The sequence below is a fragment of the Rhodococcus sp. AW25M09 genome, from assembly GCF_000333955.1.
In the GTDB taxonomy this organism is placed as follows: Bacteria; Actinomycetota; Actinomycetes; order Mycobacteriales; family Mycobacteriaceae; genus Rhodococcoides.
The window spans coordinates 1-55,255 of record NZ_CAPS01000047.1; the positions used below are offsets into that span (position 1 = coordinate 1).

The window sequence follows — 55,255 nt, forward strand, 5'->3', positions numbered from 1 at the left end:
AGTCACCGGGCATGGTGGCGCTGGCGGACCTGGTGCTGGTCGACAGCACCGCGTGGTTCGCCGACTCAGAGGCAGCGGTAGACGTATCGGATCTGGCCTCGACGCTGCGACGCCGACGACGGCTGCGAATCCAATACCGGCGCAGCGCCGAGAACCAGACCTCGTCTCGGGTGGTCGACCCATACGGGCTCGTGGCGACATCAGGCCGTTGGTATCTGATCGCCGATGACCAGGGGGAAGGTCGGCTGTTCGCTCTGGAACGACTTTCGGCTTACGAACAACTCGATGCTCCGGCAGTTCTCCGACCAAGCGAAACCCTGGATACCAAATGGTCTGCACTGAAGGAGCGCACCGAGGGGCAAGATCGCGTGAGCGTGACCGTCCGCCTACCAGAACATGGGCTCGACCTGGCGCGCCGCATTCTCGGCAACCGCGTCCATCATGTCTCCGAGGCGAAGAACGGTCGGTGCACTGTCGTCGTCCGCTACCCCGACATCGAGTCAGTGCGTCAGCTCCTCCAATTCGGTAACCACATCGAGGTACTCACCCCGGATGCAGCCCGCGAACGCATCGGTCAGCTCGCCAGAGACCTCGTCGAAAGACACTCGACGCCGGTCTCGTCACTGCCGACCGAAACGCCCTGAGCTCGATCGACGAACGTATTCGAGCGAACGACCTAGTCGACCGCGAGCTCGCCGAGTTCGTTCCAATCGGTGCCGTCCACCTCTTGGCTGATGATCTTGGGAGTTTCCTGCAGGTACGGCGGGAGATCCTTCTGCGCCTGCTTGAAATGATCCGACTGCACGTGTGCGCCGCCGGCATCTCCGTCCTTGAACGCTTCGACGAGGACGTACTCGGTGGGGTCGTCGAGGGTCCGCGACCAGAAGAACCACATGCATCCGTCTTCTGCCTGGCACGCCTGGGTGAAGTCGCGGGAGATCTCGGGCCAGTTGTCGGCATGCTCGGGCTTGACCTTGAACTTGGCGGTGATGAAAATCATCGTTTCTCCTCGTATCGATCGTGCTGGTGTAATTGTCGCGCCCTCGGCCGGGTGTACCCGAATGTGCAGATGGCAAGCCTCTGTCGGGACAGATCGCCTACCCTCGGTCTTATGGCCAGCAGCTCACCTGCGCTCGAGATTCCGGTCGGCGACCGCGTCGTACGAATCTCCAATCCGGATCGTGTGTATTTTCCCGAGAGCGGTGCCACCAAGCTCGATCTGGTGAACTACTACCTGAGCGTCGGCGACGGGATCGTCCGCGCGCTCCGGGAGCGGCCGTGCATGATGCATCGCTTTCCCAAGGGTCTGGCCGGAGACAAGGTGCACCAGAAGCGCGTTCCGAACGGTGCGCCGCCGTGGCTCGAGACGGTGCAGGTGACGTTCCCCCGCTACAACCGCACCGCGGACGAGCTGTGCGTGACGGAGTTGGCGCACGTGGCCTGGGCCGTACAGATGTCCACCGTCGAGTTTCATCCGTGGAACAGCCGCCGCGCCGATGTCGAGATGCCCGACGAGTGGCGCATCGACCTCGATCCGATGCCCGACTGCCCCTTCGACCGGGTCCGACGCGTTGCAGGCGTAGTGCACGAAGTATTGAAAGATCTGGGAGCGGTCGGCTGGCCGAAAACCTCGGGCGGGCACGGACTGCACATCTACGTGCGCATCGATCCGGCACATGGTTTCAAGGACGTGCGAAGGGCGGGACTGGCTTTCGCGCGGGAAGTGGAGCGCCGAGCGCCCGAGGACGTCACGACCACGTGGTGGCGCAAGGATCGCGACCCGTCGAAACTGTTCGTGGATTACAACCAGAATGCCCGCGACCACACCATCGCCAGCGCCTATTCGGTGCGCGGAAATCAACAGGCGACGGTGTCGACGCCGATCTCCTGGGAGGAGGTAGCCGACGTCGATCCGCGCGAATTCACGATGTTCACGGTGCCGGCCAGATTTGCCGAGCTGGGAGACCTGCATGCCGGTATCGATGACGCGGTGTTCGCGATCGACGAGCTACTCGAATGGGCGGAGCGAGACGAGCATCAGGGGCTCACCGAGCCCGCTGAAGACTGACCGCCGAACTCGCAGTTATGTAGGGAAATCGGCTGAAATCTGTACCTAACTGCGAGCTCGCGAAACAGGATCAGTCGGTACCGGACTCGATGGCGGCGTGATCGAGGGCGGAGGAATCCACGGAAGTGCCGGCGCTGCTGGCCGCGATGGCCTCGGCTCCGCCTGCGGGGAGTTCGCCGATCAGGTCGCCCCAGGCGGTGAGTTGATTCTGCTCCGCATACTGCTCGAGTTTGCTGCGCGAATCTGCGATGTCGAGGTTGCGCATGGTCAGCTGGCCGATGCGATCGCCGGGGAAGAATGCCTGGCCCTGGCTGCGTTCCATCGACAGCTTCTCGGGGTGGTAGCTGAAATTGGTGCCCTGGGTGTCGACGATGGTGAAGTCCTGGCCGCGGCGCAGCCGCACCGTCACACTGCCGCTGACGACATTGCCGACCCAGCGCTGCAGGCCCTCGCGCAGCATCAGTGCCTGCGGATCGAACCAGCGTCCTTCGTACAGCAACCGGCCCAGTCGACGGCCTTCGTTGTGGTACGACGCGACGGTGTCCTCGTTGTGGACGGCGTTGACGAGCCGCTCGTAAGTGATGTGCAGTAGCGCCATGCCGGGTGCCTCGTAGATACCGCGGCTCTTGGCTTCGATGATGCGGTTCTCGATCTGGTCGCTCATGCCGAGACCGTGTCGACCGCCGATAGCGTTGGCCTCCATGACGAGGTCGACGGGACTCTCGAAACCCTTGCCGTTGATGCGTACCGGTCGTCCGCGCTCGAACTCGACGGTGACTTCCTCGGCGGCGATCTCCACCTCCGGGTCCCAGAATCGGACACCCATGATGGGGCTGACGATCTCGAGGGAGGTGTCGAGGTACTCGAGGCTCTTGGCCTCGTGGGTGGCACCCCAGATGTTGGCGTCGGTGGAGTACGCCTTCTCGGCGGAGTCGCGGTAGGGGAGTGTGCGTTGGGTGAGCCACTGCGACATCTCGTGTCGACCGCCCAGCTCGGCCACGAACGCCTCGTCCAGCCACGGCTTGTAGATCCGCAGCTGCGGGTTGGCGAGCAGGCCGTAGCGGTAGAACCGCTCGATGTCGTTGCCCTTGTAGGTAGAGCCGTCGCCCCAGATCGAGACGCCGTCCTCCTGCATCGCGCGCACCAGCATGGTGCCGGTCACCGCGCGGCCGAGCGGGGTGGTGTTGAAGTACGTCTGCAGTGACGATCGGATGTGGAACGCGCCGCAGGTCAGTGCGGCCAGGCCTTCTTCGACGAGCGGCTCACGGCAGTCGATGAGCCGGGCCTGCTCGGCCCCGTAGGCCAGGCCGCGCTCGGGTACATCGGACAGATCCGGTTCGTCGTACTGGCCGATGTCGGCGGTGTACGCGTACGGGACAGCGCCGTGCTCGCGCATCCAGGCCACGGCCACCGAGGTGTCGAGGCCGCCGGAGAATGCAATGCCGATTCGTTCGCCGACAGGGAGGGAGTTCAGTACCTTCGTCACGGCTCGCAGCTTAGTAGGGGTCGTTCCGCAGGCTCCACTCCCGGTTGCTAGGGGTCGTTCCGCAGGCTCCACTCCCGGTTGCTAGGGGTCGTTCCGCAGGCTCCACTCCCGGTTGGCAGGGGTCGTTCCGCAGGCTCCACTCCCGGCCCATCGGGCGGCCGCGCAGCGTCACCCGCGCAGTGACTCCACAGCGCCGCGGACGGCGCTCAGATGGTCGGTCATGGCCTGAGCAGCGGCGGTATAGCTGCCCGAGCGAATGCCCTCGACGATCGCGTCGTGCTCGCGGTTGGATTGCTGTTGGCGATGCGCGACGAGGTTGAGGGTTTCGGACTGGCGGGTCAGCGCGCCGCGGATATCGACGATGATCGCCTCGAACACGCGATTCTTGCTGGCTCTGGCGATGGCGGTGTGGAACTGGCCGTCGAGTGTGACCCAGGTCTGCTGGTCGTCCTCCCCGCGCATCTCCTCGGTCAGTCCGAGCAGGATCTGCAGATCCTCCTCGGTGTGCCTCTCGGCCGCCCAGCCGGCGGCGGGAATCTCGACGTGTGGCCGCGCTTCCATGAGTTCGCGGGCCGCATAGTTTCCGATGTCGAGATCGCCGGTCACCCGATCGGCGATGACGAACGTTCCTCGGCCGGTTTTGGTTTCGGTCAGACCCAGGGCCGTGCAGGATCTGAGGGCCTCGCGGATCACCGAGCGGCTGACGCTGTGGCGTGTGGCCAGCGCGGCCTCGGCAGGCAGTTTCTCACCGACGGCCACCCGGCCTGACACGATCGCATCGCGCAGGTCCGCGAACACGGCCTCGGCGGCGCTCACCCTCGTGGTGATCGGCGGACTGACCGCCCAGCTGTCGGACAGGTTCATGTCTGGATCGTCCCCTCCGGTTTCGTGCGGGTCAAGCCGGGTGTTGACGTGACGAGTGTCCTGGTTCACACTTAACCTGTCAGACAGCCGGACAGCTGGACACCCTCACCTAGGAGCGCAACCGTGGCCGATACCCGCATCGAGAAAGATCTTCTCGGGGAACGTGATATCCCGACGAGCGTGTATTGGGGAATCCACACTCTGCGAGCCCTCGAGAACTTCCCCATCACCGGGCGTCCGATCTCCACCAACGGCCACCTAGTCCGCGGACTCGCGGCGGTGAAGTGGGCGGCCGCGTCGGCCAACCAAGATCTGGGAATCCTCGACGCCACCCGCGGCGAGGCCATCCGCACGGCCTGCCAGGAGATTCTCGACGGCAATCTGCACGATCAGTTCGTCGTCGACGTCATCCAGGGCGGCGCGGGCACCTCGACCAACATGAACGCCAACGAGGTCATCGCGAACCGGGCCCTGGAAATCCTCGGGCACGCACACGGCGACTACAGCATGCTGCACCCCAACGAGCACGTGAACGCCTCGCAATCCACCAACGATGTGTACCCGACGTCGGTGAACATCGCGACCATCTTCGCCGTGCACGAACTCATCGCCTCGATGAAGGTGTTGCGGGACTCGTTCGGCCGCAAAGCATCCGAGTTCGCCACCGTCGTCAAGATGGGCCGCACTCAGCTGCAGGACGCGGTGCCGATGACTCTCGGCCAGGAGTTCGGCACGTACGCGATCATGATCGACGAGGATTGCTCGCGGCTCGAAGAAGCAGCGCTGCTGGTGCACGAGATCAACCTCGGTGCCACCGCCATCGGCACCGGTCTCAACGCCCCCGCCGGGTACACCGAATCGGCCGTCGCGCATCTGCGCACCATCACCGGCCTGCCCCTCGTCACCGCGACGGATCTCATCGAGGCAACGCAGGATGTGGGCCAGTTCGTGCACCTGTCCGGTGTGCTCAAGCGCGTTGCGGTGAAGCTGTCGAAGATCTGCAACGATCTGCGGCTGCTGTCCTCCGGTCCGCGGGCCGGCTTCAACGAGATCAATCTTCCTCCGATGCAGGCCGGTTCGTCGATCATGCCCGGCAAGGTCAATCCCGTCATTCCCGAGGTGCTCAACCAGGTTGCGTACGAGGTGATCGGCCACGACGTGACGATCACGATGGCCGCCGAGGCAGGGCAGTTGCAGCTCAACGCTTTCGAGCCGATCATCGTCAAATCCCTGTCCGACGGCATGGCGCACCTGAGTGCCGCGTGCCGCACCGTCGCGCATCGATGCGTGGACGGCATCACCGCCAACGTAGACCTGCTGCGGGAGCGCGTGGAGAACTCCATCGGTCTGGTCACCGCACTGAGCCCCTATCTCGGATACGTGGAATCCACTGCTATTGCCCAGGAAGCTCTCGTCAGCGGCCGCAACGTCGTCGACCTCGTACTCGAGAAGGGACTGTTGGCCCGCGAGGAACTGGATCGACTACTCAGTCCCGAGCATCTCGCCAACCTGCGGGTGGCTCCAGTCGAGCATGCAGATGCTCCCGAGACGTCGACGAGGTAGCGGCACATGAGCATCGAGAATCGTAGGGCCTTCAGCGAAGAAGACCTCGGGTACCGAAAAGAACTGGCACCGCGTCAGATTCAGATGATTGCTATCGGTGGCGCGATCGGCACCGGACTCTTCCTCGGCGCAGGTGGGCGGCTGCGTGATGCCGGGCCGGCGCTGGTGCTGGTGTATGCGCTCTGCGGTTTCTTCGCCTTCCTCATACTGCGTGCGCTGGGCGAGCTGGTGATGCACCGTCCCACATCGGGATCGTTCGTCTCCTATTCTCGTGAGTTCTTCGGTGAGAAAGTCGCTTTCGTTGCCGGTTGGCTCTATTGGATGAACTGGGCGATGACGGCCGTCGTCGATGTCACAGCCGTGGCGTTGTACATGAATTTCTTCAAGAAGTACTGGGCACCGATCGGAGACGTGGACCAGTGGGTGTTCGCACTCGCGGGCCTGATTCTGGTACTCGGGTTGAATCTGGTGTCGGTCAAGGTGTTCGGTGAGCTCGAGTTCTGGTTCGCGCTGATCAAAGTCGTTGCACTGGTGACGTTCCTGGCGATCGGTGTGTACTACGTCATCTTCGGCACGCCCATCGACGGGCAGGCCACCGGACTGAGCGTCCTCACCGACAACGGTGGTCTCATCCCCAACGGTTTGCTTCCCGCGATCGTGGTGATCCAAGGTGTCGTCTTCGCCTATGCCTCCATCGAACTGGTCGGTACCGCCGCGGGTGAGACGGCCAATCCGGAAAAGGTCATTCCGAAGGCGATCAACACGGTCATCGTCCGCATCGTGGTGTTCTACGTCGGATCGGTGCTGCTGCTCTCGCTGCTCTTGCCGTACACCAGCTACCAGGCGGGGGAGAGTCCCTTCGTCACCTTCTTCGGTGCCATCGACGTCGAAGGGGCCGATGCGATCATGAACCTCGTCGTGCTCACAGCGGCGCTGTCCTCGCTCAACGCCGGGCTGTATTCGACCGGAAGAATTCTGCATTCGATGGCCGTGGCGGGTTCGGCTCCGAAATTCGCGGCCCGGATGAACAAGGCCGGTGTGCCGTACGGCGGGATCGCCCTGACCTCGGTGGTGACGCTCCTCGGTGTCGTGCTCAATGCGATCGTTCCCGCGCAGGCGTTCGAGATCGTGCTCAATATGGCGGCGCTCGGCATCATCAGTGCGTGGGCGGTCATCGTGGCCTGCCAGCTGAAGTTCTGGTCCCTTTCGCGAACCGGGGCGGTGACGAGACCGACGTTCCGGATGTTCGGTGCCCCATACACTGGAATCGCGACGCTAGGCTTCCTGGCGTGTGTACTGGTGCTGATGGCCTTCGACAAACCCGTCGGAACCTGGACCGTGGCGTCGATCCTGATCATCGCACCGATGTTGGTGGGCGGTTGGTACCTGTGCCGCAACAGAATTCGAGAGGTGGCTGCCCGTAGTGAGTGAGCACGTATCGTTGTTGACCACCGGCGGCACGATCGCCAGTAGTCGCGACGAGCACGGGGTGTCTCGTCCGGTGGCAGGGTTCGGCGCCGATGTCGACGGTGTTCGGGTGCGCGAGGTGATGTCCAAGGACAGCTCCGCGTTGGACCTCTCGGATCTCGACACCATCCGCCAGGCGGTGTCGGATGCGCTTGCCGAGGACGGCTGCGTGGGCGTAGTGGTGCTGCACGGCACCGACACGATGGAGGAGTCGGCGCTGTATGTCGATCTGTTCCACGAAGACGACCGCCCGGTGGTGTTCACCGGCGCGCAGCGAACGGCTGATCATCCCGATCCGGACGGCCCGAGCAACATCGCCGCGGCAGTTGCGGCGGCGCAGTCCGAACATGGCGTGCTGATCGCCTTCGGCGGGCGATTGCTGGCCGCTCGCGGTGCGATCAAGAAGCACACCTCGGAGCTCGATGCGTTCCGGTCGGCGGCGCTACCTCGACCGAATCCTCTGCAGTGGAGGCCTATTGCCGGTGTTCGGGTGGACATCGTCGCCTTGTATCCGGGCGCAGACGGTGCACAGATCGAAGCCTGCCGCGGGGCCGGGGCGTCGGGCATCGTGCTCGAGGCGTTGGGCTCGGGGAACACCAATGCCCGCGTCGTGCGTGCGGTGCGGGAGGCGGTGGCTGCCGGGGTGCACGTGGTCGTCACCACGCGAGTGCCGTTCGGTGAGACCTCGTCGACGTACGGCGGCGGTGGCGGTGGGCACGATCTGCTCGACGCGGGCGCGGTGTTCTCTCGGGAGTTGCGGGCGGGCCAGGCGCGGATCCAGTTGGCGGCGCTCATTGCTTCGGAAGCCAGTGTGATGGTTGTCCACAATTGCTTCTCGTAGTCGGGAATGCGATTGCCGGAGCGAACAGTCGACAGCCAGGGCACCATGCCCACGCGTAACCGTTACTCTGGGTAACTATGGGCATTCTGGAGATCGAGTTCGCCCCGCACTGGGTGAATGCATCGCTGGTGCGCACGTTCGCCCGGCCGTTCGTGACCATCGACGGCACCGAGCATCGGCAGTCGTGGTCCGAGTCGTCGAGCTACGAGGTGCAGCCAGGTGCTCATGAGGTGACGGCGTTCATTCGTTACCGTGGCACGAAAGTTGCGCTGGGTACCGGCCGACGGACGGTGACAGTCGATGCAGGGCAGTATGTTTCGCTGCGGGCGCGCAACGGCTGGGCCAATCACATGCCGTTCGAGCTAGAGTTCCGACTCGCCCCAGGTCTCGACGCTTAGTTCGTCGCCCACTGTCACCGTGCCCTCGTGCACCACCGAGAACTTCGACCCGAAGGCGACGCCCTTCTGTCGAGCGCGGCGGTAGGTGCCCAGCGTGCGCAGGGGTTCGGGGCCGGCCCGCTCACCGGTCGTCTGTTCGACGGTGGTGACGGCGCACCTGATGGCCAGTTTGGTGTACGCGAGGCGAGCGGATCCGATGCCGACTTCTCGAACCTCGTCTTCTCGATGGGGTTCTTCCCAGCCGTCGATCACGATGTTGGGGCGAAAGCGATCCATCGGCAATGCGACGTCGAGCTTGGAATTGAGGCCGGCAAGCGTGGCGGTCGAGAGGATGTGCACAGCCGAGCTGTCCGCGAATTGCGCTGAGCCGGGCGATATTCCGTCGGTGATGCGGCCGAGGTCATGCGGCGCTGCGACCAGCCTCGAGGGTTCTCGCAGAACCTCTCCGAGCCAGTCTGCGACCTCGTCTCCTTGATCGATCCCGCGCATCGGCGCGGCGAACATGGTGACCTCGCGCGCTGCCGAGTCCCGGTCGACGGCCACGGTCACCGAACCGGTCGACGGGTGTTCGAGAGTCAATGCGGTGTCCGTCACCGAGCACCGCACGAGCGCGAGCGCGGGGTCGCTGCGTTGGCTGCGAAACGCGCCGTCGGCGTCGACGATCATGAACGCCCGATCGTGTTCGAGACCGGTGGCGCCCACGCGGGCAGAATCGAGCGCGGCACCTGCGCATCCCTTGACGGGGTAGGTCACCAGAGACGATACGTGCACGCGTCGAGGATACTGGGGTCCATGACACGTGCTCTGTTGGTAGTGGATGTGCAGAACGACTTCACCGAGGGCGGTGCGCTGGCGGTGACCGGGGGTGCGGAGGTCGCACGCAAAATCAGTGCGTATCTGGCGCGCCACGGTGACGAGTACGACCTCGTGGTGTCCTCGCGCGATTGGCACGACGCCGGCAACGACAACGGTGGTCACTTCGCGACCGCCGCCGCCCCGGATTTCGTCACCACGTGGCCGGTGCATTGCGTCGCAGGCACAGTCGGTGCCGAGTATCACCCGGACTACGCCACCGGCTCCGTGGACGTCCACGTCTACAAGGGGCAGGGCAAACCGTCGTACTCGGCGTTCGAGGGTGTCACCGAGGACGGGACGAGCCTCACCGAAGTACTGACCGCCAACGAGGTCACCGACATCGATGTCGTCGGGCTGGCCACCGACTACTGCGTCCTGGCCTCGGCCCAAGACGCCGTTGCCGGCCGCTTCGACGTTCGCGTGCTCACCGACCTCGTCGCCGGAGTTGCGCCCGAGACCTCCGCCGCAGCTCTCGACGATCTGCGCCGGGTGGGCGCGGCGGTGGTCCTGGGGCCGTAATTCAGGCGGCGGTGACCACGGTGGTCAGCAGAACAGCCGCATCGGTAGTGGCGCGCAGTGAGTGTGGTGCATCGGGAACGGTCAACAGGTCGCCGGTCGTTCCGCTCCACACGTCGCTACCGCTGACCAGCTCGATACGTCCGGACAGGACCTGCACGGTGGCCTCTCCGGGGTTGTTGTGTTCGGACAGTTCCGCGCCGGCCGCGAGTGCGATGAGCGTCTGGCGAAGTGTGTGCTCGTGGCCGCCGTACACCGATGTCGCCGACCGACGCGAATTCGCAGCGGTGGCCTCGGCAATCTTCTCGCGTGCGATGGCGTCGAGCGAAATCTTCTTCATGCTGTCACCGTGGCGGGAGACCAGAGGTCCGGTCCGAACACCTCGTAGGAGATGCGCTCCGGGGGCACGCCACGCCCCAGCGCCGCGAGGCGGACGGCGCGCAGGAACGGCAGTGGCCCGCAGCTGAGCACGTGGGTGTCCGCGGTGAAGTCGATCAGTTCGAGGTCCATCAAACCCACGTTTGACGTCGGGTCGTCGGCATCGAGGATCTCGTACCAGGAGTGAGAGACCACGTCGTCGAGTGCCTTTGCGGTAGTGGCAATCTCACCGCGCAACGCGTGGTCGGATCGGCTGCGGTCGGCATGGGCGAGCGTCAGGGGCCGGTCGGGCTGGGTGCGGGCGAGATGCTCGACGAGCGGTAGAACGGTGGTGATCCCGGCGCCGGCTGTTGCGATCAACAGTGGACCGACACCAGCAGGTACACCGAAATCACCTGCAGGACCGCTTACTTCGAGAATGTCTCCTACCGCTACGGAGTCCTGGAGGTGGGTCGACACCTGTCCGGGCGGACCGTTGCGCACCTGCGCCACCGTGATCTGGAGGCGGGTATCGGACGCGAGCGAGGAGACGCTGTACTGGCGCGGCTGTCTGGTGCCGTCGGCGAGGTCGACGAACACAGTCACGTACTGGCCGGCAGCGGGTGCGGGGAGTGGTGCGCCGTCGGCGGGTTCGAGGACGAGCGAGACCGTGCCGGGGCTTTCCTGCGTGCGTCGCACGACGCGATAGGGCCGCAACGGATTGTGCGGGTCGATGCCTGCGGCCGCGTACAGACGCGCTTCGGTTGCGATGAGCTGGGTGGCGAAAAGCCAGTAGACCTCGTCCCACGCTGCTGCGATCGCCGGGGTGGTCGCGGCTCCGAGGATGTCGGCCACGGCACCGAGCAGGTGCCGGCCGACGAGGGTGTACTGCTCCGGAGTGATGCCGAGTGTGATGTGTTTGCCCGCGATGCGGCGCAGCACCGGATCGAACGACGGTGCATCCGGGTCGATCAGCTGGACGGCATAGGCCACTACCGACGCAGCAAGGGCCCTACTCTGCTCGCCGGTTTCTTGGTTCGCGCGATTGAACAGTCGCCACAGCTCGGGGCGCTCGCCGAGCATCGACTCGTAGAAGCGCGCACTGATCTGTTCGGAGTGTTCCGCCACCACGCCGGCCGTGGCTCGAACCACAGATTCGGCGGCCGGCGAGAGTGCGGGATGGGCAGGACGAGGTGGCGCGGTAAGACTCACGCCACAACCCTGTCCGCGGCATGCCCGGGCAAACAGCCCCGTACGTCCCGACACCGAGGGACCTTCGTCCCCCAGTGCGCTAACTGTCGATCGTCGTGGTGATGGTGGTGACCGACGGTGCGGCGGGGGTGCTACCGAACCCGAATGTCACCGGGGGAGTGACGGGTGTGAGCGAACCGAGGTCTTTGCCCTGCCAGGATGCCTGCACATCGATGACGCGATGTTGTCCGCGAGCGCCGTAGTACTCGCGTCGGCCCCCACCGGCGCTGCCGCGGGTACGTACTCCCCGCAGCACCACACGGGCGATGGGGTCGCTGATCGCGCAGAACCACGGTGCCGTGGACACCGCGTCGGGGACGAGGGTCAACGCGCGGCCGAGAACGGTGGGTCCGGCAACGCGGATCCGCACCGAGAGGTCGCCGGCCTGCACCGATCGCCATCCGCCGGGAGTGGAGCCCGCGGAACGACCCAGGCCGTCCGGCTCGGCGGCAAAAGTCACCGGAACGAGTTCGGTGGCGTCGAATGTGTATGTGGCGGTGACGAATTCCCGAACGTCCTCGTTGGGTGCGACGAGTAGGCGTCGTCCGTCCGCGAATTGGATCATGACGTCGGTGAACTCCCCGAGTGGCGACCTCGTCCAATGTCCGACGACGATCCGCACACCCGACGTCGTCCCTACCCCGTAGATCTCACCGTGAAACCGTGATCTGGTCATCTTCGTGCACTCTCACCTCGTCGGCCTATGCGGTGCATAGTGGAGGTCATGGCGTCCTCTCAACCCACTGTATTCGTCCTGTTCGGCGCAACCGGAGACCTCGCGAAGCGAATGGTCCTGCCGTCGTTCTACCAACTCCACCTCGAAGGGCTGCTGCCCGAGAAATGGGTCCTGATCGGCAACGGCCGTAAGGACACCTCCGACGACGAGTTCCGCGACCACGTGCGCAAGGGGCTCGACGAGTTCGCCGAGAACGTGGCCGAGGACGATTGGTCCGAGTTCTCCGAACGAATTCGTTTTGCGGGCAACGGCTTCACCGTCGACGATCCCGGTGATCTGCCGGGTGTCGTCGCCGAGGTGAAGAAGAAGATCGGCGACGATGCCCAGCTCGTGCACTACATCGCGCTTCCGCCGAGCACCTTCGTCGACTACACGAAAGCCCTCGGTGCACACGACCTGGCCGACGGCGCACGAGTGGTCTACGAGAAGCCCTTCGGTACCTCGCAGCGCAATTTCGAAGAACTCGACAAGGCCGTCCACGAGGTCGTCGAGGAAGACCAGGTCTATCGAATCGACCACTTCCTGGGTAAGGAAGCGACGCAGAACCTGCACGTACTGCGGTTCGCGAACGGCATGATCAGCGGTATCTGGAACGCCGAGCATGTGCAGCAGGTGCAGATCGACGTACCCGAGACGCTCGACATCGACGACCGTGCGGAGTTCTACGACGCCACCGGTGCTGTGCTGGACATGCTCGTCACCCACCTGTTCCAGGTCGCGGCCGAGGTGGCGATGGAGCCGCCTGCATCTCTGAAGGCCGACGATCTGCAATCGGCTCGCGAGACGGTGATCGGACAGTTCCGGCCGCTCGACACCGACGAGGTGGTCCTCGGTCAGTACGACGGCTACCTCGACGTCGAGGGTGTCGACGACAACTCGACGGTCGACACGTTCGTTGCGGCCAAGTTGTGGGTCGACACCGACCGCTGGCGTGGGGTTCCGTTCCTGCTGCGCACCGGAAAAATGCTGGGTGTCAGCGAGCAGCGCGTCTCGCTGGTGTTCCGCAAGCCGTCGGACAGTCCGCTGGGCGAGCTGCCGGACGACGGCGCGGTGCTCTCGTTCGACCTGTCCGGTGATGGCCGCATCGACATGGCGATGACGGTCAAGGAACCGGGGCCGGACTTCGACCTGTCCGTGGGACACCTGGCGCTGCCGCTGAAGTCGGTGCCCGATGCCGAGCCGCTCAGCCCGTACTCGCGCCTGATCCTCGATGTGCTCAGCGGCGACCGCTCGCTGTTCACCCGGCCCGACGGTCTCGCTCACGTGTGGGACGTGGCCGCACCGTTGTTGAACGACCCGCCCGCCGTGAAGAGCTACGCACCCGGTTCGATGGGACCGGCCGAGGCCGACGACCTGGCGGGACCCTGTGGTTGGTTGATCACCGGGAAGGCACAGGACCGATGAAAATCAGTTCCAGCCAGTAGGTTTTCTGGCGTCAAACAGTCGGTGGGTCCTTTTTGTCCGAAACGATGGACTGAACCGTGTTCGGAACGTTATGTTTCTGCCGCCCGGGTCACACTTCCGACTCAGGCCACAGACACGCCTTCGAAAGGTTCTCCCTCATGTTTCTTGATCTCATCCTCGGTCTGCTCGGCGGCGGCACCGAAGGCGGCGGCATCCTGGGCCCCATCACCGACGGAATCAGCGACGGAATCTCCGCGGGCATCGCCGAGGCGATCACCGGGCTGTTCACCGGTAGCGCCGAGGGAATCTCCAGCGCCGCAAGCTAGTCGACTGCAAAACCCCGGACCGGTTGTTCAGGTCCGGGGTTTTGTCGTGTTCGGACTGCTCTCATGGACGACGCGGTATCAGCATCAATGCTGCGAGATAGATCAGCACTACGGTGCCACCGGTGAGGACCGCGCCGGCAACGGTAGCGAGTCGGACGATGTTGACGTCCCAGTCGAAATACTCCGCGATGCCGCCGCACACACCTCCGATCATCTTGTGCGAGCTGGACAGGGTGAATTCTCTGGGTGAACCGCTCTCGAATGTCATGGTGAAAAGTCTGCGTCATCAGTACCTTTCGGCACATCGGGGCTTTCACCCATATGGACCCCGAGAAGCGAATCGTCTGGAATGGGGCACTGAACAAGATCGATGACTTTTACGCCGCCGGCGCTGGACCGGTCGTCGGTGTGGGGATTACGGTCGGCAGTGTTCGCCGCTTCCGGTCCGTCCCCCTTGCAGACCGGAAGCGGCGTCACCGAGCCAGGATGCGTCAGGTGTTCACCGAATCGCCATCGTTCGGTCACCGATGAGCACTAACTTTCGACGCATGACCGACATTGATCTCCGAAACGGTGAGGCTCCGCGCGCGAATTTGAGCGATTTGCTCGATATCACCAAGGCAGTCGATCTTGCCGACACATCGGGTTTCACGGTCGACGACTCCGATGACGACGACCCTGTGCTGCTGACGGTTCCCGACGGCCACGTCGTCGACACCTGGCGTGAGAACTACCCGTACGACGAACGCATGACCCGGGTGGAATACGAGGCCGAGAAGCGCCTCCTGCAGATCGAACTGCTCAAGCTGCAGATGTGGACCAAGGAGACCGGGCGACGCCACGTCATCGTCTTCGAAGGCCGGGACGCCGCCGGCAAGGGTGGCACGATCAAGCGCTTCATGGAACACCTCAATCCGCGTGGTGCCAGCGTTGTCGCGCTGGAGAAACCGTCGGTCCGTGAGTCGACGGAATGGTACTTCCAGCGCTACATCGCGCACCTGCCCGCGGCCGGGGAGATCGTCATGTTCGACCGCTCCTGGTACAACCGAGCAGGCGTCGAGCGGGTGATGGGCTTCTGTACCGACGAGCAGCACGCCCACTTCGTCAGGCAGGCACCGCTGTTCGAGCAGATGCTGGTGGACGAGGGCATCAGTTTGACCAAATTCTGGTTCTCGGTGTCGCAGCACGAGCAGCGCACCCGCTTCGCCATCCGGCAGGTCGACCCGGTGCGGCAGTGGAAGCTATCCCCGATGGACCTTGCCTCGTTGGACAAGTGGGACGCATACACCGCAGCGAAGGAAGAGAGCTTCCGCGCCACCGACACCGATATCGCGCCATGGACGGTGGTCAAGAGCAACGACAAGAAGCGCGCCCGAATCAACGCAATGCGCTTCGTGCTCAACAAGTTCGACTACGCCAACAAAGACCCCGAAATCGTCGGTGAAACCGACCCTCTGCTCGTAGGACGCGCCAAAGACGTGATCGGCGAATAGTTTTCGTCGCAATCTCCGTTGAGGCGTGGGGAAAGAATGTCTTCGCAGTCGCGAATTGTCACCGCAGTGATGCGCCGCAGGCGAGCGTGCGGTAGGAACAAGTGAGGTCGTATTGCCTACGGCTGTACTTGCATACGAGCATCGGGAGATCCCATGGGTTCAGCAGCACAGTTCATTTCAGACATCGCCACCGGCGTCTACGAGGGCTTTGTCGACGCAGTCGTCGAACAGATCCTCGGCGTGCTGACGTCCGGTAGCGCCGCGTAGTCGTCCCGTGGATGTCGCGGTCGTCGTCCGGGCGGCCGCGACACCTCGGTAGCGTCACCGTTTTGTGATGGGCTACCAAGATTTTCGACTTTTACCGTCATTTCCGTATTCAAAGCGTGACCCACTGAGGTAGAAATCTTCTTGCAGAGATCATCGCGTGACACCGGTCACAGTCGATCTGCACACCCCCCTCGAAGAAGGAGCGCAACGCATGTCCGCTGACCTCGGATCCATTTTCCAGATCCTCCTCGCACTGTTCAGTGCCGGTAGCTCCGACGCCCCGGTCTGATCGCCCAGAGTTTTCTCGAATGACCGGTACCCACCCTGTCGTAGGTGCCGGTCATTCGTTCGTTCGAAACATTGTCCAGCTCCGACAGATTCGGTCGCGGTCCGGTACACATGGAGTGCCGGCGCGGCCAACGTCCGGCATCGTCGGGACCATCATGGAGGCATTGTGCTCGAACAAATTGTCGGATTCATCAACAGTCAGTTGTTCTGGTTCAGTTGGTCGACCGGGAGCTTTCACCCGATCATCCTCTGAGTCCGACGCCCCGGATCGGCGTCGGTCCCGCGGCAGCGTCGGCGGGGACTGCTCGGCATAGGGTTGCCCGATGCAGACGGTTCCCATTCAGATGCCCGACGGTTCGACGGTGCCGGTGTCGCTGTTTCCCGGCGAAGGCCGTGACGATGCGCCCGTGATCGTCGTTCTTCCCGGTCTGGGGATTCCCGGGGGCTACTACCGCTTGTTCGCCGAGGCACTGGTAGCTCGGGGATTTCATGCCGCCATCGGCGACCTGCGGGGTCAGGGAGACAGCGAGCCGAAACCGAGCTCGGCGAGTCGGTACGGGTATCAGGAACTGGTGTCGGTCGACTTTCCCGCGATTTTCGAAGTGGTTCGGGAACAGTTCCCGGAGGCGACGCCGTACCTGCTCGGGCACAGTATGGGTGGGCAACTCGGGTCGATGTACGCCGCCCGCATCAGGGGCAGGCTCGGCGGATTGATCCTGGTGGCGTCCGGGTCGCCGTATCACCGAGGCTTCGGCACGACCCGCGGTGTCCCGCTGTACGTGGGCGCAGCCGCGATGGCAATCACCAGCAGCATCGCCGGGTTCTGGCCGGGGGATCGGATCAACATCGGCGGCTTCGGTCGGCAGTCACGCGTCCTCATCGAGGACTGGTCGCGGTTCGCGCGTAACGGATCGATCGAGCCGGCGGGGGCAGACATGGACTACGAGGAGCGTATGGGCCGTCTGACGCTTCCGGTGCTGGCGGTGACCATCGAAGGCGACGACCTAGCGCCTCGCGGCTCGATGGACAATCTCGTCCGCAAGCTCGGCAATGCCGACGTCACCTCGAAACATGTGGACGAGCAACTCGGCCACAATGGTTGGATCCGCAATCCCACAGCGGTGGCCGACCTCGTCGCCGACTGGATGCACCGTTGATACGTTCGGATTAATTTTCGGTCATCTCACTTGCTTTCGGTAAATACTGCACACTTCTGGTTCGTTTTGGTGTAGACAGTGTTTGAACCAGCAATTGTTCGACGACGTTAGTGAGCACGACTATGAACGGCCAGGGGGATTCGGTTCATCGAAGCGGCGGTGGGGTCAGACTCTTCCGCTCGGCAGTGATGAGAAGGTTGGCCGTCGTCTGGGTGGCTACCTGTGTAGCAGCCGCGGTTCACCCGATCGCCCACGCAGCCCCCGTCGACCCGATCTCGCTTCCGCCGACATCGTCCTACGTGGTGCGCACCGAGGTTGCCGACGACGTCGCGATGACCGCGTTCGTTCACTCTGCGGCGATGGATCGCACGATCCGTTTGAAGATTCTGCGGTCGCCCGACCGAACTGCACCGAGCCCCACGCTGTACCTGCTCAACGGCGCGGGCGGGGGAACCGACGGCATGGACTGGTACACCCAGACCGACGTCGTGTCGTTCTTCGCCGACAAGAACATCAACGTGGTGACACCCGTCGGAGGGGCCTACTCGTACTACACGGACTGGCAACAGGACGATCCCGTGCTGGGACGCAACAAGTGGGAGACGTTCCTGGTGGACGAACTGCCTCCACTCATCGACGAGCTGTTGGACACCGACGGCCGCAACGTCATCGCGGGCATCTCGATGGCGGCAACCTCGGTGTTGAATCTGGCCGCCCACAACCCGGGCCTGTATCGAGCCGTCGGTTCGTACAGTGGGTGCGCGTCTACCACCGACACCCTGGGCAGGGCGTACGTCAAGACCGTCGTGTCCATGGCGCTGGGGGCCGACGTGAGCAACATGTGGGGGCCGGACAACGATCCGGACTGGCGACGCAACGACGCGATCGTCAATGCCGAAAAGCTACGCGGCACAGCGTTGTACATCTCCAACGGCAGCGGTTTGGCCGGAGCGTCGGACACCCTCGACGGAACCAATCCCAACGGTCCCGGTTTCGTGCTGCTCAACCAGATGGTGGTGGGCGGCGCTATCGAGGTCGCCACCGGCGACTGCACCCGACGGTTGAAGTCCACACTGGAACGACTCGACATACCTGCTCACTTCGAGTTGCGCCCGAAAGGCACCCACTCGTGGGGCTACTGGCAGGACGACCTGCACGACTCGTGGCCGATGTTCGAGCAGGCCCTGGCCGGCTGACCCTCAGTCCTGCTCGAGTTGCCGCCACAGGAACTCGTAGGACAACGCAGTCTTGAACGCCAGCTGCGCATTGTCCGACGCCCCGCCGTGCCCACCCTCGATGTTCTCGTAGTAGCTCACATCATGGCCGAGTGCTGCCAGCAGCGCGGTCATCTTGCGGGCGTGTCCGGGGTGGACGCGATCGTCGCGGGTCGAGGTCGCGATCAGGATCGGTGGGTAGCGGCGCTCGGCTGCGGGCACCACATTCTGGTACGGGGAGTACTGCGAGATGAACTCCCACTCGGCTGGGTCGTCCGGGTCGCCGTACTCGGCCACCCAGGATGCGCCTGCGAGCAGCAGGTGGTAGCGCTTCATGTCCAGGAGCGGTACCTGGCAGACCAACGCGCCGAACAGTTCCGGGTACTTCGTCAGCATGGTGCCCATCAGTAGGCCACCGTTGCTGCCGCCCTGGGCTGCCAACTGCGCGGTGGTGGTGATGCCGCGGGTCACCAGATCTCGCGCGACGGCGGCGAAATCCTCGTGGACGAGGTGCCGTCCGGCACGCAGTACCTGGGTGTGCCAGTCGGGACCGTACTCGCCGCCGCCGCGGATGTTGGCGACGACGTAGGTGCCTCCTCTCTCGAGCCAGGCACGGCCGGCCGCCCCGCTGTAACCGGGTGTCATCGATATCTCGAAGCCGCCGTAGCCGTACAGCAGGGTGGGACCTGGTCCGGTGTCGGCGCGGCGCACGACGAAGTAGGGGATCTGGGTTCCGTCGTCCGAGCGGGCGAAGAACTGCTCCACCGTCATACCGTCGGCGTCGAAGAATGCCGGCGCCTGTTTGAGGATCTCCAGTTCTGCTCCCACGGTTCCGATCAGAAGAGTCGCCGGGGTCAGGTATCCGGAAGAGGACAGGAAGAACTCGTCACCGTTCTCCTCGGCGTCGGTGCCGACGATCTCGGTGGTGGTCAATTCCGACAACCCCTCGATTGTGGTCGTGTCCCACTCCCTCGTGCGCCTTTTGCACCCCTCCAGGGGTGCAAAAGGCGCACGAGGGGTGAGGACCTGCAATTGTGTTCGCACGTCGCGCAGCGTGACCAACAGCAGATGGTTCTCGGTCCAGGCGTATTGGTGCAGCGAGGTGCGCGAATCCGGAGCGAACAGAACGGTCATGGCTGTCGAGCCGCTCATGAATTCGTCGAACTCCGCAGCGAGCAGCGCGCCGGCCGGATGGGTCGTGTCGCCGATCGTCCACGGCGTCATGGTGCGCACCAGCAGCCAGTTCTCGTGCACCGATGTCGAGGCATCGGTGGGGGTCGGGATCCGGGTCAGCGCTGATCCGTCGAGCACGTAGGTCTCGGAGTTGTAGAAGTCGGTGGCGCGCTGAACGAAGTCGCGCTCGAATCCCGGTGTGCGATCGTGCCAGGCAGAGATCGAGATGTCCTGGGCTTCACCTTCGAAGACGGTCTCGGCGTCGGTGAGGGGAGTGCCCCGCCGCCACCGTTTGGCGATTCGCGGGTAGCCCGATTCGGTCAGAGTTCCCGACCCGAAATCGGTTCCGACGAAGACGGTATCGGCGTCGATCCAGCCGATGTCGGTCTTGGCCTCGGGCAGTGCGAACCCGCCGTCCTCCGGGGCGCGAAACGTGCGCGAGTCGATGTCGAATTCTCGGACCACCGTCGCGTCGGCACCGCCGCGGGAGAGCGTGATCAGCGCCAGCCGCTGATCGGGGCGCAGGACCTGAGCGCCGCCCCAGACCCAGTTCTCGCCCTCGTTCTCGGCCAGCGCGTCGAGATCGAGCAGAACGTCCCACGCCGGATCCTCGGTTCGATACTCGTCCATCGTGGTTCGACGCCAGAGACCGCGCACGTGCTCGCCGTCGCGCCAGAAGTTGTACAGAAACTGCCCCCGGCGACGGGCGTACGGAATGCGTGCATCGGTGTCGAGAACCTCACGGATACGAGACTCGGTGACGTCGAATGCGTCTCCGGCCAGCGCCTCGGTGGTCACGGCGTTGCGAGAGCGAACCCAATCGAGAGCCTTCTCGTCGGTGACGTCTTCGAGCCAGAGGTACGGGTCGTCCGAAATTGCCATTCCACAGTTCTAGCAGCAGGAGAGCTGTCGAGCGCTGTGTGCTCGAGTGCCTACCGGCGGGTAACGAAGACCAGGTCGAGACAGTGCGGCGCAGCACGACTACGATCGGGACCCGTGACCTCACACTATGACGTCGTTGTCCTCGGAGCCGGTCCCGGTGGGTACGTCGCTGCTATCCGCGCGGCACAACTCGGACTCAGCACCGCAATCATCGAGAAGAAGTACTGGGGCGGTGTCTGCCTGAACGTGGGCTGCATCCCCTCGAAGGCTCTGCTCCGTAACGCCGAGCTGGCGCACCTGTTCACCAAAGAGGCGAAGGTGTTCGGTATTTCGGGTGAAGCGTCCTTCGACTTCGGTGCCGCGTTCGACCGCAGCCGCAAGGTCGCCGACGGCCGCGTCAAGGGCATCCATTTCTTGATGAAGAAGAACAAGATCCCCGAGTACGACGGCAAGGGAACGTTCACCGACGCCAACACCATCGAGGTCGAGCTGTCCAAGGGCGGCACCGAGACGGTCACGTTCGACAACGCGATCATCGCCACCGGCAGCACCACCAAGTTGCTCCCGGGAACCGAGCTGAGCAAGAACGTCGTCACGTACGAAGAGCAGATCATGACCAAGGATCTGCCGGGATCGATCCTCATCGTCGGTGCCGGTGCCATCGGCATGGAGTTCGGGTACATCCTGAAGAACTACGGCGTCGAGGTGACCATCGTCGAGTTCCTCGATCGCGCGCTCCCCAACGAGGACGCCGACGTGTCGAAGGAAATCGAGAAGCAGTACAAGAAGCTCGGCGTCAAGATCATGACCGGCGCTGCCGTGCAGAGCATCGACGACGACGGCTCCAAGGTCACCGTCGCAGTCAAGAACAACAAGTCCGGTGAGACCGAGTCGATCACTGTCGACAAGGTGATGCAGTCCGTCGGCTTCGCCCCGCGCGTCGAAGGCTTCGGTCTCGACAAGACCGGCGTGGAGCTCACCGATCGCGGAGCCATCGGCATCACCAACACGATGCAGACCAATGTCCCGCACATCTACGCCATCGGCGACGTCACGGCCAAGCTCCAGCTCGCCCATGTCGCGGAGGCACAGGCCGTCGTGGCGGCCGAAACCATCGGCGGCGCAGAGACATTGCCGATCGACGACTACCGGATGATGCCGCGTGCGACGTTCTGTCAGCCGCAGGTCGCCAGCTTCGGTCTCACCGAGGCCCAAGCGCGCGAGGAGGCGCAGGCTCGCGGCTCGGACATCAAGGTCGCGAACTTCCCGTTCGCCGCGAACGGCAAGGCGCACGGTTTGGGCGATGCCACCGGCTTCGTCAAGCTCATCGCCGACACCGAGCACGGCGAACTGCTCGGTGGCCACCTCATCGGACCGGACGTCTCGGAGCTGCTGCCGGAGCTGACCCTGGCCCAGAAATGGGACCTCACGGTCAACGAGCTGGCACGCAACGTGCACACGCACCCGACGCTGTCGGAGGCACTGCAGGAAGCGATCCACGGCCTCGCCGGGCACATGATCAACTTCTGATCTTTTCGTCGACAGCAACGGCGGCGACCACTTCGGTGGTCGCCGCCGTTGTCGTCGGTGCCCCGAGCTGGGTCGGTACCTGAGTCCTCATTCGACCTGGCCGAAGTCTGTGACTTTTCATAGCACCCGTAAGTGATGAAAACGTCACCCACTCGACCGCCAGCTGATAATTTCCCATCTCGGCGCATCGACCGTTTCGGTGCGGGGGAACTTCGCACCAGCAGGTGCGCGCGTCGCAGGGGGATGTGAGCTCAGTTGGCAATCCGGTCGAATTCGGTCGACTTCGGTCGCTCGCGTGTGTTCACCGGATTTCGTACTTTCGGCCGCGCGCTGGAGCTGGCCCTCGATGCCTTCGTTCACCTGATCGGCGACATCGTTCGATTGCGTCATCCGTGGCGTGATTCTGTCGATCAGGCGTGGTTCGTGATCACCGTCACCGCGGTTCCCGCCATCCTCGTCTCCATTCCGTTCGGGGTCATCGTCTCGGTGCAGGTGGGTTCGCTCACCGACCAGATCGGTGCTACGTCGATCGCCGGTGCCGCAGGCGGTCTCGGTGTGATCCGGCAGGGCGCGCCGATCGTCGCCGCGTTGCTTCTCGGTGGGGCCGCCGGTTCGGCCATCGCAGCGGACCTGGGATCGCGCACGATCCGCGACGAGATCGATGCTCTGAAAACCATGGGAATCGACCCGGTACGACGCCTTGTCGTCCCCCGACTCGCGGCGATTCTGTTCGTCGCACCGATGTTGTGCATTCTGATCATCTTCATGGGTATCGCCGCCGGGTACATGATCAACGTCGGATTTCAGGGCGGCACACCGGGTAGCTACATCTCCTCGTTCGCGTCCTTCGCGTCGGTCGGTGATCTGGTGGTCGCCTTGATCAAGACCGAGATCTTCGGTGTCATCGTCGTCATCGTCGCCTGCCAACGCGGTTTCGCCGCCGTGGACGGACCTCGTGGTGTCGCCAATGCCGTCAATGCTGCTGTCGTCGTCGGAGTGATCTCGGCCTTCACGGTCAATGTGGTCATCACTCAGTTGGTAGCCATGTTCATGCCTCAGAAGCTGGGATAGAGGAACCGAGTCGATGGCAACACCATCTCGCTATTCGCCGCACGGCACCGTCCTCGTCGGCCGGTACGTCCGGCGATTGGGACGTGTCCCCGGCTCGATGCTGCAGGCGCTCGGTCATCAACTGACCTTCTGCCTGCAGGTGCTCACTGCCATTCCGCACACCGTGCGCACCTACCGTCGACAGATGATGCTGATCCTCAGCGATATCACCTGGGGCAGTGGGGCAATCGTGGTCGGCGGCGGCACCGCCTCGGTTCTCGTCGTGCTCGGTATCGCGGTGGGTGCATCCATCGGGATCGAAGGGTTCAACACGCTCGGAATGGTGGGTATGGAACCGCTCACCGGTTTCGTCTCCGCCTACGCCAGCACCCGTGAGCTGGCCCCGATGGTCGCGGCCATCGGATTCGCCGCGCAGGCCGGCTGCCGGATGACCGCAGAGATCGGTGCGATGCGAATCTCGGAGGAAATCGATGCGCTCGAGGCGCAGGGTATTCGTTCGATTCCGTTCGTCGTCACCACGCGAGTGATTGCGGGCATCATCACCATCGTTCCGCTCTACCTGCTGACGTTGATCCTCAGTTACGTTGCGTGCCAGGTAGTTGTCAGCGTGTTCAACGGGCAGTCCTCGGGCACCTACGATCATTACTTCACGGCATTTCTGCAGCCGATGGACGTCGTCTGGTCGTTGCTGAAGGCGACGATATTCGTCATCACCATCATCTTGATCCACGGCTATCAGGGCTATTACGCATCCGGTGGACCGGAGGGCGTGGGGCGCGCGTCGGGTCGGGCCATTCGAGCGAGTTTGATTGCCGTCGTCGTCCTGGACATGATCTTGACGATCGTGCTGTGGGGATTCGATTCGGGGATAAGGATTTCGGGATAATCATGGCAGTTTTCGAGGATCTGTCGGGCCGGTCTGCCGGGCCCGCCACGCTCAGAACGCGTGGGCTGGTCGTCGTCGCGATCGTCGCCGTGGTGGCGGTGCTGCTCACCGCGTACGCCAAGGGATATTTCGAGTCGACGTACGCGTTGACCATCGATGCGGCGACCGTCGGAGACGGCCTGGCACCCGGAGCCGAGGTCAAGTTCAGGGGACTCGCGATCGGTACCGTCGATCAGATCGACACACTGGGATTCGGCCGACAGCGAATCGAATTGTCCATCGACGGAGCACAATCGGCAGAGCTGACCGATACGCTGCAGGCGCAGTTCACCTCGTCGAACGTCTTCGGTTCGACGGCCATCGAGCTGATCTCCGACGGCACGGGCGGAGCCCTTCCGGAGAACTCGACGCTCACCATTGCACCCGACAGTGCCAATGTCACCGTCACCAGTGTATTTCGACGGGTCGCGGCATTGACCAAGGTGCTCGATACGAACCAGGTGCAACACCTGAGGGATCTGCTGGCTCGGATCTCCTCGGATGTGTCGGAAAGCCTGAAGCCCTACTTCGACACCGCCCGCATGCTCACCGAGAATCAGATCGATCCGCTGTCACTGAAGTTGCATCGCGGCGGCGAACTGGGACAGGGCATCGACGATCTGATACCGCCGCTGCTGGATCTCGTGGTGGGAGTGGTGGACAACAGTGCCTATTACGAGCCGATGGACAACAGGACACGCACTCTCGACGCGATCGACGGACTGAGCAACGAATTGCTGTATCGGTTGGGCAAGATGCTCGAGACGAACAACCCGAACCTGACGAAGCTGCTCTCGACGACGCTCGACCTGTTGGTACCGATCACCGCCTCGCTCGGCACGCTTGCTCCGGCATACGACTGGGTCCCGACGGTCATCGACGGGGTTTCCGATGCGTTCCCGATGGTCGACGGCGCGCCGCAGCTGCAGCTCGACGTCATCGTGCGCACGATGCCGAACATGGCAAGTGCAGTGTCCGCATACGAAAGCCAGGGGGACCGGTGATCAAAGTGAGCGGAACCGTCGTCAAGCTGGTGGCGTTCACGGTAGTGATCGTGCTGTGCTCATACGTGATCGTCGCAGCGTTGAGAACGCCGGTGGGCGGTCAGAAGTCGGAATACACAGCTACTTTCGACGATGTCTCTGGACTGTACGAGGGCGACGACGTCCGCATGTCCGGTGTGCAAGTCGGCAAGGTCGAATCGATAGAGCTGGACGGCTCACTGGCAACGGTCTCGATGGAGGTCGAGTCCTCTCGGTCGGTGTACGAGAGCACGCAGGCAGCCGTTCGATACCAGAACCTGCTCGGCCAGCGGTACGTGGAACTGGTGCAATCGGGTTCCGATTCCGGGCTGGTGCTTCCTGCCGGTTCCACCATCGCGCTCGAGAACACGGTGCCCTCGTTCGACATCACCGAGCTGTTCAACGGATTCAAGCCGATCTTCGACACCTTGGATACCGATCAGCTGAACCTGTTCGCGGACAATATCCTTCATATGGTGCAGGGCGATGGCAGTGGAATAGCGCCGGTGTTGAAAGATATCGACACGATCACCACGTTCGCCACCCAGCGCGAGGCGATCATCGCCCTGTTGATCGACAACCTGGGGCGGATCTCGTCGACCATCGGCGGAAAGTCGGCGTCGGTGGCCAGCCTCGTCGAACAGTTGACCTCGCTGGTCTCGCGATTGAGTACCGAGATGGACCACGTTCTGTCGTCCCTCGACCGAACCAACTACGGCTTCGGCCCACTGGTCGGATTGGGCGAGCAACTGCGCGACGCCTACGACGGCGGGTACGCACCGGTGGACGGGATGCTTCGACGGCTGATTCCGCAGACCGATCAGGTGACGGAGCTGCTGGCATTGGCCCCGTCGTTGTTGACCGGATTGAACCAGAGCATCCCGGAGCCGGGGCAGACCTACTCGTGTAGTCAAGGGCAGCAGGATATTCCGGGAATCGGTCGTATCGTTCTCGGCAATCAGAACTTGGTGGTGTGCCGATGAACGGGCCGCAGAGATCTCCGCGTCGGAGCGTCCGCAAGGGTGTTCGCGACGAGCAGTCCGAGAACCGCAAACATCTGATCTGGGGTGTCCTCGGTACGCTCGTAGCCGCGGTCCTGCTGCTGGGAGCAGGCGTGGTGTACGCCGTGCCGTTCGGCGAGAAGACCTACCTTGCGCATTTCGGCTCGTCCGGTGGCCTCGCGGCCGGCGACGAGATCAGAATTGCCGGGATCGCCGTCGGCACCGTACACACCGTGGCACTTGCCGGTGACCACGTCGACATCACGTTCGGTGTGGACCGCGACGTCTTCGTCGGCGATACCTCCAGTCTCTCGGTGCAATTGCTGACTCCGATCGGTGGGCACTACGTCAAACTCGAGTCCACCGGCGACGAGCCGCTCGGAGATACCCCCGTTCCGACGGAGCGAACCAAGACCCCGTTCGACCTCTCCAAGACGCTCGAGCAAGTGACACCGTTGGTCCGCGACATCGACGGCTCGACGCTGCGCGCGACCATCGCGGAGGTGGACGAGGCGTTGACCGTCCAGCCGGAGTCGACTCGCCGGGTGGTCGACAATCTCACCCAGCTCACCGATGTGATCGCTCAGCGCTCCGATCAACTCGAGAGAGGTTTGGCGGTGTCCGACGAGTACACCGCCGCTCTGTCGTCCGACCAGCTGATGCTCGACGAGTTGGTGCGTCAGCTGGGGACATTGACGAAGGGGTTCGGTGACAAGCGCACCGATGTCGTCAGCGCATTCGATCTCCTGAAGCGCTTGTTCGAGCTCCTGCACCGACCCTTGGTGGCGTACGAGGAGGGAGTGGAACCTTCCGTGGTGCAACTCGAGGAGATAGTGCAGAAGGTCTTCGCGCAGTTCGGTGACTTCGATACGGCGCTGACCCAGGTCAAGACAGCATCCGATCAAATCGGTGCGTTGGTGGCACACGGCGGAGCCGACGGGCCGGTCGTCGACCAGTCACAGAGCGTCATCACCGGTGCGGGCGTGTGTATTCCACTTCCAGGGAAGGCCTGCTGATGGCTCCGCAGTGGAGACGACCGGTGCTCGTCGGGGCGTCGTTCGTCGCAGTGATCGCACTGACGACGACGGTTGCGTCGGCGAGCGGTGTCATCGATGTCGCGAGCCGAACATCGAGCGTCTGTGCGGAATTCACCGATACGGTCGGTCTGTACGAGGGAAACTCGGTCTCGATGCTCGGCGTCGATGTGGGAACCGTGACGTCCATCGCCGCCGACGAGAGCGTTCCCGACGGCGTGCTGGTGACCATGGAGGTCGACGAGAACCTCGCACTACCGGCTTATGTGGGTGCGGTGACGTTGTCCAGTTCCATCGTCACCGACCGGCGCGTGGAGTTCACCGAGCCGTACACCGGTGGGCCCGAACTCGACCGAACCGAGTGCATCCCGTTGGCGCGCACCCGCACCCCTCTCGGTGTGAGTGAGACTTTCGATGCGGTCTCGAAGCTGGCCACGGATCTGCTCGGTCCGGCCGATGCCGACGGCAATCGACCGGAGATTCTCGGCAACACTCTTCGATCGCTCGACGGCGCTCTGGACGGATCCGGACCACAGTTGAATTCGGCCCTTCAGCAGCTGTCGGTGCTGGTGGGAGAACCCACCGATCGGGACGCCACCGTGCGCCGCCTGATCGACAACATCGACAAGCTCGTCGACGTGTTCGCGGTGAACTGGCCCGACGTCGCCACACTGCTCGACAACTTGAAGGCGGGCATGGTCACGCTCTCCGAGTTCACCACGGAATTCAGCGGCGCAGTGGGGTTGTCGGTGGAGCTGATTCCCGTCCTGGCAAGACAACTCGACAAGTACGGCGACAAGATCTATGGATTCCTCGACCAATTGATACCCATCGTGGACGTGGGGCTGGGCCGAATCGGTGACATCAAGGACATTCTCGAGCAGGTCCCCACCGTGAGCGATTCTCTGGTGACGCTCTACGACGAGGATCTACGGGCAGGCCGATTGACCTATCACCCGCCGCGATTCGAGATCGACACCAACTCTCCGAACGAGATCTGCGCGTTGATCAACACGTACCGACCCACCTGTTCGGCCGACCAGCAGCGCGGCGATGTCATCGACGTCGGACTGGTGCAGTTGATTCTCGGATCGGCGGGATGGCGATGATGCGCACGCGACACCGGACCGCAACGATTCTGGTGATCGGGACGGTGATCGCCGGGTGCAGCGTGAATCCGGCCGATCTGCCCATCCCCGGCAGCTATGTCGACGGAGACAAGTACACCGTGGACATCGAGTTCGCCAGCGTGCTGAATCTGCCGGCCAAAGCCAAGGTCGTCGTCGACGGCGTCGATGCCGGGGTTCTGGACTACGTCACCCTCGAAGACGACAAGGCAGTTGCGACAGTCGATCTGGCGGCCGAAGTCCGGCTTCCCGAGATGACGATCGCCGAACTTCGGCAGAGCACGATTCTGGGCGAGATCTACATCTCGCTCCAGCCTCCCGAGAATGATTCCGGCAACGGTGAATTGGTGGACGGCGATGTCATTCCCCTCGAACGCACCGTACCGGCGGACAACGTCGAGGATGTACTGCGCGGGTTGTCGAATGTGGTGACCGGCGGGCACGTGGTCCAACTGCAGGAGGCGGTGAACAACTTCAACGCTGCGGTACCGCAGGATCCACAGATATTCGATCGGGTGAACACTGCAGCCCGTGCGGCCATTACCGATCTCGGAGCGAACACCGGCGACATCGACCGTATTCTCGCTGCAGCAGAGGGAGTGTCGAACACGCTGGTACAGCAGGAGGCGGGACTGACGCGGGTCCTGGACCTCGGCCCATCGCGGGCGCAGGGACTTTCCGAGGTGCTCTTCAGCGTGGTCAACTTGATCTTCGCCCTCGGCTACGCGACGCAGCATGTCGGTGACGTACTCGCTCCGCCCTATCAGGAACTCAGCGGTGCGATCGCCGTAATCCTGCCCGCGATCATGACCATCTCTTCGGCCGACACCACCGTGCCGATGAACGCCGAGAAGGTGAATGCTCTACTGCGAGAACGTCTGGTGCCGTTCTTCTCGTCGACGCCGAACATCGCTGTCGACTCTGTTGTGGCCGAAGGTGCACCGGACGCAGGGGCCAGGGCGGACGAGATGATCGGCGTCCTGCGATCGATCGGAATAGTGCGATGAAATTCTCCACGGTGTTCTCGCTCGTCGCCCTGTTGATCCTGACCGTTGCCGGCGTCGGCTACATGAGCATCGGTGTTCTGGGTATGGACCCGCGTCGCCACCACAACACGGTCACCGTGGAATTGGCGACCTCGGGTGGCCTGATGGACACCTCGCAGGTCACCTCGCGCGGCATGAAGATCGGCAAGGTCGAGGGCATCGCCGTCACCGCCGCCGGCCTCGACGTGACGCTGAGTCTGGATGCAAGCCATGATATTCCGGTCGATTCGGATGTCATCGTGGCCAACCTGTCGGTGGCGGGGGAGCAGTATCTCGACATCCGACCGCGTCGTGCAGGCGCGCCTTTCCTGCACGACGGGTCGGTGATCCCGGTGGATCGGACGGTCGTATCGGCTACCGTCAGCGAGACCCTCGGGCAGGTCGATTCCCTCGTGGCCCAGATCGACACCGGTGCGCTCTCGGGACTCGCAGCGACTGCGAACAGCGCGGTGGCGGGCCGTGACTCGGAGATCGACAATCTCGTCGACACCTTCAGGCTGCTCGCTCTGACGTTGCGGGACAAGAACGAGGAGATCCGGCATCTCTACGACAATGCCCAGCAGCTCGGCAGACAGGCCTACGGCTACGGTCCGGTACTCACCGATGCCGGCCCGTGGGTGGGGGCGACCGGCCAGGGGGTGTCCAGTCTGCTGCAGGCATTCGAGCAGTATTCGTACGTGGCCTCGGACGTATGGGACGACCCGATCGGTCCACTCATCACCAAGATCGACAGCTATCTGACCCCGACGTCCCCGGACCTGGCGCTGATCGCCACGTTGCTGAAGCCGTACACGGCCCCCATCGAACCGTTGCGGGTCGACGCAGGGAAGATCATCGACATGTTGGGTGGGGCCTTCCCGGAGGGAGGACCCGCGCGAGTAGCCGTGACCATCCCGAACTGACCGATTTCTCGATCCGACTCGACGACACTGGAGTGACCCCCGATGACCGATACCGCGCCCACTCAGGAACACGGCACCGCGGCCGAGAGCTCGACGCCGGCTACCCCCGAAATCTCGACGACCCCCACTCAGGATGAGTCCGGTCGGTCGACGTACTCGGTGGCCGCGGTCGTCGTGGCGGTCGTCGCCGTGGTGGTGGCAGCGGTGTTCGGCTACCTGTGGTACTCCGCCGCCGGCGATCTGGACGCTATGCGGCAGCAGGAGACCGAGCGGCAGATCGCGTTGAACACGGCCAAGGATTACACGACCAGATCGCTCACATACGACTACAACGACCTGGACGCGTTCTTCTCCAGTGTCAAGGATGGTGCGGCGCAACCGTTGCAGGATCGGTACGACGGGGTGAAGGACGCACTGACCGCCATCATGTCGGAGTCACAGGTGGTCGCCTCGGGTGAAGCGCTCTCGGCTGCAGTCGATTCCGAGACCGACGGGGTGTACAAGATCTCGGTGTACGCCAAGCAGCAGACCCGCAACGTGCAGTCACCCGACGGCGGCTCGGTGGACAACATTCTCGCCGTGACCGTCTCCGATCACGACGGACGTTGGATCGTGGACGACTACGGCCCCAAGAACTGAAGTCGCTTCGGCCGATTACTGTTTGGTGGCGCTGACGAACTGAGCGAGTCCGCGGATTTCCTGTTCGATATCGGTCATCCCGGCGCGGTCGAAGATGTCGGTGAACTGGTTCTTCGGGAACATGCGCACTCCCATTCGGCCGGATCCGACACCGACGACGGTACGCATCGGGGCGGAACCTAGTTCACAACTGGTCATGATCGCGATGCGCCCGCCCGGGCGTAGGACGCGGATCAGCTCATCGACCACCCGGAACGGCTCTGGCACGAGATACAGAGCCGCGTAGCAACATACGGCGTCGAATGCTCCACCGGCGTACGGCAGGTGGGATGCATCGCCCCGCACGTAGGCGGCCCGAGCCCCGCGGTTGTCGCGGACTGCTCGGGCAATCATGGCCTCGGAGATGTCGAAACCGACGGCAAGGCCGTCTCCGGTGAGGTGCTCGGACAGGAACTTCGTGAAATTCCCTGGGCCGGAGGCCACATCGAGTACCCGCTGCGAACCGCGCAACTGCAGGTCGGTCACCGCCTTGGCACGCTCGGCCGACATCGACAGTCCGCCGATCCCCATCATCGACACCCCGAACGGACGCCAGATCTTCTCGTAGATCGCTGCGACACCGCGGTTGTTCATCGCCCGGCTCGCCATTGTCGGATTGGGTGCCCGAACATCGCGCAACGTCTCGACGTAGCCACCGTCCGTGGTGACCTGCTCGCGTAGTGATGCCGGCTCGATCATGGCGAGGGCGCGGTTCAACGCCGCATCGGCGGGTGCGGGGTCGGTCACGAATTCCTCCTGATGATGGATGTGCAGGTCGGTTTCCAGCGAATACGGTGGTGCGCTCCTACCCTGAACGCGGTAGCGACCCCAGAAATCGATATCGCCGACTGTCACGGCAGCACTTCCGGTTTCGGTACTGAGGAACCCGGTCTTGTTTCCGCTCTCGCCCAGTAGATCCCTGAGCTCGGCGTGTGGACGCACCCGGCCGTACCAACGGAAGATACCGTCGATGGGCTGGGAACGACCCCGAAGGTCCACATCGACCTCGAACGCCCGGCCGGCGACCTCGAGAGTTGCGGGGCCCCGGAAATCGGGCTCACCGGCGAGTTCGGTCGTCACGGTGCGGTAGGCCCTTCGGTTCGGCTGAAAGCGAGATGCATCGGCAGGTTCGGGTCGATGGCGATCCCGGACAGTCGGCAGGCCGACTGGACGACGCCGGCCACGATGGCCGTCACGTACTGCGAGAATTCGTCGATATCCATGCGCGACGCATGAGCACCAGTCGGATCGCTGGCACGTCCGTAGTCCAGCCACCAATCCGTAGCCGACGCCACCGCCCCGAAGCAGGCGTACGAGACCATCTCGGCAGTGCCGGGTTCCATACCCTGACCGCCGGAGGCGTCGGTGAGCACAGCAGCAAGACGACGAGCGGTGGCGCGGGCGGTGTCCAGACCTGGGTCGTTCCGCGGGCTCCACTCCTGTCTCTGGTCGTTCCGCGGGCTCCACTCCTGTGCCTGGTCGTTCCGCGGGCTCCACTCCTGTCTCTGGTCGTTCCGCGGGCTCCACTCCTGTCTCTGGTCGTTCCGCGGGCTCCACTCCTGTCTCTGGTCGTTCCGCGGGCTCCACTCCTGTCCCAGTTCGCCGCTGCGGGGTGCAGCCGGGGTCGGTCGCGCGGTGAAGTGGCTGTGCACGAGGAATCGAAAGAGGTCGGGGTGTTCGTCGACGACATGGGCGAACTCGGTGACGCCGAGTCCGACCAGCTCGGTCACCGAATCCTCGATCAGGTTGATGCGCTCCATGATGCGATCCCACACGTCGGCCTGAACGCGCTCGACGACGGCACTGTAGAGGTCGGTCTTGTCGGTGAAGTGACGGTAGAGCTTGGGTTTGGCCGCACCGGCTTCCTTGGCGATATCGCCCATGCTGACGTCGGGTCCGTGTCGGTCGACAGCGCGTAGGGCGGCATCGACGAATGTCTCGCGCACGGCGATTCGGTGCTCACGCCATCGTTCCGAACGCGCATCGGGGCGCCCGGATGTGGCCTGTCCGGATGCGGGCTGTGCACCCTTGACATGAATCGTGAGGTCGATCACAATTTTCGACAGTACCCATTACCGGCGGTACTGGCTACCTCGGAGATCAGGTTGCCGATCGCCACAGCAGGGGGGTTCGATGGCAGAGTCACGTTCCGCGGTCGTGGCCGTGGGCCCGGATCGACGGCCCATCGCTACGACTACGGCCGATGCGCCGAACGTCAAGGCGCGCAGTGTCGGTGCCCGCGAGAAGACCGCCGCGCGGCTGCTCGGTTCCACGGCGAACAAGTTCTACGACGCCGAGGTCGACATCGACTGGGATGCTCCGCTGCAGGAGGGCAAGGGCTGGATGCCCGAGCATCGGATCTCGCTCTACGGAACCGAACTGTGGGACACCCTGACCCCCGAGCAGCGCATCGAACTCGGCAAGCACGAGATCGTCAGCATTCTCTCGTTCGGTATCTACGCCGAGACGTTCCTCAGTGCCAACCTGCTGCGGGTGTTCGGCCGCGGCACCCTCTCGGACCATTCGCTGTACGCAATTGCAGAGATCGGTGAGGAATCCCGGCACTCCATCATGTTCGGCAAACTCATCGAGAAGGCCGGACTGCGCCCGTATCTGTTGCCGCGAACGAGCTTGTTCTGGGTCAAGCTCGGTCAATTCCTGCCGCTGGGGCCGGCGACCTACGGGGTGACGCTGCTCATCGAGGAAGTACTCGACCGCGGTCAGCGAGAGGCGATGAACGATCCGAACATGCAGCCACACCTGCGGCAGCTGATGAAGATTCACGTTCTCGAGGAGTCGCGGCACATCACCTACGCGCGGGAGGAGATGGTACGCGGCATGCAGGCCACGAATCGAGTGAACCGGGCGCTGCACAGGGTCATTCTGGCTGCAGCTGCCAATGTCACCTATCCGTTGCTGATCGATCCCCGGGTCTACCGGAGCGTGGGTATCCGGCCATGGCGTGGGATCAGGACCGCTGTGCGCAGCGAAACCTACTCGGCCAACATGCAATTCGTGTCCGAGCCGATGGTGCGGTTCTTTCACGAGGCCGGCATGTTGGACGGCGTCGTGACCCGCTGGCTGTGGCGCATGACTCGGGCCCTGCCGGCCGACATCACGTGAGCCGTCAGGAGGTCGTGTACGACCCGGACGTCGACATCGACTGGAACGCGCCGTGGCGTCACGATCTGTTCGCCATGTCGCCGGATCGAGTCACGGTGTACGGCAGCCGTGTGTGGTCGCGGTTGGGTGACGAGCGGCAGCGCGAGCTGGCGCTGCAGGAGGCGGTGAGTCGATGGAGCGTCGCGGCGTACCTGTCCGCGATGTTGACCGCCGATCATCTTCGCCAGGTCGCGTTGACGGGGTTGAACAGCACCGCAGCGCGGGACTCACTGCACGAAGTCGGTGGGGGAGCCCGGTCGGTCACGACGTTCGGCAAACTCGTTCGCGCGAGCGGAATCACGCCGTACCGGTTGCCGACGGGCTCGGCCACCGCGGTCAAGTTGTTGGCCTTCCTGCCACTCGGCGCGGCGTCGAATGCGGCGACGTTGCTGGTCGAACAGACGGTGTCCACTGCGTTCGAGGATGTCATCGGCGACGAGACCATCGAGCCGCACGTGCGACAGGCAATGAAAATTCATGCTGCAGAATCGGTATCGCGGTTCGGGTATGCACGCGATCAGGTGCGCCGGTCATTGGCTGCGTCGGGACCGGTCCGGCGGGCCTACCATCGAGTGCTGCTCGCACTGCTCGCCAACGCAGTGCTGCGGCTGACGGTATCGCCGCAGGTGTACCGAGCCGTCGGCGTGAGTCCCGTGCGCGGCTACCTGTCCGGGCGGCGAAACCGGCACGCTGCGCGGCGGCGAGATGCCGAACCGGTCGTCGAATTCCTTTCCGGTGTTGGGATGCTCGACGGTGCTCTCACCGGTGTCCTGTGGCGCATGAGCGGCGTTGCCCCCGAACCCGAAGAGAATCGATGACTGCGCACCGCACGGGCGTCGATCGAACGGTGTGGCCGGGGTTCACCGGGCAGTACTGGCAGCGCACCCGCACGCCCGATTGCACCGAATACGAACTGCTGCAGGCGAAAGAGAACGTGAGTATATGAAGAATTTGGGAAACAAGGTCGCTGTCGTCACCGGGGCCGGATCGGGTATCGGACGGGCATTGGCAATCGATCTCGCGGGCCGGGGCGCACAGCTCGCGCTGTCCGACGTGGACCCGCGTGGGCTGGCCGACACGGTGGCGTCATGCGAGAAGGTCGGGGCGCAGACCCGCTCGTACGAGCTGGACGTCTCGGACCGCGCCGCGATGTACTTTCACGCAGACTCGGTCGTCAGCGATTTCGGCCGAGTGAACCTCGTGATCAACAACGCTGGGGTCGCACTCAATGCAGACGTCCTCGATATGAGCTGGGACGACTTCGAGTGGGTGATGAACGTGGATTTCTGGGGAGTCGCCAATGGCACCAAAGCGTTCCTGCCCGCATTGATCGAGTCGGGTGAAGGTCACCTGGTCAACATTTCGAGTGTGTTCGGGCTGATGGGTATCCCGGGCCAAAGTGCTTACAACTCGGCCAAGTTCGCCGTACGAGGCTTCACCGAGGCGTTGCGTCAGGAAATGAAGATTGCACGTCACCCCGTCGGAGTCACGTGCGTGCATCCGGGCGGTATCAAGACGAACATCGTGGCGAATGCGCGTGGGATGGACAGTCTGGGTGATACCGACAAGGTGTCCGAGGCGTTCCAGCGAATAGCCAGAACCACACCCACGCGTGCGGCGCAGGTGATTCTCGCCGGCGTCGAGAAGAACAAGCCTCGGGTGCTCATCGGGCCGGACGCCCGAGGGTTCGACGCGATTGCGCGCATCATCGGCCCGCGCTACCAGGACATCATGGCCCCGCTCAATCGACTGGGCACCGCAGCGGGTAAGAAGCTGCGCATCACCCAGTAGCTCATCATTGTGTAATGCTGCACCGAGTAGCGGCTGGCCCCGGGCGTTCGGCCTCAGCGTTCGGTGTAGTCGCGTTCGACGCGTAGGGTCCCGAGAGTGGTTGCGAGGCCGTCGTATTGGGTGACCAACAGCATGAACTCGAGGAGTCGGCGTTCGTCGAACTGCGTCGCGAGCTCGGCCCACGTGGCGTCGGCGAGGGTCTTGGTGGCGATCAGTTCGTCGACGGCGGTCAGAATCGTGCGGTATCGCGCCGACAGGCCCGGCGCGTCGGGTCCGGTCTTGATCGACTCGAGTAGGTCGCGGTCGATACCCGCGCGTTTGCCCAGCCGAACGTGGTGGTCCATCTCGTACGCGGATTCGCGTAGGTGAGCCACACGCAGGATCACCATTTCCGATTCTTTGCGCGAGATCTTGCCGCCGGGCATCAGGTGCCCGCTGTAGAACAGCCACGCTCGAAACAGGCCGCCGGTACGCCCGAGGGTGGTGAACAGATGGGGATTGGGCACCCCCGCGCCCTTGGCGATGACCTTGCAGATGACCCAGTTGACGGGCCCGAGAGTCTTGGCGGTTCCGGTCGGAATACGTGGAGTGGTCACAATCACACCCTACCGACTGGTAGCTCCGCCGTCTCGGGCGAACGGAGTGGCGCGTCGGGGGACCAGAACGCCGATTCTCGCGTTCGGACTGCTCGCCCTGTACTCAGGTCGCACGGGTTCGTGCGATCATCTACCTCGAAGTGTGCTGGTGCGGGGAACCCGGTGAAATTCCGGGACGGTCGCGCCACTGTGAGCGAACTCGACGTGTCGAGTTCGCGAGTCAGATTGCCGAACCAGCACGTCGACTCACATCGGACGCGTCATCCAGGGAGTTACACGTGCATATTGCAGAAGGATTTCTGCCGCCCGTACATGCGGCGGTATGGACCTGCGTCGCAGCACCGTTCGTCGTTCACGGTGCCCGCGCAGTAGTACGACAAGTCAAGGAGAACCCGGAAAGTCGGCTGTTGCTCGGCGCGGCCGGAGCGTTCACCTTCGTCCTGTCGGCCATCAAACTGCCGTCGGTGACGGGAAGTTCGTCCCATCCGACCGGTACCGGGCTCGGTGCGGTGCTGTTCAGGCCCCCGGTCATGGCGTTTCTGGGCACGCTCGTGCTGCTGTTCCAAGCGGTACTTCTCGCTCACGGCGGGCTGACCACTCTCGGCGCGAACGCGTTCTCGATGGCCATCGTCGGTCCCTGGGTCGGATACGGCGCCTACCGACTCTCGACGCTGCTGGGAGGCGGCCTGCAGGTCTCGGTGTTCTTCGCGATGGTCTTCGCCGACCTGTCGACGTACTGCACCACCTCGGTGCAGATCGCGTTGGCGTTTCCCGATCCACAGACGGGCGTGGCCGGTGCCGTCGCGAAGTTCCTGTCGATTTTCGCGGTCACGCAAATTCCCCTCGCCGTTGCCGAGGGCTTCCTCGGCGTCCTGGTGATCAGAGTGTTGCGCACCGTCGCGCTGCCGGAATTGATCAAACTCGGCGTGCTTCCGGCACCGAAGTCCCCGGTCTCCAACGATGTTGCGTCGACCGAGAATCGAGCGGCAGATGCGTAAGAGCACCGTCATCACCATCATGTTGATTGCCGCGATCGTTGCGATTGTCGGCGTCGCGCTGTTCGTGGACTCGCGCCGAAGTGGAGACGAAGAGCGCTTCGTGGGTACGGATTCGGCTGCCACCAGCCGCATCGAGGAGGATCATCCGGACTACCAGCCCTGGTTCCAGTCGATCTTCGCGCCCACCTCGAGCGAGGTCGAGTCGGGCCTGTTCGCGTTGCAGGCGGCCCTGGGCGGAACCGTTCTGGGATACACCGTAGGTGCGTTGCGGGGCCGGCGTCGCAACGAATCCGTGACCACTGCGACGTCGCCCTGAGCGCCGCCCGCCGCGGGGCGGTGCGCGGGTTGTCCGTGGACAACGCGGCGTGGTCGAGTGCGTGGCGCGACCGAGCAGTATCGGACAAGGCACTACTCAGTTTGGGTTTGGTGATCTGCGCGTTGCTGCTTCCGGTGTGGCCGGGATCGGTGATCGTCACCGCAGTTGCCCTGGGCTGCAGTATTTTCGGGGCGCGTACACCGGTACGGCTGCTGTTCGGTGCGCTGCGGGCACCGGCCGTGTTCGTCGCACTCGGGGCTGTATCCATCGCAGTCACGGTGACGACCGAACCGCATTTCGCGCTCGGCGTCGGTCAGGCCGGCCTCGTGCGCGCCGGTGAGGTGACGCTGCATGCGGTTGCGGGAACGACGTCGGTTCTGCTGCTGGCGATGTCGACACCGATGGTCGACATTCTCGACGGGCTTCGGCGCTGGCGGGTACCGAGCGTCTGCGTCGACATTGCGGCCCTGATGTATCGGATGCTGTTCATCCTGCTCGATTCGGTCGGAACGATCCGTCAGTCGCAGGCCGCGCGGCTGGGGTACTCGTCTCCTCGACGGGCCATGGCGTCAACCGGGTCGCTCACCGCGTCCGTCCTACTCAAATCCTGGGACCGCGCCTATCGATTGGACGCGGGACTGGCTGGACGCGAATTCGGGACCGAGACACGCACACTGCGCACCGATCGGCCGAGTTCTCGGTGGTTCGTGCTCGTGTCGCTAGTGGGCTTCGTGGCGATAGTGGCACTGTCGACGGCACCGATCGGACGTGAATTGCTTTGACGCACCTCGGAATCGCCGGACGGGAACTGCGAGTGTCGTATCTCGGTGGGCCGGTGGTACTCGCCGGAGCCACGCTGAAGGTCGAACCACATTGCCGAACAGCACTTCTGGGCGCGAACGGATCAGGCAAGACGACGTTGCTGCGATGCTTGGCAGGTGCCGTCGAACCGGAATCCGGGCGGGTCGAGATCTGCCACGAGACTCTGAAGTTCTCGAGAGCCGGACTGCGTGCGCACCGTCAGCGCGTGCAGCTGGTGTTGCAGGACCCGGACGATCAACTGTTCTCGGCGGACGTCGAGCGAGATGTTGCGTACGGGCCGTCGAACCTCGGGCTGTCCGACTCGGACGTGCGCGATCGAGTGGACGAGGCGTTGCAGCTGATGGGCATCGAGCACCTCCGCCGTCGACCGACCCATCACCTGTCCTACGGGGAACGTAAACGGGTCGCGACGGCGGGCGCTGTGGCCATGCGTCCTGCCGTGTTGCTGTTGGACGAACCGACGGCGGGTCTGGACCCGGTCGGAGTGGACGAGATGTTCGGGGCATTGGACCGGTTGGAGAAGGCTCAGACGACGGTGCTGCTGTCGACGCACGACGTCGCTCTTGCGCTGGAGTGGGCCGATTCGGTGGCCGTTGTCGTCGACGGTGTGGTGCATCAGGGTGTTCCCGACGACGTGCTCTCGGATGCGACCCTGTTGGGCAGGGCGCGGCTGAAGATGCCCTGGGCGTCCGAGCTGGCCGCGGAGTTGGTTCGCGCGGGAATGATCGCTCCCGACGCCACGCCCCACACCGTCGAGGAAGTGATGGCGGCACTTCGACTCGGCGTGTTCGATGTGTGACCGTGGCCGACTTCCGCATATTTAATAGGTGAGGCTATCCTTTGCAGCATGATCCAAACGAGACCTCGAAAATCGACACTGCGGGCTCGAACGGCGGTATTGCTGATGGCGGTCGCTGCTGTGACCAGCGTTGCCACGGCCTGTTCCGCAGCGGATCGAGCGGTCACCGCAGACGGATCGACGCGACCGATCGACACGGTTCGGGGACTGGTGGACGTGCCCGAGGCCCCGTTGCGCGTTGTCACTCTGGAGCCGGTCGAACTCGACACCACCGTCGCCCTCGGCATCCTGCCCGTCGGTACCGCGGTGCTCAGCGAGGAGAGCGGCGTGCCGTCGTATCTCGGGACGGACGCGGCAGGCATCGCGACCGTCGGCACGGTGGCCGAGCCGACCATCGAGGACATCGCTGCCCTCCGCCCCGACCTCATTCTGGGCACGGAGACTCGCCACGCCGAGTACTACGACCAACTCACAGCCATTGCGCCGACGGTGTTCATGGCCGCCCAGTCCGATCCGTGGAAGGAGAACGTCCGGTTCGTCGGACGCATTCTCGGCAAGGAGACTGCGGCCGAGGGCTTGCTCACCGCGTACGACGACCGCTGCACCGAGATCGCCGAGAAGTTCGATACCGCCGGTCGGAGCGCCCAACTCATCCGACCACGCAACGGTGAGCTGACGCTCTACGGACCGTCGTCCTTCGCCGGCAGCACACTGGAATGCGCAGGATTCACCACTCCGCCGAGGCCGGAATGGGCCGACGAGATTTCTGTCGACCTCTCGCCCGAACTGGCAGCCCAGGCCGCAGCAGATCTGATCGTCGTCACCGCCACCGACCCGTCGGACCCCGCGGCCATACCGGCGTCGATCACCGCCAATGCAGCCGCGCTGCCGAATCCGCACGCGGTGGATCAGTCCTACTGGATCACCGGGGTCGGCCCCAAGGGCGGGCAAGCCGTGCTCGACGACATCGATCGGATTCTCTCGGAGTAGAAACTGCGACTCATATTCGAACCGCACCGGCCAGTGCCGCGGCCTGCTGCGCGCGCTCCACCACTCGCGCACGGGAGGAATCGATGTGGTTCAGAAGAAGTTCCAGTGCGGTGTCCAGAGTTCCGGCCAGCACGCATTCGACGATGTCGATGTGCTCATCGATCGCTGACGCGACCGCCGCAGCATCGAGTCCGCCGAGTATCCGCACCGGACGCACTTTGGCGTTGACGGTGCACAGGGCCTCGGTCAGAGCCGGATTACCCGACGCGTCCAACAGGGTGACGTGGAAGCTCTCGTCCAGTGCGACGAGGTCATCGGTGGTGTCGGGTGGGTCGGCGCGCAGGCCGATCCAGGTGTCCGCCAACGCCGACAGCGACACTCGGTCGAAGGACTGTGACGTCGAGCGAGTGATGCCCCGGGCTTCGAGGGTGGCGCGGAGCTCGTACAGATCGGGCAGGTCGGTCAGCCGAGGTCGATAGGCATGCAGCCCGGCCTCGTCGCGGGTGACGAGACCATCGGCCTGCAAGCGCGCCAGCGCCTCCCGCACGGGAGTGCGCGAGACGCCGTACAGCTCGGCGAGGCGCTCCTCGCCGAGCCGCTCCGTGGAGCTGATGACACCGGACACGAGATCCCGGCGCAGCGATAAGTAGACCTTCTCGCGAAGGTCTTTCGAGGCATCATTGTTCCGGTCAGATTGCCATGGCTGCGCGCACGTCGGCCTCGGACTCCGAGCCGCCCGCACCGGTGGACGTGATGCGGCCGGCCTCGAGAATGTAGTAGTGCTGTGCGGACTCGAGCGCGAAGCCGATGTGCTGCTCCACCAACAACACTCCGAGGCCGCCGCGGCGGGTGAGCTCGAGGATGGTGCGCTCGATCTCGGCAACGACGGACGGCTGAATGCCCTCGGTAGGCTCGTCGAGGATCAACATGCGCGGTTCGGTGATCAGCGCCCGCGCGATGGCGAGCTGTTGGCGCTGCCCACCCGAGAGCAATCCAGCTCTGCGATCGAGCAATTCCGTCAACGCCGGAAACAGATCGAGTACCTCGCCGATCAACGCCTTGCCGCGCTTACGACCGTCGGCCACCACCTGCAGATTCTCTGCCGTGGTCAACTGACCGAACGACTGCTGGCCCTGCGGGACGTAGGCCAGTCCGCGGGCCACCCGCGCACTGGGTCGCAACGAACTGACGTCCTCGCCGTCGAACATGACCTTGCCGGAGTTGACCTTGAGCAGCCCGACCGCAGCCCGCAGCAGGGTGGTCTTGCCTGCGCCGTTATGGCCCATCACCGCTGCGACACCATCGGCCGGAACCGTCAGCGACGCACCGTGAACCACCTCGCTGCGGCCGTAGCCAGTGCGCACATCGATCAGTTCAAGCATGATCGGCTCCCTCTTCTGCGTCTCGATCGAGCTGCTCGGCCGCAGTTGCGGTACCGAGATAGACCGCTTGAACCTTCGGATCGGCCTGTACCTCGGCCACTGTGCCTTCGGCCAGAACGCGTCCGGCCGCCAACACCGTCACCGAGGTGGCGAACATGCGCATGAAGTCCATGTCGTGCTCGACCACCACGACGGTCCGCTCGCCGCCGATGCGTTGGAGCAGCTCGCCCGTCTGCTCACGTTCCTCGTGACTCATGCCGGCGACCGGCTCGTCGAGCAGGAGCACATCGGCGTTCTGTACCAACAGCATTCCGATTTCCAGCCACTGCTTCTGGCCGTGCGCAAGGATTCCCGCCGGCTTGTCTCGCTCGGCGGTGAGGCCGGTGGTCTCGAGGGCCTCCTCGATCTGCGGGAGCACCGAGGCTCGGCGACGCAACATCGTCAGCACCGATCGACCGGACCCGGCCGCGATATCCAAATTCTGCAGCACCGTGAGGTTCTCGAAGATGCTGGCGGTCTGGAAGGTGCGGCCGATTCCCAGGCGGGCGATCTGGTGCACCTTCTTACCCAGCAATTGGACGCCGGACTTGGTCACCGACCCGGTGGCCGGGACCAGGCCGGTGATGGCGTCGATCAGCGTCGTCTTACCTGCACCGTTGGGCCCGATGAGGAACCGTAGATCGCCTTGCATGAGCGTCAGATCGACGCTGGTGTTGGCTTTGAAGCCGTCGAAACTGACTGTCAGATCACGAACTTCGAGGTACTGACTCGACATACCGGCGTTGCCGCCGAACGTGGGGTGCTGGCCTTCGATATGAATCATCGCGTCAGTTCCTTCTCTGGCTCTTCGCTCGACTCGGGGAGCGGTTCGGGCTCCTTCTTGCGTTTACGCAGTGCGAACAGGCCCGCGATACCGGCGGGGAAGAACCCGACGACCACCACGAACAGCAGGCCCTGCGCGTACGTCCAGCCGGACGGGAACTGTTCGGACAGCGTGGTCTGCGCCCAGGCGACGCCGAGTGCGCCGAGAACCGGACCGAGCAGCGTGGTGCGGCCGCCGATAGCGACACCGATGAGGAACGCGATGGACGGGACTATGCCCACGTCGTTGGGGGAGATGATCCCGACGATGGGAACGAACAGTGCTCCGGCGAGACCTGCGAAGAACGCCGCGGCCACGTAGGCCACGATCTTGACGTTCGCGGGATCGTAGCCGAGGAAGCGGACGCGCTCCTCCTGATCGCGCACCGCCACCAGCAGCTCTCCGTAACGCGAGTACATCAGCTGCCGGGTGATCGCCACGACGGCCAGCAGCACGCCTGCGGCGATGAAGAACAGCATCTGCTTGTTGGCCGGGTCGTTGAGATTGAACCCGAAGAACGTGCGAAAGCGGTTGAGGCCGTTGGACCCACCGGTGGTCTGCTGTCCGATGAGCAGGATTGCGAAGGCGGCGGCGAGGGCCTGGCTCAGGATCGCGAAGTAAGCGCCCTTGACTCGACGCTTGAACACGCCGAGGCCGAGTACCAGGGCCACCAGGGCCGGCACGAACAAGATGCCGAGGATGGTGGTGAAGGGCGAGGTGAACGGCATCCAATACGAGGGGAGTTCCCGAATTCCGGCGATGCCCATGAAATCCGGTACGTCGTCGCCGCGGAGTTCGGCGTCGGAGATCTTGAGGTGCATGGCCATGATGTAGGCACCGATCCCGAAGAACACGCCCTGGCCCAGGGTGAGCATTCCGCCACGGCCCCAGGCCAACCCGATTCCGACGGCCACGATCGCGTAGCAGATGAACTTGCCGAGCAGGCTGAGTCGGAATTCGCTGAGCACGGCAGGGGCAACGGCGAACAACAGGATCGCTGCGAGCGCGAATCCCAGTAGCGCACCTCGCTTGGCGATGAACTCGCTCATACCAGGCTCCTTGTCTTGACGGCGAACAAGCCTTGCGGGCGGGCCTGCAGGAAGATCACGATGAGCACGAACACGATGACCTTGGCGATCGAGGCCGTGGTGCTGTACTCGATGAACGAGTTGAGGATGCCGAGTGCGAACGCGGCGATCACCGCGCCCTTGATCTGGCCGAGGCCACCGACGACGACCACCAGGAAGGCGTCGATCAGGTAGCTCTGTCCCACAGTGGAACTGGTCGATCCGATCAAGGTGAGCGCGACGCCGGCGACGCCGGCCAGACCCGAGCCGAGGAAGAACGTCGAGATATCGGTCCTGCGGCTCGAGATGCCCGAGGTCTCCGCGAGATCGCGGTTCTGCACCACCGCGCGGATGCGTCGACCCATCGGGGTCTTCTTCAATGCGATGGACAGCGCGACGACGGCGACGATCGCGAGGACGAGAATGAAGATTCTGGTCTTGGGCACCACGGCACCGAGGATGTCGACGCCGCCGCGCAGCCAGTCCGGCGTCACGACGTTGACTGCCGGAGCGCCGAAGACGTCGCGGGCGAGCTGCTGCAGGATGAGCCCGACGCCGAAGGTGACGAGCAGGGTGTCCAGCGGACGGTGGTACATCCGCTGAATCAGCGTCACCTCCAGCAGGACACCCATGACACCACCGACGAGGAAGCCGACGATCAGCGAGATGAACAGTGACGCGCCGCCGGTGGAGACGATCTGTTGCACGACGTAGGCCGTGTACGAACCGGCCATGATGAACTCGCCGTGCGCCATGTTGATGACGCCCATCTGACCGAACGTCAGTGATAGCCCGAGGGCGGCGAGGAGAAGAATGGATCCGATCGACAGGCCGGTGAACAACTGTCCGATCACGACGTCCATGGGGAGCTCCTTCGGAGCATGTGCGTGGAACTTCGTAGTGGGCTACGAAGTTCCACGCACATGGGTGGGGGTCAGTTGAGGTCGGAGGCCCAGTCGTAGGTCTCGAGGAACGGATCGGGCTCGATGGGTTCCGGCGACTCGGAGATGGTGTAGATCAGTCCGTCGGGGCGAATCTCGCCGATGCGAGCGGTCTTGGAGATGTGGTGATTGTCGCCGTTGATGACGACCTCACCCTCGGGAGCGGCGAAGCTGACTCCGTCGGCGGCGGCCTGAATGTCCGATACCGCAAAGGAATCGGCCTTTTCGACCGTGTTCTTCCACAGGTAGACCGAGGTGTAGGCGGCTTCCATCGGGTCCGAGGTGGGCTTGTCGGCACCGTACTTGGCCTTGTAGTCCGCCACGAACTTGGTGTTCTCGGGGGAGTCGACCGTCTGGTAGTAATTCCAGGCGGTCAGCTGGCCCGCGATGTTCTGAGCGCCGATGCCGGCGACCTCTTCCTCGGCGATGGACACCGAAAGAACCGGCATGTCAGCGGCTTTGAGCCCGGCGTTGGTGTACTCGCGGAAGAAGGCGACGTTGGAGTCGCCGTTGAGGGTGTTGAACACGGCGTCGGCATTCGCGGTGCGGACCTTGTTGACGATGGTGGAGAAGTCGGTGGAACCGAGCGGGGTGTAGTCCTCGCCGACGATTTCGATGCCGTTCGCGGCGGCGTAGGCCTTGATCTCGCGGTTCGCGGTCTGCGGGAACACGTAGTCGCTGCCGACCAGGTACAGGGTCTTGACGCCCTGCTCCTTGAGGTAGTCCAGAGCCGGCACGATCTGCTGGTTGGTGGTGGCACCGGTGTAGAAGATGTTCTTCGACGCCTCGAGGCCCTCGTACTGAACGGGGTAGTAGAGGAGAGCGTCGTTGTCCTCGAACACCGGCAGCATCGCCTTGCGGCTCGACGACGTCCAGCCGCCGAAAACTGCTGCGACACAGTCGCTGCTGATCAGCTTCTCGGCCTTCTCGGCGAATACGGTCGGTTCGGACGCGCCGTCCTCGGCGACGACCTCGATCTGCTTGCCGTTGACGCCACCCGATGCGTTGATTTCATCGACGGCCAGTGCGATCGAATCACGCACCGTCACTTCGCTGATCGCCATGGTGCCGGACAGGGAGTTGAGCGAGCCCACCTTGATGGTGTCACCTGATGTGTCGACACACGAGGTGGCCGAGCCGCCGCCGTCGGCAGAGGTGGTGTCTCCCGCCTTGCTTCCGCAGGCGGTGGCGACCAGGCTCAATGCGGCCAGAGCTGCGGGAACGACCATGAGGCGTGTGACGGACTTGCGCTTCGAGACTGCAGGCATCTACGGCCCTTTCGGAGTTTTGTATACAGGGATGTATTCGCGATTGCGAACAGTAAAGGGAAGTTATTGCGTAGGTATGTTCTGCGGTGACGAGTCTGTTTCCCGCGTTACGTCGACGTAAATGCCTCACGATGACAACTTTGCTTGACATTTTATGACAAGCAGAGTTGACTTCTTGCATGTCCGGAGCGAATACCGTTCGCGACCATCGCAAGCTGGCACGCATCACCCAGGCCGAACTCGGCACCATCTGCGGGGTGAGTCGGCAGAGCATCGTCTCCGTCGAAGGCGGCGACTATGCACCGAGCGTCTACCTGGCACTGCGATTGGCCCGCGCACTCGATACGACGGTGGAAACACTGTTCGGAGACCAAGGAGAGTCCTCATCATGAGCACATTCGTCAAAGCGGCTCGTTTCGTCGGTGACCTCGACGACGATTTCTATTCCGACGAGCTCCAACGCGACATCTGGAACGAGGCCTCGGCCGTCGGTTTTCAGTCGCTGCTGTGGATCGGGCTGATCGCCGGCGCGATCCTGCCCTTCGCGGCCGGGGTCACCGGGGCCTGGGTGACTCTCGGCATCATCGCCTCGCTGATCGTCGTGGCCTACGTCACCCTGGGTTACGCCCGAGCTCGGGGTATCGACATGTACACCGTGCAAGAACTGCGACGGCCGCGCCTCGCACTCGCGGGCGTGCTGTATGTCCTCGGTGCCGGAGGGGCCCTGGTTCGGCTACTCGCTCAACACAACGACGGCAGCACTCTGATGTGGATCAGTATGGCCGTCGGGGCGGTTGTCGGAGCAGCTGCAGGGGTGTTGGGAGTCAAGTTGCATCAGCGTCGCCGGCGTGACGCCGAGCGTTCAGCGGAAGAGGCCGAGCTGCTCGGATTCGAGACGAACGACTGAATCACGCACCGAATGCCCGCGCGACCTATTACAGCGTGTGAGGATACGTAACGGTCTCGGTTCGATCGGTTGGTTCGCAGATTCGAGGCCCGGAAGGTATGTTTTGTCCGACGACATCGAGATTCTGTGGTGTCTACGCTGTTGGTGGGCTGTTCGGGCGCGTATTCGTAACGCGGTCGGCTAGGTGCCCGATGAAGAGAGAGGCTCGGTTCGAGGCCGATGACGACGTGTACTACCAATCCGTCCAGCGTCGTGCCACGAAGTACCACTGAGACCACGTCGGGCGTTCACCTTCGGGTGGAGCAAGCTAACAGGGAAGTCGAGACCGTGCGCAGAGACAAGAGCTACCTCAGACTCGTCGGTTCGAGCACGCCGGAACCCACCATCGAGGTTCTCGGCGGACCCAAGACCATCACGGTTCATGTCGAGAACGTCCTGCCGGGGCAGATGTGCGAAATTCTGCACAATGGCATGTTGTCGCTCAGCCACCGCGTCGTGGTGGACGGAAACACCTCGAGCATCGACATCACCACCTTCGCCCTCAAGCCGGGCGAGTACCACGTATCACTGCGTCTCGATGGACGGCTCGACTGCGTGACCGAGCCGCAGACCGTCGTTGTCGGCGAACAGCTCGAGGTTCGACGCAGCTCGTAGAGCGCGGATATGCCAGTCAGTCGAGCTTTCGCGCCGACGGTTGGTGTTGGGTGATGCAGTGGATGCCCCCGCCCCGCTCGAAGAGTGGCCTGGCGTCCACGGTCACCACCTTTCTTCCCGGGTAGGCGTCCTGCAGTATCGCGGCTGCCTCCTGGTCGACCGGGTCGTCGTAGCTGCAGGCGATCACCCCGCCGTTGACGACGAGATGATTGATGTAGCTGTAGTCGACGAATCCGTCGGTATCGCGCAGGGTCTGCGGAGCCGGCACCTCGATGATGTTCCAGTCCTCGCCCGCGCCATCGTGGGTGGCGCGCAGGGTGTCCACGATCAGCTCGCTGACCTGGTGATCCGGGTGGGCTTCATCACGTTGTCGATGTACCAGAACAGTTCCCGGAGACGGGATGGCCGCGACGATATCCACGTGGCCACGCGTGCCGAACCGCATGGAATCCCGCGTCAACCCGCGAGGCAGCCAGATGACGTGCCGCGCACCGATTGTTCGCGCCAGCTCCGCCTCGATGTCGGCTTTCGACAGGCCGGGGTTGCGTCCGGGATCGAGTTGGACGGTTTCGGTGATCAGCACGGTGCCGGCACCGTCCACCGCTATGCCGCCGCCCTCGTTGACAATCGGTGACGTAACCCGTTGGACCGCAGCCCGATTCGCCACGAACTCAGCTATTCGGCAGTCCTTGTCCCACTGCGCCCAGTCCTGTGCGCCCCAACCGTTGAAGATCCAGTCGACTGCGGCCACCGAGCCATCGCCCGCATGAACGAAGGTGGGGCCGATATCGCGCATCCAGGCGTCGTTCAGCGGTGCCTCCACGATATCGATGTCGCGGGAGAGGTATGTCGCTGCGACGCCGCGTTCGGCCGGATCGACGACGACGGTCACCGGCTCGAACTCCGCGACCGCATGCGCGACGGCCGCCCAGGTGGAACGGGCCTCGTGCTTGGCTTCGGGGTCCTCGCCGAGCGAGTAACCCTCGCAGGGGAATGCCATCCACACCTTGTCCTGCGGAGCCGTCTCGGATGGCATAGTGAATGTCGTTGCGGTCGTGATCATTTGATCACCGGCGTTGCAGGATGTCCGTCGCCGTACGGGGCTTCGGTGCGCACCGGCTCGGCCAGACGGGCGTATGTGTCTGGTCTGCGGGTGAGAAGAAAAGGAAAGAGCTCCAACCATTCTCGACGCTGATCCAGGTCGAGATCGGCGACGAGGACGGCCGGTTCGTCTCGGGGTGCCTGCGCCAGGATGCGACCGTAGGGATCGGAGATGAACGATGAACCGTAGAAAGTGATCTCGCCTTCGTTGCCGCAGCGGTTCGGTACCACCATGAACAGGCCGTTCGAGATGCCATGGCCGACAATGACGTGCTGCCACATCGGCTGGGTATCGAACTCCGGGAACGACGGCTCGGACCCGATGGCCGTCGGATACGCGAGAATCTCTGCGCCACCGAGCGCGTAGCTGCGCGCCACCTCAGGGAACCACTCGTCCCAGCAGGTGGGTAAGCCCACCCGGGCACCGTCGAGTTGGTCCGGGGAGTAGACGGGGTAGGGGTCGTCGGCGGGACCGGGGCGGAAGTAGGTGTCCTCGTAGTAACCGGCCGAGATGGGAATGTGCAGCTTTCGGGTTCTGGCCAGCAGCTCGCCGGAGGGAGAGACCATGATGGCGCTGTTGAATCCCAATCCGTCTGCCGCCTCGGACTTCTCGTACAGCGACGCATGGACCACGATGTCGTTCGCGGCTGCCGCTTCGGCGGCGAGGGTGAAGGTGGGCCCGGTGAGCAGATCCTCCGCTTCGCTGCCGGGGTTCACTCCGGCGCGGGTGTCGGCGGGGTAGCGCAGCAGGGCTATCTCGGGCAGGAAGACAACCTGTGCTCCGCGATCGGCCGCGATGGAGATGGCATCGAGCAGTTCGGCTTTCAGTGCAGCGGCGTCGGGATTCCACCGATGCTGTACCAGTGCGACGCGAAGCGGAGTGCGCGCGCTCGGGACGACCCGGAGCGGCGCGGTGGGGGCAGTGAGACTGCTGATCGTCAGCATGGGACCTCCGATAAAACGAATGTGATTCGTTAAGTATTGTCGATGACGATCGGAACCGCAAGAGGATGAGGAGTGTGCACCGTGGGGAGACCGTCCGCGCCACTGTTGGACACCGACAGAATCACCACAGCCGCCCTCGCGCTGGTGGGCGATGCGGGCGGATTCACCATTCCGCTCCTCGCCAAGAAACTCGGCGTCAGCCCGTCGTCCCTGTACAACCATGTGTCGGGTCGCGAACAGATAGTCGAGTTGTTGCGCGAGCGCGCGATGTCCGAGGTCGCGCTGCCAGCACACGGCCTCGACTGGCGTGAGACCGTCGCGCAGATCGCCCGCGCCTACCGCGACAGCTACGCCCGCTACCCCCGCCTGATTCCGCTGCTCACCGAACACGCGGTCAACAGCGCCCACGCCTTCGGCATGTACAACGCGCTGGCAGATACCTTGTCGGCGGCCGCATTCGGACCGGCCGAGGTACTCAACATCATCACTGTCCTCGACAGCTTCGTGCTGGGCTCAGCGCTCGACCTGGCGGCACCCGAAGCTCCCTGGCGTCCCAGCGTCGAGGTCGGTCCCGCACTGCGCGCCGCCCTCGACACCGCGTCCTCGAAGACTTCTCGCTCCGACGAGGCCTTCGAGTACGGGCTCCGTGCACTGCTGGCCGGGTTCGATCCCAAGGCCTAGCCGATGCTGGACGGTTGATTCGCGGGCTTGACCTTGACGCAGCGTCAATCGCGATCATCGAATCATGAATCGCATCCGTACCGCTGTCCCGCTGTACATCGGTGGGGCTTCGTTGTCGCTGTTCGGCAACTCGGCCATCACGATCGTTCTGCCCTGGTTGGTGTTGGCCACGACGGGCAGCCTGTCGTCGGCAGGTCTGATCGCGGCGACCGCCGGCGTTACGGCGGTGCCGGCAACATTCGCCGGCGGTCGACTGATCGACCGATTCGGGGCACGCAACGTGGCCGTCGTCTCCGATCTCGGTAGCGCGACTGCGGTACTCGGCCTGATCGGCGTGAGTGCAACAGTGGGGTTGTCGGTGCCATGGTTCGTGGTGTTGGGAGTCGCAGGCGCTGTCTTCGATGTTCCCGGGATGACGGCTCGTCAGGCGATGCTCGCCGATGTCGCGTCTATCTCGGGAGCGTCGGTCGCGACGGTGGCCGGCCTCTTTCAGACCGGGTTCTCACTGGCGTTCCTGGCGGGACCGGCTTTGGCCGGCCTTCTGTTGAGCGTGCTGGATCCGATCGACGTCGTCGCCGTCACCGCCGCCTCGTCGGCGGCTGCTGCGTTGCTGACTGCGCTGGTTCCGGTCATGGGGCAGGCGTTCGCGTCCGGTGCCGCCGGGTCGGGGAGCGCCCTGGACCTGATCCGTGCCACGCCCGCGCTGCGGGCGATGCTGATTCTCGCGTTCTTCGCGAGCCTGGTCACCCCGCCGATGATCAGCCTGCTGCTGCCCGGCTATTTCAACGAGATCGGCGAACCCGGGCAGCTGGGCCTGGCCATGTCGACGTTCGCCATCGGCACCCTGGCGGGGTCGGCGCTGTTTGCCGTGTCGGCCGCCCGATCGCGACGGGCCACCTTCGTGACGGGAATGGCAGCGATGACGGCCGGCATCTGGCTGTTCGCGCAGCTGCACGGGTTCTGGATCGTCGCGGCCGGAATGCTGGTCATGGGTCTCGGGTCCGGGCTGTTCGGTCCGATCTGGAATGTCTATGTGGCCGAACAGGTCCCCGCAGAGGTCAGGGGTCGGGTACTCGGCTGGCTGAACATGGGCGGGCTCGTGGCCGGTCCGATGGGGTTGGGACTGATGTCGGTAGTGCTGGTCGGCGGTGATCTCGGTCTCGGTGCCGTCGTCATGGGAGTCGGATGGACCGCCGTCGCTGCCTACTCGGTGCTGAGCCCGGGCGCGCGTGAGCTGACCGACCCGGTACCGCACGCTGCAGGGGTGGACGGTTGATCGGCAAGAATGGGCTCCGTGCTTCGCATCGGTGAGCTGGCTTCCTACGTAGGGGTGACGACCCGAACCGTGCGGTTCTACCATCAGCAGGGGCTGCTGGACGAGCCGCAACGCAACACGTCGGGCTACCGTCTCTACGGCGGGGAGGCCGTCTTGCGGTTGTCACGGGTGGTAGCTCTTGCCTCGGCCGGTGTGCCACTGGCACGCGTTCACGAGCTACTCGACGCCTCACAGCAATCACTCGACCTGGCCTTGATCGAAATCGACACCGGCCTACGCAACAGGATCGAACGTTTGGAGGAGGATCGCGACAGACTCCAGCGGCTACGTGCCGGCGACGCGCTGGTCCTTCCCGATGTGATCGTCGGCCTGATCGAGTACCTGCGCGAAGCGGGTATCGACTCCGAAGTCGTCGATCACTATCGCGATGCCTGGGTGCTCACATACGCCGTCTACCGGCCCAAGCTCGATTCCTGGCTGCAGGACTTCGGCGGCGTCACGCTCAGAGACCCGGGCTATCTGGCGCTCATGGTGCGCTCTTTTCGAGCAGCCGAGCTCGACCCTGACGATCCGAAGATCCAGCAGCTCGCGGACGACACGGTCGAATGGATGGTGAACACCTGGGACAGTGACGCACTGGAGTGGTCTTTCGAGCGCGGTCTCGACGACTCTGCGGCCAACGCGCTGCTCGAGGCTCAGTGGGCCGACCGACCCGGCTGGGTGCGCGTCAGCGAGTTGATCGTGCAAGGCCTACAGGACCGCGGCGTCGAGCACTCCAGAGAGTGACGAAGGTCAGCGGGGACCGCTGGCCTTCTGATCGTCAGTCCTCGACGATCAGTGGCGGAGTGTCGCGGCGGAGGATGTCGCCCTTGAAGAATTCCGGCTTGCGCAGTGCCACCACCAGCATGATGACGATGCCGAGTGCGATGATGCCGACGCCGATGAGGAAGACCATGCCGATGCCGAACAGCGATGAGCCGCTTCCGAACTCGGGATCCCAGGCATCGATCGAGGTCTGCACGAACACCACGGCCATGCCGACACCGCCGAGCAGCGGTGCGAGGAATTTGAAGAAGATGTTGCGGGTGCTGGTGAACAGTTCCTCGCGGAAGTACCAGACGCAGGCGAATGCGGTGATGCCGTAGTAGAAGCAGATCATCAGTCCGAGCGCGGCGATGGTGTCGGTGAGAACGTTGTCGCTCACCACCCGCATCACGGCGTAGAAGGCCGCTGACGACCCGCCGGCCACCAGTGTCGCGAAGCCTGGAGTACTGAATCGCGGTGTGATGGAAGCGAACCGCTTCGGCAGCGCCTGGTAGTGGCCCATCGCGAGCAATGTGCGCGCCGGTGAGATGAAGGTGGCCTGCAGTGAACTGGCGGAACTGCTCAGCACGGCGAGGGACAGCAGAATCGCGAACGGTCCCATCACCGGTCCGGCCAGTGCGGCGAATACGTTGTCGGTGGTGTCGGGATTCTGCAATCCGTTTCCGGTGTCGCCGGTACCGGCGAACAGCAGCGTGGCCACTGCAGTGAGCAAGTACAGCACGATGATGCAGAACACCGTGACCAGAGCGGCGCGGCCGGGAATCTTGGCGCTGCCTGCGGTCTCCTCGTTGACCGTCAGGCAGACGTCCCAGCCCCAGTACATGAAAATGGACAGCGACAGGCCTGCGGTGAAGGCCGAGAAACTCGGAATGCCGAAGGGGTCGAACCAATCCAGGCTGAACGAGATGTCGTCGGCACCGTCACCGGCCCCGACCTTGACGAACGCGGCAACGATGAACCACGCCATCACCAGCAGCTGGAACGTGAGCATCGTGTACTGGACGCGTTTGGTCTCTTGCATACCGCGATAACACAGCCACGCCGCCAGAGCCATGAACACCAGACAGGTGACGATATTGATGGGTATGTTGGCGGTCAGATCGGCCAGCGAGTCGTTGCTGGTGACCTGCGCGAGAAAGAGATAGAAGAAGTCGACGGCCACCCCGGCGAGGTTCGAGAGCACGATGATGGTGGCCGCGATCAGGCCCCAACCGCCCATCCAGCCGACGTACGGTCCGAAGGCCTTCGACGCCCAGGTGAAGGAGGTGCCACTGTCGGGCTCGGCTGCGTTGAGCTCTCGATAACCCAAGGCCACCAACAACATCGGGATGAACCCCACGATGAAGATCGCCGGCAGGTGCACTCCCACCTCGGTGACCGTCGGACCGAGCGACGCCGTCAGGGCGTAGGCGGGCGCAATGGTCGAGATGCCGAGCACCACGCTCGCGAGCAGTCCGAGTTGGCCGGCCGACAGGCCCTTGGACTCGACGTCCACTGCCGCACGCTCATTCATGGCCGGCCTCTCTCGGTACAACGATCATCGGAACGGGAACGACCCGAAGCATTTTCGCGGCAACCGATCCCAGAAAGAGTCGGTGCGGCTGCGCGAGGCGGGACGAACCCACCATCAACACGTCGCCGGCGTGCCACTCCAGCGAGGACACCGCCTTCTCGATACCGGAGCCCTCGGCCACCGTCAGCTGTACCTCCGATTCCGCGGGCAGTTCCGCCTTCACGGTGCGCAGCACGTCCTCGGCCTTGGCGAGACCGCCAGGCCCAGGCGCTCGTATCGATTCCGCTTCTGCGGAGACGAGGGAGAGTAAGCGCAGGGGCAACTCGGCCGACGCCGACAGATCGGTGGCGGCCTCGACGAGTTCGACCGCTCCCGGACGGTTTCCGATAGCGCAGGTCAGTTCGCGAATGCGTGGCGGCGGAGAGTGCCGATACCCGCGCGGTGCCAGCGCGAGGGGCACGTGGGCACAGTGCAGAAGATCGCTGGTGACGGTCCCGATCGAGTGGCGCCCGAGCAGACCGTCGCCGGCCGCACCGACAACGATCATGTACGCCTCGCACTCGTCGACGTGTTCATGGGTCGCTCCGCAGGCTCCACTTCTGGTTGCGTCGAGTAGACCCTGTGCGAACGACTCGTCGAACAGCAGGTGAGTGCGCGCCTGGACGTCCTCGGGCACCAGTGCCAGTGCCTCGGCCAGCCAACTCGTGGCCTGATCGATCAGGATGTCGTCGTACCCCGCCTCGACGGGCGCTTTGGACGGCACCGGGCGCTCCTGAGGCAGCACCAGACAGATGTCCAGCGAGGCCTGCAAAGATCGCGCGAGGGTTGCGCCCAAGGCGATTCCGTCCGCGCCACTCGGTGTTGCCTGGTATCCCACGATCAGACGCATGGGCGGACCTTCCCTGAAGTTGGGCGAGCTAATGACAGGTGCTGCCGGGATCTGTGTGGCACGACTTCGGCTCCGACGCTGCGACATCGAGAGAGGGGTTGCGATCGAAGAATCCGAACGGCTTGAGCCAGAACGACACGGTGTCGGCAGGCATCACCGGCCAGTCCTCGGGGCGGGTGATGTGATGGATCCCGAAGGTGTACCAGACGACAACATCGGTGTTCTCGATGCTTCGATCTGCCTCGGTCCACTCGGGTAGGCCGTGATCGACACCGCTCTGATTGACGAACTCGCCGCTGGGCCAACGCTCGTCGGGACAGTTGGGGGTGACCCACACGGTATGGCCGATCACCTGAGCACGCTGGAAAATCGGCGACGCCGGATCGAACATCGACGGGATCGCCGCCCCCGGAACCAGTTTGTAGGCAGGGCGGGTGCCGAGGCCGTTGGTGACGTTGTCGTTGACGACCTTCCATGCCTTCTGGGTGTTCCAGTCGTAATCCTGCTTGCCCTCGGATTCGGTGGTCA

Annotated in this window: 62 protein-coding genes and 1 riboswitch (1 of these 63 cut by a window edge); of the genes, 38 read left to right on the plus strand and 24 right to left on the minus strand. The window is 63.8% G+C overall.

Features of this window, described 5'->3' with window-relative positions; genetic code table 11:
- On the plus strand, positions 1-644 hold a 644-nt coding region (locus RHODMAR_RS08530; protein ID WP_008713476.1), incomplete at its 5' end, for a WYL domain-containing protein.
- A gap of 32 nt (positions 645-676) precedes the next feature.
- On the opposite strand, the gene RHODMAR_RS08535 is transcribed toward RHODMAR_RS08530, so the two are convergent.
- Positions 677-1,000: a putative quinol monooxygenase gene (locus tag RHODMAR_RS08535; RefSeq protein ID WP_042938470.1), complete on the minus strand. Its 324-nt coding sequence runs from the start codon at positions 998-1,000 to the stop codon at positions 677-679.
- A 111-nt stretch (positions 1,001-1,111) separates the two neighbouring features.
- Here RHODMAR_RS08535 and ligD point away from each other — a divergent pair, with 111 nt between their 5' ends.
- Complete coding sequence (gene ligD / locus RHODMAR_RS08540; protein ID WP_008713479.1) at positions 1,112-2,068, plus strand: non-homologous end-joining DNA ligase; 957 nt, start codon at positions 1,112-1,114, stop codon at positions 2,066-2,068.
- Positions 2,069-2,138: 70 nt separating this feature from the next.
- On the opposite strand, the gene argG is transcribed toward ligD, so the two are convergent.
- Both argG and RHODMAR_RS08550 read right to left on the minus strand, forming a co-directional pair.
- A complete protein-coding gene (gene argG / locus RHODMAR_RS08545; RefSeq protein ID WP_008713480.1) occupies positions 2,139-3,554 on the minus strand; it encodes an argininosuccinate synthase in 1,416 nt (471 codons plus the stop codon).
- A gap of 168 nt (positions 3,555-3,722) precedes the next feature.
- A complete protein-coding gene (locus tag RHODMAR_RS08550; protein ID WP_042938471.1) occupies positions 3,723-4,418 on the minus strand; it encodes a FadR/GntR family transcriptional regulator in 696 nt (231 codons plus the stop codon).
- A gap of 123 nt (positions 4,419-4,541) precedes the next feature.
- On the opposite strand from RHODMAR_RS08550, the gene aspA reads away from it, so the two are divergent.
- The 4 genes from aspA to RHODMAR_RS26915 all read left to right on the plus strand — a co-directional run bounded on the left by aspA (position 4,542) and on the right by RHODMAR_RS26915 (position 8,687).
- The gene (gene aspA / locus RHODMAR_RS08555; RefSeq protein ID WP_008713483.1) at positions 4,542-5,981 is read left to right on the plus strand and encodes an aspartate ammonia-lyase; all 1,440 of its coding nucleotides are present in this window, start codon (positions 4,542-4,544) and stop codon (positions 5,979-5,981) included.
- Between the two features lie 6 nt (positions 5,982-5,987).
- Entirely contained in the window at positions 5,988-7,412 is a 1,425-nt protein-coding gene (locus tag RHODMAR_RS08560) for an amino acid permease (RefSeq protein ID WP_008713485.1), read from the plus strand.
- On the plus strand, positions 7,405-8,289 hold the full coding sequence (locus RHODMAR_RS08565) for an asparaginase (protein WP_008713487.1): 885 nt from the start codon (positions 7,405-7,407) through the stop codon (positions 8,287-8,289). The genes RHODMAR_RS08560 and RHODMAR_RS08565 overlap by 8 nt, the downstream gene beginning before the upstream one ends.
- A gap of 77 nt (positions 8,290-8,366) precedes the next feature.
- The gene (locus tag RHODMAR_RS26915) at positions 8,367-8,687 is read left to right on the plus strand and encodes a hypothetical protein (protein WP_008713488.1); all 321 of its coding nucleotides are present in this window, start codon (positions 8,367-8,369) and stop codon (positions 8,685-8,687) included.
- Here RHODMAR_RS26915 and RHODMAR_RS08575 read toward each other — a convergent pair.
- Positions 8,652-9,458, minus strand: a complete 807-nt coding sequence (locus tag RHODMAR_RS08575; RefSeq protein ID WP_008713490.1) for an MOSC domain-containing protein — start codon at positions 9,456-9,458, stop codon at positions 8,652-8,654. The two genes, RHODMAR_RS26915 and RHODMAR_RS08575, sit on opposite strands and share 36 nt — an antisense overlap.
- Positions 9,459-9,479: 21 nt before the next feature.
- Between RHODMAR_RS08575 and RHODMAR_RS08580 the strand changes: the two genes are divergently transcribed.
- Positions 9,480-10,061 carry an isochorismatase family protein gene (locus RHODMAR_RS08580; protein WP_008713492.1) on the plus strand — a complete coding sequence of 194 codons (582 nt, stop codon included), beginning with the start codon at positions 9,480-9,482 and terminating at the stop codon, positions 10,059-10,061.
- A 1-nt stretch (position 10,062) separates the two neighbouring features.
- Here the strand turns inward: RHODMAR_RS08580 and RHODMAR_RS08585 are convergent, their stop codons facing one another.
- The 3 genes from RHODMAR_RS08585 to RHODMAR_RS08595 form a co-directional block, all read right to left on the minus strand.
- Complete coding sequence (locus RHODMAR_RS08585; protein WP_008713495.1) at positions 10,063-10,398, minus strand: cupin domain-containing protein; 336 nt, start codon at positions 10,396-10,398, stop codon at positions 10,063-10,065.
- Positions 10,395-11,627 (minus strand): globin domain-containing protein, encoded by a 1,233-nt coding sequence (locus RHODMAR_RS08590; protein WP_051047895.1) that lies wholly within the window; start codon positions 11,625-11,627, stop codon positions 10,395-10,397. The genes RHODMAR_RS08585 and RHODMAR_RS08590 overlap by 4 nt, the downstream gene beginning before the upstream one ends.
- Before the next feature lie 79 nt (positions 11,628-11,706).
- Complete coding sequence (locus tag RHODMAR_RS08595) at positions 11,707-12,342, minus strand: hypothetical protein (protein ID WP_042938475.1); 636 nt, start codon at positions 12,340-12,342, stop codon at positions 11,707-11,709.
- 48 nt (positions 12,343-12,390) lie between these two features.
- Here RHODMAR_RS08595 and RHODMAR_RS08600 point away from each other — a divergent pair, with 48 nt between their 5' ends.
- Both RHODMAR_RS08600 and RHODMAR_RS28195 read left to right on the plus strand, forming a co-directional pair.
- Positions 12,391-13,806, plus strand: coding sequence for a glucose-6-phosphate dehydrogenase (locus RHODMAR_RS08600; protein ID WP_008713501.1), 1,416 nt, complete (start codon positions 12,391-12,393; stop codon positions 13,804-13,806).
- A gap of 158 nt (positions 13,807-13,964) precedes the next feature.
- A complete protein-coding gene (locus RHODMAR_RS28195) occupies positions 13,965-14,132 on the plus strand; it encodes a hypothetical protein (protein WP_008713504.1) in 168 nt (55 codons plus the stop codon).
- Between the two features lie 61 nt (positions 14,133-14,193).
- Here the strand turns inward: RHODMAR_RS28195 and RHODMAR_RS08605 are convergent, their stop codons facing one another.
- Together RHODMAR_RS08605 and RHODMAR_RS28200 are read right to left on the minus strand one after the other, a co-directional pair.
- Positions 14,194-14,400, minus strand: a complete 207-nt coding sequence (locus RHODMAR_RS08605; RefSeq protein ID WP_008713505.1) for a PspC domain-containing protein — start codon at positions 14,398-14,400, stop codon at positions 14,194-14,196.
- On the minus strand, positions 14,397-14,657 hold the full coding sequence (locus RHODMAR_RS28200; RefSeq protein WP_157226033.1) for a hypothetical protein: 261 nt from the start codon (positions 14,655-14,657) through the stop codon (positions 14,397-14,399). Before RHODMAR_RS28200 ends, RHODMAR_RS08605 begins: the two co-directional genes overlap by 4 nt.
- A gap of 23 nt (positions 14,658-14,680) precedes the next feature.
- Here RHODMAR_RS28200 and ppk2 point away from each other — a divergent pair, with 23 nt between their 5' ends.
- The 4 genes from ppk2 to RHODMAR_RS08625 all read left to right on the plus strand — a co-directional run bounded on the left by ppk2 (position 14,681) and on the right by RHODMAR_RS08625 (position 18,533).
- Positions 14,681-15,625 (plus strand): polyphosphate kinase 2, encoded by a 945-nt coding sequence (gene ppk2 / locus RHODMAR_RS08615; protein ID WP_042938477.1) that lies wholly within the window; start codon positions 14,681-14,683, stop codon positions 15,623-15,625.
- A gap of 424 nt (positions 15,626-16,049) precedes the next feature.
- Complete coding sequence (locus RHODMAR_RS29385; RefSeq protein ID WP_269744622.1) at positions 16,050-16,181, plus strand: hypothetical protein; 132 nt, start codon at positions 16,050-16,052, stop codon at positions 16,179-16,181.
- Between the two features lie 322 nt (positions 16,182-16,503).
- Positions 16,504-17,337, plus strand: a complete 834-nt coding sequence (locus RHODMAR_RS08620; RefSeq protein ID WP_008713511.1) for an alpha/beta hydrolase family protein — start codon at positions 16,504-16,506, stop codon at positions 17,335-17,337.
- Positions 17,338-17,525: 188 nt separating this feature from the next.
- A complete protein-coding gene (locus RHODMAR_RS08625) occupies positions 17,526-18,533 on the plus strand; it encodes an alpha/beta hydrolase (RefSeq protein WP_042938498.1) in 1,008 nt (335 codons plus the stop codon).
- 3 nt (positions 18,534-18,536) lie between these two features.
- On the opposite strand, the gene RHODMAR_RS08630 is transcribed toward RHODMAR_RS08625, so the two are convergent.
- A complete protein-coding gene (locus RHODMAR_RS08630; protein WP_008713515.1) occupies positions 18,537-20,606 on the minus strand; it encodes a prolyl oligopeptidase family serine peptidase in 2,070 nt (689 codons plus the stop codon).
- 114 nt (positions 20,607-20,720) lie between these two features.
- Here RHODMAR_RS08630 and lpdA point away from each other — a divergent pair, with 114 nt between their 5' ends.
- From lpdA to RHODMAR_RS08680, 10 genes are all read left to right on the plus strand, one after another.
- A complete protein-coding gene (gene lpdA / locus RHODMAR_RS08635; RefSeq protein ID WP_008713517.1) occupies positions 20,721-22,136 on the plus strand; it encodes a dihydrolipoyl dehydrogenase in 1,416 nt (471 codons plus the stop codon).
- Positions 22,137-22,433: 297 nt separating this feature from the next.
- Positions 22,434-23,207 carry an MlaE family ABC transporter permease gene (locus RHODMAR_RS08640; RefSeq protein WP_442970041.1) on the plus strand — a complete coding sequence of 258 codons (774 nt, stop codon included), beginning with the start codon at positions 22,434-22,436 and terminating at the stop codon, positions 23,205-23,207.
- Between the two features lie 13 nt (positions 23,208-23,220).
- Positions 23,221-24,093, plus strand: coding sequence for an MlaE family ABC transporter permease (locus RHODMAR_RS08645; RefSeq protein ID WP_008713521.1), 873 nt, complete (start codon positions 23,221-23,223; stop codon positions 24,091-24,093).
- Between the two features lie 2 nt (positions 24,094-24,095).
- Positions 24,096-25,136, plus strand: a complete 1,041-nt coding sequence (locus RHODMAR_RS08650; RefSeq protein ID WP_008713523.1) for an MlaD family protein — start codon at positions 24,096-24,098, stop codon at positions 25,134-25,136.
- Positions 25,133-26,137: an MCE family protein gene (locus RHODMAR_RS08655; protein ID WP_008713524.1), complete on the plus strand. Its 1,005-nt coding sequence runs from the start codon at positions 25,133-25,135 to the stop codon at positions 26,135-26,137. The genes RHODMAR_RS08650 and RHODMAR_RS08655 overlap by 4 nt, the downstream gene beginning before the upstream one ends.
- Positions 26,134-27,171 carry an MlaD family protein gene (locus RHODMAR_RS08660; RefSeq protein WP_008713525.1) on the plus strand — a complete coding sequence of 346 codons (1,038 nt, stop codon included), beginning with the start codon at positions 26,134-26,136 and terminating at the stop codon, positions 27,169-27,171. The genes RHODMAR_RS08655 and RHODMAR_RS08660 overlap by 4 nt, the downstream gene beginning before the upstream one ends.
- Positions 27,141-28,298, plus strand: coding sequence for an MCE family protein (locus tag RHODMAR_RS08665; RefSeq protein ID WP_081605942.1), 1,158 nt, complete (start codon positions 27,141-27,143; stop codon positions 28,296-28,298). The genes RHODMAR_RS08660 and RHODMAR_RS08665 overlap by 31 nt, the downstream gene beginning before the upstream one ends.
- Positions 28,295-29,323, plus strand: coding sequence for an MlaD family protein (locus tag RHODMAR_RS08670; protein ID WP_157226034.1), 1,029 nt, complete (start codon positions 28,295-28,297; stop codon positions 29,321-29,323). The genes RHODMAR_RS08665 and RHODMAR_RS08670 overlap by 4 nt, the downstream gene beginning before the upstream one ends.
- Positions 29,320-30,264: an MlaD family protein gene (locus tag RHODMAR_RS08675; RefSeq protein ID WP_008713528.1), complete on the plus strand. Its 945-nt coding sequence runs from the start codon at positions 29,320-29,322 to the stop codon at positions 30,262-30,264. Before RHODMAR_RS08670 ends, RHODMAR_RS08675 begins: the two co-directional genes overlap by 4 nt.
- 42 nt (positions 30,265-30,306) lie before the next feature.
- Positions 30,307-30,903, plus strand: coding sequence for a hypothetical protein (locus RHODMAR_RS08680; protein ID WP_008713529.1), 597 nt, complete (start codon positions 30,307-30,309; stop codon positions 30,901-30,903).
- A 15-nt stretch (positions 30,904-30,918) separates the two neighbouring features.
- On the opposite strand, the gene RHODMAR_RS28975 is transcribed toward RHODMAR_RS08680, so the two are convergent.
- Together RHODMAR_RS28975 and RHODMAR_RS28980 are read right to left on the minus strand one after the other, a co-directional pair.
- Positions 30,919-32,022, minus strand: a complete 1,104-nt coding sequence (locus tag RHODMAR_RS28975; protein WP_008713530.1) for a DUF4873 domain-containing protein — start codon at positions 32,020-32,022, stop codon at positions 30,919-30,921.
- Positions 32,019-32,996: a TetR/AcrR family transcriptional regulator gene (locus tag RHODMAR_RS28980; protein ID WP_008713531.1), complete on the minus strand. Its 978-nt coding sequence runs from the start codon at positions 32,994-32,996 to the stop codon at positions 32,019-32,021. The genes RHODMAR_RS28975 and RHODMAR_RS28980 overlap by 4 nt, the downstream gene beginning before the upstream one ends.
- A gap of 79 nt (positions 32,997-33,075) precedes the next feature.
- Here RHODMAR_RS28980 and RHODMAR_RS08695 point away from each other — a divergent pair, with 79 nt between their 5' ends.
- Genes RHODMAR_RS08695 through RHODMAR_RS08705 form a run of 4 tightly spaced genes read left to right on the plus strand, consistent with a single transcriptional unit; the run spans position 33,076 to position 35,895 of the window.
- Positions 33,076-34,065 carry an AurF N-oxygenase family protein gene (locus RHODMAR_RS08695; RefSeq protein ID WP_008713532.1) on the plus strand — a complete coding sequence of 330 codons (990 nt, stop codon included), beginning with the start codon at positions 33,076-33,078 and terminating at the stop codon, positions 34,063-34,065.
- Positions 34,062-34,922 (plus strand): diiron oxygenase, encoded by an 861-nt coding sequence (locus tag RHODMAR_RS08700; RefSeq protein ID WP_042938481.1) that lies wholly within the window; start codon positions 34,062-34,064, stop codon positions 34,920-34,922. Before RHODMAR_RS08695 ends, RHODMAR_RS08700 begins: the two co-directional genes overlap by 4 nt.
- A complete protein-coding gene (locus RHODMAR_RS29390; protein WP_269744623.1) occupies positions 34,919-35,050 on the plus strand; it encodes a hypothetical protein in 132 nt (43 codons plus the stop codon). The genes RHODMAR_RS08700 and RHODMAR_RS29390 overlap by 4 nt, the downstream gene beginning before the upstream one ends.
- Positions 35,047-35,895, plus strand: a complete 849-nt coding sequence (locus RHODMAR_RS08705; protein WP_008713534.1) for an SDR family NAD(P)-dependent oxidoreductase — start codon at positions 35,047-35,049, stop codon at positions 35,893-35,895. Before RHODMAR_RS29390 ends, RHODMAR_RS08705 begins: the two co-directional genes overlap by 4 nt.
- Positions 35,896-35,948: 53 nt before the next feature.
- Here the strand turns inward: RHODMAR_RS08705 and RHODMAR_RS08710 are convergent, their stop codons facing one another.
- Complete coding sequence (locus RHODMAR_RS08710; RefSeq protein WP_008713535.1) at positions 35,949-36,497, minus strand: carboxymuconolactone decarboxylase family protein; 549 nt, start codon at positions 36,495-36,497, stop codon at positions 35,949-35,951.
- A gap of 123 nt (positions 36,498-36,620) precedes the next feature.
- A riboswitch (cobalamin riboswitch) is annotated at positions 36,621-36,743 on the plus strand.
- A 26-nt stretch (positions 36,744-36,769) separates the two neighbouring features.
- Here RHODMAR_RS08710 and RHODMAR_RS08715 point away from each other — a divergent pair.
- The 5 genes from RHODMAR_RS08715 to RHODMAR_RS08735 are packed head-to-tail and all read left to right on the plus strand — an operon-like array spanning position 36,770 to position 40,416.
- Positions 36,770-37,489: an energy-coupling factor ABC transporter permease gene (locus RHODMAR_RS08715; RefSeq protein WP_008713536.1), complete on the plus strand. Its 720-nt coding sequence runs from the start codon at positions 36,770-36,772 to the stop codon at positions 37,487-37,489.
- Positions 37,482-37,805, plus strand: coding sequence for an energy-coupling factor ABC transporter substrate-binding protein (locus tag RHODMAR_RS08720; RefSeq protein WP_008713537.1), 324 nt, complete (start codon positions 37,482-37,484; stop codon positions 37,803-37,805). Before RHODMAR_RS08715 ends, RHODMAR_RS08720 begins: the two co-directional genes overlap by 8 nt.
- A 35-nt stretch (positions 37,806-37,840) precedes the next feature.
- Positions 37,841-38,587, plus strand: a complete 747-nt coding sequence (cbiQ, locus tag RHODMAR_RS08725) for a cobalt ECF transporter T component CbiQ (RefSeq protein ID WP_232433603.1) — start codon at positions 37,841-37,843, stop codon at positions 38,585-38,587.
- A complete protein-coding gene (locus tag RHODMAR_RS08730; protein ID WP_008713539.1) occupies positions 38,584-39,426 on the plus strand; it encodes an energy-coupling factor ABC transporter ATP-binding protein in 843 nt (280 codons plus the stop codon). Before cbiQ ends, RHODMAR_RS08730 begins: the two co-directional genes overlap by 4 nt.
- A 48-nt stretch (positions 39,427-39,474) precedes the next feature.
- Positions 39,475-40,416 (plus strand): ABC transporter substrate-binding protein, encoded by a 942-nt coding sequence (locus tag RHODMAR_RS08735; protein WP_042938485.1) that lies wholly within the window; start codon positions 39,475-39,477, stop codon positions 40,414-40,416.
- A gap of 10 nt (positions 40,417-40,426) precedes the next feature.
- Here the strand turns inward: RHODMAR_RS08735 and RHODMAR_RS08740 are convergent, their stop codons facing one another.
- The 6 genes from RHODMAR_RS08740 to urtA form a co-directional block, all read right to left on the minus strand.
- Positions 40,427-41,158 (minus strand): GntR family transcriptional regulator, encoded by a 732-nt coding sequence (locus RHODMAR_RS08740; protein WP_081605944.1) that lies wholly within the window; start codon positions 41,156-41,158, stop codon positions 40,427-40,429.
- Positions 41,106-41,798 carry an urea ABC transporter ATP-binding subunit UrtE gene (gene urtE / locus RHODMAR_RS08745; protein ID WP_008713542.1) on the minus strand — a complete coding sequence of 231 codons (693 nt, stop codon included), beginning with the start codon at positions 41,796-41,798 and terminating at the stop codon, positions 41,106-41,108. Before urtE ends, RHODMAR_RS08740 begins: the two co-directional genes overlap by 53 nt.
- A complete protein-coding gene (gene urtD / locus RHODMAR_RS08750; RefSeq protein WP_008713543.1) occupies positions 41,791-42,621 on the minus strand; it encodes an urea ABC transporter ATP-binding protein UrtD in 831 nt (276 codons plus the stop codon). Before urtD ends, urtE begins: the two co-directional genes overlap by 8 nt.
- The gene (gene urtC / locus RHODMAR_RS08755; protein ID WP_008713544.1) at positions 42,618-43,709 is read right to left on the minus strand and encodes an urea ABC transporter permease subunit UrtC; all 1,092 of its coding nucleotides are present in this window, start codon (positions 43,707-43,709) and stop codon (positions 42,618-42,620) included. The genes urtD and urtC overlap by 4 nt, the downstream gene beginning before the upstream one ends.
- Complete coding sequence (urtB, locus tag RHODMAR_RS08760; RefSeq protein ID WP_008713545.1) at positions 43,706-44,590, minus strand: urea ABC transporter permease subunit UrtB; 885 nt, start codon at positions 44,588-44,590, stop codon at positions 43,706-43,708. The genes urtC and urtB overlap by 4 nt, the downstream gene beginning before the upstream one ends.
- Positions 44,591-44,661: 71 nt before the next feature.
- Entirely contained in the window at positions 44,662-45,936 is a 1,275-nt protein-coding gene (urtA, locus tag RHODMAR_RS08765; protein ID WP_008713546.1) for an urea ABC transporter substrate-binding protein, read from the minus strand.
- Between the two features lie 179 nt (positions 45,937-46,115).
- Here urtA and RHODMAR_RS08770 point away from each other — a divergent pair, with 179 nt between their 5' ends.
- From RHODMAR_RS08770 to RHODMAR_RS08780, 3 genes are all read left to right on the plus strand, one after another.
- Entirely contained in the window at positions 46,116-46,328 is a 213-nt protein-coding gene (locus RHODMAR_RS08770; protein WP_008713547.1) for a helix-turn-helix transcriptional regulator, read from the plus strand.
- Positions 46,325-46,843, plus strand: a complete 519-nt coding sequence (locus RHODMAR_RS08775) for a hypothetical protein (RefSeq protein ID WP_008713548.1) — start codon at positions 46,325-46,327, stop codon at positions 46,841-46,843. The genes RHODMAR_RS08770 and RHODMAR_RS08775 overlap by 4 nt, the downstream gene beginning before the upstream one ends.
- A gap of 327 nt (positions 46,844-47,170) precedes the next feature.
- Complete coding sequence (locus tag RHODMAR_RS08780; protein ID WP_008713549.1) at positions 47,171-47,497, plus strand: hypothetical protein; 327 nt, start codon at positions 47,171-47,173, stop codon at positions 47,495-47,497.
- 16 nt (positions 47,498-47,513) lie between these two features.
- Here RHODMAR_RS08780 and RHODMAR_RS08785 read toward each other — a convergent pair whose 3' ends face one another.
- Both RHODMAR_RS08785 and RHODMAR_RS08790 read right to left on the minus strand, forming a co-directional pair.
- Positions 47,514-48,533 (minus strand): agmatine deiminase family protein, encoded by a 1,020-nt coding sequence (locus RHODMAR_RS08785; RefSeq protein ID WP_008713550.1) that lies wholly within the window; start codon positions 48,531-48,533, stop codon positions 47,514-47,516.
- A gap of 23 nt (positions 48,534-48,556) precedes the next feature.
- Positions 48,557-49,543, minus strand: coding sequence for a nitrilase-related carbon-nitrogen hydrolase (locus tag RHODMAR_RS08790; protein ID WP_008713551.1), 987 nt, complete (start codon positions 49,541-49,543; stop codon positions 48,557-48,559).
- Between the two features lie 81 nt (positions 49,544-49,624).
- Here RHODMAR_RS08790 and RHODMAR_RS08795 point away from each other — a divergent pair, with 81 nt between their 5' ends.
- From RHODMAR_RS08795 to RHODMAR_RS08805, 3 genes are all read left to right on the plus strand, one after another.
- Positions 49,625-50,224 (plus strand): TetR/AcrR family transcriptional regulator C-terminal domain-containing protein, encoded by a 600-nt coding sequence (locus RHODMAR_RS08795; protein ID WP_042938512.1) that lies wholly within the window; start codon positions 49,625-49,627, stop codon positions 50,222-50,224.
- A gap of 64 nt (positions 50,225-50,288) precedes the next feature.
- Positions 50,289-51,500: an MFS transporter gene (locus RHODMAR_RS08800; protein ID WP_008713553.1), complete on the plus strand. Its 1,212-nt coding sequence runs from the start codon at positions 50,289-50,291 to the stop codon at positions 51,498-51,500.
- Positions 51,501-51,518: 18 nt separating this feature from the next.
- Positions 51,519-52,286, plus strand: a complete 768-nt coding sequence (locus RHODMAR_RS08805) for a MerR family transcriptional regulator (protein WP_157226035.1) — start codon at positions 51,519-51,521, stop codon at positions 52,284-52,286.
- A 34-nt stretch (positions 52,287-52,320) separates the two neighbouring features.
- On the opposite strand, the gene RHODMAR_RS08810 is transcribed toward RHODMAR_RS08805, so the two are convergent.
- The 3 genes in view from RHODMAR_RS08810 to RHODMAR_RS08820 are tightly spaced (at most 28 nt apart) and all read right to left on the minus strand, a layout consistent with a single transcriptional unit that may run on beyond the window.
- A complete protein-coding gene (locus RHODMAR_RS08810) occupies positions 52,321-53,838 on the minus strand; it encodes an APC family permease (protein WP_008713555.1) in 1,518 nt (505 codons plus the stop codon).
- The gene (locus RHODMAR_RS08815) at positions 53,831-54,727 is read right to left on the minus strand and encodes a universal stress protein (RefSeq protein ID WP_008713556.1); all 897 of its coding nucleotides are present in this window, start codon (positions 54,725-54,727) and stop codon (positions 53,831-53,833) included. The genes RHODMAR_RS08810 and RHODMAR_RS08815 overlap by 8 nt, the downstream gene beginning before the upstream one ends.
- A gap of 28 nt (positions 54,728-54,755) precedes the next feature.
- Positions 54,756-55,255: the final stretch of a primary-amine oxidase gene (locus tag RHODMAR_RS08820; protein ID WP_008713557.1), read on the minus strand. It continues 1,453 nt past the right edge of the window; 500 of the gene's 1,953 nt are visible here — the last part of the coding sequence; its start codon lies beyond the right edge, outside the window — the gene reads right to left on this strand; the stop codon is at positions 54,756-54,758.

What these genes read in the sequence shown, in the direction of transcription:
- RHODMAR_RS08695 (WP_008713532.1), top strand. Translation starts at nt 33,076, where the DNA reads ATGGCAGAGTCACGTTCCGCGGTCGTGGCCGTGGGCCCGGATCGACGG.
- RHODMAR_RS08770 (WP_008713547.1), top strand. Translation starts at nt 46,116, where the DNA reads ATGTCCGGAGCGAATACCGTTCGCGACCATCGCAAGCTGGCACGCATC.
- RHODMAR_RS29390 (WP_269744623.1), top strand. Translation starts at nt 34,919, where the DNA reads ATGACTGCGCACCGCACGGGCGTCGATCGAACGGTGTGGCCGGGGTTC.
- RHODMAR_RS08605 (WP_008713505.1), bottom strand. Translation starts at nt 14,400, where the DNA reads ATGACATTCGAGAGCGGTTCACCCAGAGAATTCACCCTGTCCAGCTCG.
- ligD (WP_008713479.1), top strand. Translation starts at nt 1,112, where the DNA reads ATGGCCAGCAGCTCACCTGCGCTCGAGATTCCGGTCGGCGACCGCGTC.
- RHODMAR_RS08595 (WP_042938475.1), bottom strand. Translation starts at nt 12,342, where the DNA reads ATGACCAGATCACGGTTTCACGGTGAGATCTACGGGGTAGGGACGACG.
- RHODMAR_RS08735 (WP_042938485.1), top strand. Translation starts at nt 39,475, where the DNA reads ATGATCCAAACGAGACCTCGAAAATCGACACTGCGGGCTCGAACGGCG.
- urtC (WP_008713544.1), bottom strand. Translation starts at nt 43,709, where the DNA reads ATGAGCGAGTTCATCGCCAAGCGAGGTGCGCTACTGGGATTCGCGCTC.
- RHODMAR_RS08720 (WP_008713537.1), top strand. Translation starts at nt 37,482, where the DNA reads ATGCGTAAGAGCACCGTCATCACCATCATGTTGATTGCCGCGATCGTT.
- RHODMAR_RS08645 (WP_008713521.1), top strand. Translation starts at nt 23,221, where the DNA reads ATGGCAACACCATCTCGCTATTCGCCGCACGGCACCGTCCTCGTCGGC.
- urtD (WP_008713543.1), bottom strand. Translation starts at nt 42,621, where the DNA reads ATGATTCATATCGAAGGCCAGCACCCCACGTTCGGCGGCAACGCCGGT.
- RHODMAR_RS08680 (WP_008713529.1), top strand. Translation starts at nt 30,307, where the DNA reads ATGACCGATACCGCGCCCACTCAGGAACACGGCACCGCGGCCGAGAGC.
- RHODMAR_RS08625 (WP_042938498.1), top strand. Translation starts at nt 17,526, where the DNA reads ATGAGAAGGTTGGCCGTCGTCTGGGTGGCTACCTGTGTAGCAGCCGCG.
- RHODMAR_RS08650 (WP_008713523.1), top strand. Translation starts at nt 24,096, where the DNA reads ATGGCAGTTTTCGAGGATCTGTCGGGCCGGTCTGCCGGGCCCGCCACG.
- RHODMAR_RS08790 (WP_008713551.1), bottom strand. Translation starts at nt 49,543, where the DNA reads ATGCTGACGATCAGCAGTCTCACTGCCCCCACCGCGCCGCTCCGGGTC.
- RHODMAR_RS08810 (WP_008713555.1), bottom strand. Translation starts at nt 53,838, where the DNA reads ATGAATGAGCGTGCGGCAGTGGACGTCGAGTCCAAGGGCCTGTCGGCC.
- RHODMAR_RS08600 (WP_008713501.1), top strand. Translation starts at nt 12,391, where the DNA reads ATGGCGTCCTCTCAACCCACTGTATTCGTCCTGTTCGGCGCAACCGGA.
- RHODMAR_RS08705 (WP_008713534.1), top strand. Translation starts at nt 35,047, where the DNA reads ATGAAGAATTTGGGAAACAAGGTCGCTGTCGTCACCGGGGCCGGATCG.
- RHODMAR_RS08670 (WP_157226034.1), top strand. Translation starts at nt 28,295, where the DNA reads ATGATGCGCACGCGACACCGGACCGCAACGATTCTGGTGATCGGGACG.
- RHODMAR_RS08580 (WP_008713492.1), top strand. Translation starts at nt 9,480, where the DNA reads ATGACACGTGCTCTGTTGGTAGTGGATGTGCAGAACGACTTCACCGAG.
- RHODMAR_RS08585 (WP_008713495.1), bottom strand. Translation starts at nt 10,398, where the DNA reads ATGAAGAAGATTTCGCTCGACGCCATCGCACGCGAGAAGATTGCCGAG.
- urtB (WP_008713545.1), bottom strand. Translation starts at nt 44,590, where the DNA reads ATGGACGTCGTGATCGGACAGTTGTTCACCGGCCTGTCGATCGGATCC.
- RHODMAR_RS08535 (WP_042938470.1), bottom strand. Translation starts at nt 1,000, where the DNA reads ATGATTTTCATCACCGCCAAGTTCAAGGTCAAGCCCGAGCATGCCGAC.
- RHODMAR_RS08800 (WP_008713553.1), top strand. Translation starts at nt 50,289, where the DNA reads ATGAATCGCATCCGTACCGCTGTCCCGCTGTACATCGGTGGGGCTTCG.
- RHODMAR_RS08775 (WP_008713548.1), top strand. Translation starts at nt 46,325, where the DNA reads ATGAGCACATTCGTCAAAGCGGCTCGTTTCGTCGGTGACCTCGACGAC.
- ppk2 (WP_042938477.1), top strand. Translation starts at nt 14,681, where the DNA reads ATGACCGACATTGATCTCCGAAACGGTGAGGCTCCGCGCGCGAATTTG.
- RHODMAR_RS08660 (WP_008713525.1), top strand. Translation starts at nt 26,134, where the DNA reads ATGAACGGGCCGCAGAGATCTCCGCGTCGGAGCGTCCGCAAGGGTGTT.
- RHODMAR_RS08560 (WP_008713485.1), top strand. Translation starts at nt 5,988, where the DNA reads ATGAGCATCGAGAATCGTAGGGCCTTCAGCGAAGAAGACCTCGGGTAC.
- RHODMAR_RS08620 (WP_008713511.1), top strand. Translation starts at nt 16,504, where the DNA reads ATGCAGACGGTTCCCATTCAGATGCCCGACGGTTCGACGGTGCCGGTG.
- RHODMAR_RS08785 (WP_008713550.1), bottom strand. Translation starts at nt 48,533, where the DNA reads ATGCCATCCGAGACGGCTCCGCAGGACAAGGTGTGGATGGCATTCCCC.
- RHODMAR_RS26915 (WP_008713488.1), top strand. Translation starts at nt 8,367, where the DNA reads ATGGGCATTCTGGAGATCGAGTTCGCCCCGCACTGGGTGAATGCATCG.
- urtE (WP_008713542.1), bottom strand. Translation starts at nt 41,798, where the DNA reads ATGCTTGAACTGATCGATGTGCGCACTGGCTACGGCCGCAGCGAGGTG.
- RHODMAR_RS08550 (WP_042938471.1), bottom strand. Translation starts at nt 4,418, where the DNA reads ATGAACCTGTCCGACAGCTGGGCGGTCAGTCCGCCGATCACCACGAGG.
- urtA (WP_008713546.1), bottom strand. Translation starts at nt 45,936, where the DNA reads ATGCCTGCAGTCTCGAAGCGCAAGTCCGTCACACGCCTCATGGTCGTT.
- RHODMAR_RS28195 (WP_008713504.1), top strand. Translation starts at nt 13,965, where the DNA reads ATGTTTCTTGATCTCATCCTCGGTCTGCTCGGCGGCGGCACCGAAGGC.
- RHODMAR_RS08815 (WP_008713556.1), bottom strand. Translation starts at nt 54,727, where the DNA reads ATGCGTCTGATCGTGGGATACCAGGCAACACCGAGTGGCGCGGACGGA.
- RHODMAR_RS08630 (WP_008713515.1), bottom strand. Translation starts at nt 20,606, where the DNA reads ATGGCAATTTCGGACGACCCGTACCTCTGGCTCGAAGACGTCACCGAC.
- RHODMAR_RS08675 (WP_008713528.1), top strand. Translation starts at nt 29,320, where the DNA reads ATGAAATTCTCCACGGTGTTCTCGCTCGTCGCCCTGTTGATCCTGACC.